Origin of the sequence: Streptomyces sp. WM6386 (assembly GCF_000972385.1) — a bacterium.
Lineage (GTDB): Bacteria > Actinomycetota > Actinomycetes > Streptomycetales > Streptomycetaceae > Streptomyces.
Genome location: NZ_JXTE01000028.1, coordinates 1 through 57671, shown reverse-complemented (window position 1 = coordinate 57671; position 57671 = coordinate 1). Strand labels below are relative to the sequence as shown.

The window sequence follows — 57671 nt, the reverse complement described above, 5'->3', positions numbered from 1 at the left end:
GATGTCGGCGGGGTTGTGCAGTGTGGCGTAGGTGATCGTGGAGCCGTCGATCTCCACTGGTTCCAGGACCGCGCGGGGCGCGATGATGCCGGTGCGGCCCACGTTCCACTCCACTTCGAGCAGCCTGGTGACCTTTTCCACGGCGGGGAGCTTGTAGGCGATCGCCCAGCGCGGGGCGCGTGTTCCGGATCCGGCGTTCTGTTGGTCGATGGCCAGGTCGGCCTTGATGACGACCCCGTCGATCCCGAAGGGCAGCTCCGCACGCAGTGCCGCGATCTCCTGCACCCGAGCCAGGACCTGCTCGACGGTGTCGGCGGTGCTGCCGGGCACGGCCGTCGTCGCGGTGGTGTTCACGCCGAGCCCGCCGGCCTGTTTCATCAGGTCGCTGTGGGCGCTCTCGCCGAGCTGCTCCGCCAGTGCCGGTTGGGTGTCGGGCAGGGGGAGCAGGCCGTAGCCGAAGAAGGTCATCGGCACGGTGTAGGCACGCTCCTTGGCGCGCAGAGTGCCCGCCGCGGCATTGCGCGGATTGGCGAACGGCTGCCCGCCGTGCGCGGTGCGCACCTCGTTGGCGTGCTCGAACTGCGCCGTGGTCATCAGGACCTCACCGCGCACCTCCACGGTGACCGGCTCGGACAGTTCCTCCGGGAGCCCCTCGATGGTGCCGATCGCGTGCGAGACGTCCTCCCCTGCGGTCCCGTCCCCGCGCGTGATCAGCTGTCTCAGACGGCCGTGGATGTAGCGGGCGGCGATCGCCAGCCCGTCGAGCTTCGGCTCGACACTGAAGCAGGTGACGTCGTGGCCGATGCGCCGGGCGAGCGAGGCGGTCCAGGTGGTGAACTCCTCCGGCGAGAACACGTTGTCCAGACTGAGCATCGCGACCGTGTGCGGAACATCCCCCTCCACGGCCCCGCCGGCGACCTTGCCCGTCGGAGAGTCCGGCAGCACCTCGTCGGGATGCTCCGCCTCCCACGCCGCGATACCGCGCACCAGCCGGTCGTAGGCGTCGTCGTCCAGGGGTGAGGTGCCGCCCTCGTAGTAGGCGCCCGCGGCCTTCACCGCATCCTCGACCGCCTGCGCGTAGGCGGTGGCATCCACGATCTGTGCAGCTGGTGTCGTCATGGTCACCATCCTGCCTGCCACCACTGACAACGCCCTCGTGGTCCGTGTCTGGGACGCCCGCAGGCCCTCATCGGGGGCCGCGGTGGGCGCGGCGGAAGTCGCCGGCCGGTGCCGGTGCGGCGGGCGACGACTACGGCCGGGCTGCCGGTGTGCGCCGACAACCGTGAGGGTTTTGACGGTGCACCCCAGGCGCCTTGCGTAGTCCACGGCGCGGCGCGTGTCGGCGTCGAAGCATTCGAGCTCGGCGCGGAAGCGGATGTAGACCTCGCCGCCGACGTGCCGCGATCTTCCGGCGACGGGACATGCCGGATCGATAATCTGTGTCGGCGCCGACTGACCTGCTGCGAAACTTCGCGCCATGACCTCACCCGAGCTGAGCGAGCTGGACTATCTCCGGGAGATCGAGCGCCTCGCCAACCGCGTCAGAGTGGAGGCATCCGACGAAGGATGGCTCTCGTTCCAGGCAGACCCCGAGGAGTCCACACCGCTCCAGCGCAGCGTGAACGCGCTCGCTCGGACACTGCGCAGTTACCACTTCGAGGGCGACGGCTGTGCGGAGGCGGGCCGGCCCCTGGTCCGGCTCGTCGGAGCCTTGGTGCTGAAGCCCGGGGTCATGCCGGCAGGGGTGGAGGAGGGGTACGAGGAGGTATGCGCTCGGATCGGTGTGGAGCCGAGGCCCGAGGGCTGGGCGCTGTGGAACACCTGGAGCGACGGCGGGGAGCTGAAGGTGACCATGGTGGTGTCCGCCGTCGAGACGACGGAGGGACTGCTGGAGAACTGGTCACGGGGAAGGGCCATCGATCCGGTCTCCCCGCTGCCGTCCCAGATCGCCCTCGTCCGCCAAGGCTGGATAGGGCCCACCACGTTCTCGCCTCGGGGCGTGCGCCGGACGGGCCTTGGCGGGCGGCCACTGTCATAACTGACTCGCGCCACGTACGCGAAGCGGCGATCACGGCATGACCTCGTGGCCACTGGCTGCCTTGGCGGACCGTTTGGCTGCCTGCTCGACCACGCTCAACTCCACCAGTATGGCCCCGGCCCTCCCCATACGCCCAGTCCATCGATCCATGTCGCAGGACTCCTCAGCCGCCGCATTCCGTGCCACTGACCCATGTCACACTCGGGTGCCCTGTTCGGAGGGCCTACCTGACTCAGGAGTGCGCATGGCTCCGCGCCTCAAGCAATTCGGCAATGCCCTGATCACCTGCGTAGCCGTGGCGTGGTTGGGCTATCAGGCCCTGTACGGCGACGGAGGGCTGCGTATCTCTTCCATCGCCTTGTTGATCGTGGGTGCGGTGACCGCCGTGGGCGCGATCCTCGACCACGTCCTTCCTCGGCCGAAGCGGCGCCGGTCACTTGAGAAGCGAGACTGATTGCGCGCATGACCGTGCGCGATCGCGGGCGGATCACCTTCATGACCCGACTCTGCGAGGCGTGTTGGAACGTCTTCCCCAACGATCGAACCGTCGACTTGTCCCAAGTGCGGCGCATTCACACGGATATACCCGACCGGCTACGACCGATGGGTGAGCCTCGCCATGGTGGTCCGTGGGGTCGATCCACTGCCCGGTGAACCCGTCGTGCCGGCGCACCGCATGATGTGCGTGCCCGACCGCGACGAGTTCTGGATCCTCCGCGGAGGCGCGAGTCCAGGGCCCGTGCCCCACTCATGCCTGATCGAGCCGCGACCGGCGGGGAGCGTCGCCAAGCAGGCCGTGAACGCGCGTTTCATCGTTCTGCCAGGTCAGTCGGCATCCGCAGACGCGGTGGTGGTGGAAGCGCCCGCGTAGGTGATGTTCGGCCGGGGTGCCGGGGACATGCCGGCTCCGAGGAAGTAGTCGACGTGGTGGGACTGCATGTAGCCCTTGAAGGTCATGGCGTTGCGGTAGGCGGAGTTGTGGGCCGGCGTGTAGAGACGGGTGTTCGTCGGTTGGTTCGTGGTGAAGATGATCAGTTCGTTGTAGGACGCGTTGGTGTAGACGGCCTCCTCGCGCCAGTCGCCGAGGATGTCACCGACGAGGGTGGGGCCGCCCTGAGCTGCCGTGACGGCGCCGTAGTTCCAGGTGCTGACCAGACGGGGGAGGCTGCCGGTCGACGTCGGGCTGAGCGGGTTCCATTTTTCGATCTTGCCGTCGTTGAGGAGCTCCGTGGTGAGGTCGCCGTCCCACCACAGCCCCAGTTGAGGCCACGGCCGTAGTGAGGTGTTCGGTTCGGTGAGCCGGTTGGAGGGTGCGTTGTACAGGCCCGAGAAGGACCAGACCTCCATGCCGGGGAAGCGTGCGTCGACGTCGGCGGCCATGCCGCGCCCGACGTCGGCGGGGCCGCCGTTGTGCTTCCAGATGACGGAGCCGGTCGAGGCGTCGTAGTAGTACTCGAGCAGACCGCTCGGGTTGTCCTGCTGGACGCCGTAGCCCTCGAGGCCCGGGCGGCCGGGGTCCATGTCCGCGATGTGGAAGCGGTCGCCGTGGATGATGCCCTGGGGGCCCATGGAGTAGCGCAGGGAGCCGTCGCCGTTGAGGACGAACCCGATCTCGGCGACCTCGTCGGTGCCGTCGCCGTTGACGTCGATGGCGCGGGTGTTGTGTCCGTCGGGTGCGTTCTGGCTGCCGCGCAGCCACGTCCATTCCTGCCTCAGTGCACTGCCGGTGAATCTCCAGGCGGCCATCATCAGGTTGAACGCGCCGTCGTCGCGGCGGTTCTTCATGTAGGCGACCAGGCTCGGCGTGGTGCCGTTGAGGTACGCCACCCCCAGACGCGCCCCCATCGGGCCGTCGCTCAGGTAAGTGGTGGGTATGGCGGCCCAGTTGCGCAGTGCTCCGGTCCGGCCGTCGAGGACGGCCATGAACTGTCGCGCGTCGTCCGCGTGCGTCCAGGTCGCTCCGTCGCCGAACCTGACACCGTCGGCGATCTTGAGGGCGACCTCCGCTCGGCCGTCGCTGTCGAAGTCGAAGACCGTGACACCGTCCCAGTGACCTACGTCGATCGCGGAGGACCCCGGTTCGATGTTGTCCTGGTTCTGGCTGTTCGGCCCCATGTCGACGTCCCAGAGGAAGTCGCCGGCACTGCTGTACGCCTCGAGCTTCTGGGGCGAGGTCTGCCGGTCCACCACGTAGTCGTACTCGCCGTCGCCGTCGAGGTCGCCGACCCAGACGAACTTCACCGGACCGCCGGAGTGCAGCGGCACGCGGACCACGGGTTCCGTCGCGTGATCGGCCGTCAACGTGAAGGCCCCGCTGGGCGCCTGTTCCTGACCGCCCACGACCGCGGCCACGCGATAGCTGTTGGACCGCGTCAAGTCGGCCGTGGAATCCGTGTAGTTGGTCCCGCCCGTCAGCACGGCGGTGTTGAGTTTGGTGTACGCACCTTCACCGGTGGACCGGTACACGTTGAAGCCGATGCCCTCCGGGTCCAGGCCCAACAGCCTCCAGGAGACCAGGACCTGGCTGGTGCCGGAGCGCACCGCCACGACCCCGCGTCCGAGGTTCTCCATCACGCGCGCGGCCTGGATCGTCACATCGCCGGCCGCGGCCGGGTCGGGCGAGGCGACGCTTCCCGGGGCGGCGGCCAGTGTGGCGCAGACGGCCAGGACCGCTGAGACGGTGACGGGGAGCCGGTGGGCGGCTCGCCACCGATGCGTTAAGTGCACGACGGTCTCCTTGGGTTGCTCTCGGTTGCGTGCGTGGTGTGGTGCAGTCGGATGCGGACCGGGCTCGGCTGCGTTCGTGACCGCCTCGCCGGCGTGACCTTCGCGTCGATCGGTCGCCAATGAGCCGTCCCGAGTTGAAGCGTTTGCACGGTGGCGATGGAAGCATCGTGATGCGTACGCGTCAAGATGAAACGCATGGCTACATCTGTAGAGTTCAGGCCGGTCTTCGTGCCCTGATCGTCTGCGTGGCCCTGAGGTGAAAACGCTTGCACCTCAGCACGGCATACAGGAGGTAGGACCCCGCCCGACGAACCGTGACGCACGTCCTCCAAAGGGAACCGTGATGGCCGAATGCCGTCTGTTCCCGGTGGGTGAACGCCAATACCGTGTGCGACCGTCGCGTACTGGGGGGTCTCGTGAACGGTCTCCGCACAGTCATCGTCTGCCTTGTGATCGCGTGCGCCACGGTCGGGTCACCGGCCGCGGCTGCGCCGCCTGCCGCCGCCGCGAAGCCGAGCTGGTCAGCGCTGCCCGTGCCGGCGGCGGCCCCGCCGGTGACCGTGTCCGATCTCGCCGCCCGCGGGCCGGGCGAGGCGTGGGCGAGCGGATACGAGCACGCCACCGACGGACTGCGGCCGATGTTGTACCGGTGGGACGGCACGGCATGGAACCGGGAGACCAGCTTCCCCGGCGCCGACGAGCTGGGCTGGCTCGGCAAGGTGCAGTTCGTCGGCGAAGAGGTGTGGATCTTCCACAACCGCGCGGGGACAGGGGAGATCCTGCGCCGGTCGTCGACCGGATGGAGCGCCGTTCCGCTGCCGCGGACTCTGTGGACCTACCAGGACTTCACCGCCGTACCGGGCGCAGCGTGGGTGGTCGGTGAAGACGACACCGGGCTGAAGGTGTTGCACTACGACGGCTCCGGCTGGACCACGCAGTCCACCCCGGACGGCGTGCTCTACCTGATGGGCGTCACCGCGCGTACGGCCTCCGATGCGTGGGCCTGGGCGGACACCAACACCGGGACCACCGTCCTGCGTCGGGACGGCACGGTATGGCGGGACGCGAAGGTGCCGCTGCCGCCGAACAGCAACGTGCACACGATCCTGCTCGAACCGTCCGGCCGGGCCACGATCGGCGGCAGCCAGTACACCGACGGCGTGTCCCGCACCTACCTGATGACCTTCAACGGGCAGGCCTGGCGCACCACTTACCCCTCGCTGGGCGACACGCACACCGAGGGCATGACGCGCGGCCCGGACGGCGCCCTGTGGCTGCCGGTGCGCAGCGACCGTGCGTTCCAGTCGAAGTACGCACGGGTGGACGGCCCCCGCACCACCTTCTCCTACGGCCCCGAGCGCACGAACGCGATCGACGTCAAACCGAGTGCACTGACGAGGGCCGGGTCGTCACTGCTGTCGTTCGGAACCGTCGAGATCTACGGCTCGAAACCGAACCTGATGAGCGAGCGGCTGGGAGGCTGACCATGGCACGCAGACTTCTCGTCGCGGCTCTCGTCGTCGCCCTGACCATCATCACCTTCATGACCACGGCCGCGGCGGAAACCCGGTCCTGGCGACACATTCCCGTCCCGGCACAGGTACGCCCACAGGCCGGACTCAACGAGGCCGTGGCGCTCGGGCCGGAGCGGGCCTGGGTGGTCGGTGCCGACGCCGTCGGCCGCGAGGCGCCGGGCTTCCCGCTGGTGCTGCGCTGGGACGGAACCACCTGGCAGCGCCAGAACCTGCCCGGGATCGGCTGGCAGGGAGAATTCCTGTCCGTCGCCGCGTCCTCACCGACCACCCTCTGGGCCGTCGGCCGCGACTCGACGGGCGGCGCGCGACTGCTGCGCTACAACGGCACTGCCTGGCGCGAGAGCCGGCCGCCGAGTGGTGTCCTGCTGACCCGGGTCGTCTCCGGTGGCGGCGAGACCTGGCTGATCGGCTCACGGGACGGCGCCCAGGCACTGCTGCGCTGGGACGGGCGGAGCTGGCGGGACGTACCGGTGCCGCCGGGGGCCGTGTACGGCCTGCACATCCTGGCGGCGGACGACGTCTGGGCCGCGGGCGAGACCAGCTCGGGTGCGGCGGTGTCGCACTGGGACGGGCAGACGTGGCAGCAGACGATCGTGGACGGGTTCCCGCGCTCGGCCGTGGGCAGCGTACTGGCGGTCTCGCCGACGGAGGTGTGGGCAGGTGGCACGGCCGGGTTCGTCGGAGGTCCGGTGGGCCGGCCGATCCCGCCGCTGCTGGTCCGCTTCGACGGACACGAGTGGAGCCACGTGACCGTGCCCACCGACTTCGGCGGCATCACGTCACTCGCGCCCACCACCTCCGGCGAGCTGGGCTGGGTCGCGGTGGCCCGCTCGCAGAAGTGGGGCCCGCCGGGCAGCACTCCACCGTGGGTTCCCGGACCGGACTTCCTCTCCTGGAACGGACAGTCGTTCGCCGAATACAGCGAACCGGCGGTGGCCGGGGAGGGAGACTCCAGAACGCTACGGCTGGCACCGGTGCCGGGCACGTCGACCGTGTGGTCGGTCGGCCGCGCCGACGGCCCCGAGGGCACCTTCGCCCCGCGCATCCTGCGGTTCGACTGAGATGACCGACGGAGTCGTGTCCGAAGGCCGTTGGGGAGGCTGGTAGTACATCGGGTGACGCGGCAGGAACACCGCCCCGGACCGGCCGCTTGGGGGCCGTCGAACGATGTCGGCGGCGCCAACTAAGCTCCCGCCCATGAGTGAGGCAGACGGAGGTCCCGGCAGACGAGTTGTCGACGGGCGCTTCGAGTTGGAGGCCCGCCTCGGCGGTGGCGGGATGGGCATGGTCTGGCGGGCCAGAGACCTGGTCCTGCACAGGCTGGTGGCGATCAAGGAGGTCCGCCCGCCGGACCGCGATCTCGCCGAGTACGACCCAGAGGCCGCACGGATGCTGCGTGAGCGCGTGCTGCGCGAGGCCAGGGCCCTGGCCCGGATCGACCATCCCAACGTCGTCACCATCCACCACATCGTCGACGGCGGCGAGGGCACCTACCCGTGGATCGTGATGGAGCTGGTCGGCGGCGGCTCGCTCGCCGACCGGCTGGCCCAGGGGCCGATGCCCCCGGCCGAGGCGGCGCGGATCGGCCGCGGAGTACTGGCCGCGCTGACCGCAGCGCACGACGCCGGAATCCAGCACCGGGACGTCAAGCCCGCCAATGTTCTGCTACGGCCGGACGGGCGCCCCGTCCTCACCGACTTCGGCATCGCCGCGATCCGCGAGACGACCAGCCTCACCGCCACCGGCTCCATCATCGGCACACCCGACTTCATGGCGCCAGAACGAATCTCGGGCCACGAGGGTGGACCCGCGTCCGACCTGTGGTCCCTGGCGATGATGCTCTACAACGCGGTCGAGGGCCACCACCCGCTGCGCCGGGGCAGCACCCTGGCCACCCTCGCCGCCGTGCTCCACGAGGACGTGCCGCCACCGGTGCGGGCCGGTCTTCTCGGCGACGTCCTGATGAGCGTGCTGGTACGGGACCCGGCAGCGCGGGCGTCCGCCGCTGTCCTGGACCGGAGACTCGCCGTGATCGAGTCGGAGCCGACGACCGGCCCGACGCCCCCGCGAGACGAACCCACCTCCTACCCCCTGGCGGCACCGTCCACGCCCACGGGCCCTTCGTACCCCGGCGCGCCTGCCACTCCCGCCGCCTTCGGACCTCCATCGGCCAACCCGATCCCAGGACCGACAGCACCTCAATCGGTGATCGCTCCTACCCGACCGCCACGCCGACGCGTCCCGGGCCGCCCCTTGCTGCTGAGCCTGTCGGGAACCTCGCTCGTCGGCGCCGTAGCCCTGCTGTGGTGGCTGCTGCCCCTGGACGGCGGCACCGCCGACCTGAACACGGGCGGCCCCTCGACGCCCTCGTCGTCCTCGTCGTCCTCGACACCCACGTCAGTCTCGACGGCCACGTCGGACTCGGCTTCCACCGGATCGGACTCGCAGGAGACCACGACCGGGAGCATGCTCACCCCGGCTAACATCCGCATTGCCATCAAGGCATTGGAGAGGGAGAGCGGCCGGAAGAGGTTCGGTGATTTCTCCGTCTACGACGACTACGTGACAGCCAGGATCATGGTCGACGGCAGCGACTCCGCGTTCGAGACGTACGACTACCGCCCGGGCACGGGTGCGGAGAAGAGCATCATCGACAGCACCCTGCCGAGTGGCGACAAACCCTTCGCCGTCGAGGACTTCAACTGGGACAGGATTCCCGCCCTCTTGGAAGAGGCAGAGAAGAAGCTGAACGTCAAGGACCCCGAGACCCGCTATGTGCTGGTGCGCCAACCCGACGTCTTCAACCCTTCGTTCGGACTGTCCGTCTACCTCTCGGACAAGTACAGCCGTTCCGGCTACCTGGAAACCGACATCAAGGGCAAAGTGACGGACGTGCACCCGGCGGAGGACTGACAGCTTGGTGCGGTCGCCCGTGTCTGCCGGCTGTCGAGTATCCGCTATGCTTGATCTTGAGCTGGTCGCCAGAACTCCTGGTTTCCGGTTGTGCGTTGGTGGTCCAAGGAAAGACGCCCCGCTTCCTGCGGGGAGATGCAGGTGCAAGGCCTGCCCGGCGCTCGACAACAGAGCCCGTCCCGGTACGTCCGGGACGGGCTCTGTGTATTTCCGGCCTTCTGGCTCCCTGGAGCGGCGTCCCGCTTTCCCGTGACACCACACATCTCGTGCGCGCCTGTGGCACTGTGGAGGTGCTGGCCCGTCGCTCTCCCCCGTAGCGGCGGGCCAGACCTCTGTCACGATCATCAGCGGCGCGGTGTCGGTCGGTTGTCGGGGGCTGTTGGTGCGATGTCGGTGGCTTGTCGGTAGGCGTTGGGATCTTTCCGGAGGAGGCCGGCCGGAGACCACCGGGCGGCCCGATCCCAAGGAGCCACCATGCACACACCCGTCACGATCATCGGCGCCGGACTCGGCGGACTCACGCTGGCCCGTGTCCTGCACGTCCACGGCATCCCGGTCTCGGTCTACGAGGCCGAGTCCTCCCCATCGGCGCGTATACAGGGCGGGATGCTCGACATCCACGACTACAACGGGCAGCTCGCCCTGGAGGCGGCCGGCCTGATGGACGAGTTCCGGGCCATCATCCTGGAGGGCCGTCAGGCGATGCGGGTCCTCGACCGGGACGGGACCGTCCTCTTCGAAGAGGGTGACGACGGCACCGGCGGACGCCCCGAGGTGCAGCGCAGCGAACTGCGCCGGATCCTGCTCGACTCACTCCCGGCCGGCACCGTCTGGTGGGGGCACAAGGCCGACGGCACCCGTGCCCTCGGCGACGGCCGCCACGAGGTGTCGTTCGCGGACGGCACCACCGTCGTCACCACTCTGCTGGTCGGCGCGGACGGCGCGTGGTCACGGGTGAGGCCGCTGCTGTCCAGCGCCACTCCCGAGTACGTCGGGACATCGTTCGTCGAGACCTACCTGTTCGACGCCGACACCCGGCACCCCGCCTGCGCGAAAGCGGTCGGCGGCGGTTCGATGATGGCGCCTTCGCCGGGCAAGGAGATCTTCGGCCACCGGGAAAGCGGCGACACCCTGCACACCTATGTGGCGCTGAGCAGGCCGCAGGAGTGGTTCGCCGCCATCGACTTCACCGATGCCGCCGCGGCCGCCGCACGGATCGCCCAGGAGTTCGACGGCTGGGCGCCCGAACTGACCGCACTGATCACCGACGGCGACACCGCTCCGGTCCTGCGCCCCCACTACACCCTGCCCACCGAACACCGGTGGGACCGGGCGCTGGGGGTGACCCTCCTCGGTGACGCCGCCCACCTCGCGGCCCCGAACGGCGAAGGAGCCAACCTGGCCATGCTCGACGGCGCCGAACTCGGCAAGGCCCTCGCCGCGCACCCCGACGACATCGAGGCCGCGCTCACGGCGTACGAACAGGCCATGTTCCCCCGCAGCGCCGAGGTCGCCATGTTCGAAGGTGCCGAGGTCCACAGCATCGACTCCGAGAACAACACGGCCCAGGGCCTGATCGCCGCGTTCACCCAGGGCAAGCAGACCCCGTGAGCCGTCGGCCGATGTTGCCACGGTGACTGCTGGCTGCCCCATTGCTCAAGTGCCGTCTCCGCTGCGTGACTTGCGCCGCTCGGGTTTCTCTCCGGGGCTGCCCGTCAGTCGTTCAGCGGGGTCGGCGTCTTGGCGCAGAGATACGGACGTGCCAGCAGTAGCCCGGTGCTGGTCAGGGCGATGCCGATGTAGACCGGTGCGAGGTGGGTGAAGCTGGTGTAGTGGATCACTGCGTGGACCACGACGGCGGGCAGGAAGCCGGCGGTCGCCGCCGCGGCCAGGGTCCAGAACACCCAGGCCTCACCCCGCCGCCAGCCCCACGCGCTGAGCAGGAGGATCGCCACCGCCGCGGACATCAGGGCGCCGCCGAAACCCGCACGGTCGTGGGCGATGAACGGCACGAGCCGGGGATTGACGGCTTCCAGCTTTTGCGCGCCGGTGCCCAGGAACGTCAGGTCTGTCGGCACGAAGACGCCGGTCAGACCGACCACGGAGATCACGGCTCCGCCGACGAACAGCCCGGCTCCCGTGACGATCAGGAGAAGCTGGCCGGTCAGCGCCCGTCGGCGCTCCTGCTCCGGCCCTTCGGGAGCCAGGCGCCAGCGGGGTGCGTGCGGGGTCCGGCGGACCCCGGCCACGAACATCGGGAACAGGACGAGGGCGGTGGCCGTGTGCAGGGGTTCCACGAAGCCGGTGGCCAGGAAGTAGAACAGGGTGGGGAAGCCGACGGCCCCCGAGAGCAGATACACCTCGCGGGCCCAGGGCCAACCGCGTCTGATTCCGCCCGCGGCGAGGCCGGTGTAGAGGGCGCCGATCGCCACCATCGTGCCGGCCATGGTGATCCGGTCGTGCTGGAGGAAGTGCACGAGGTGGTGGTTGGCGTGGTGCAGGTCGTGCAGCGTCATGCCGAGGTAGTCGTGGTCGTACCAGAGCAGTACCGGCCCGAGGGTGATCGCCGCGGCCCCGAGCCCGGCGCCCGTCATCCCGAGCCCGACGAGCAGCGCCCACCACCAGGCGGGCCAGCGGCGGGGATCGAGGCCGACGTCCCGTAGGCCTGGAGCGGGCACGGTCGGTGTGGCTGCCTCGGTGACCCGGGCGAACCAGCCGGGTCCGGACTCGACGAGCACCCCGGGCCGGGCGAGCACGACCGTGCCCGGCTTCTCGAGCGCGGCGGCCGCGGCGGTGACCGACGGGTCGGACACGCGGACCAGGTGCGGGTCGTCGCCGCTGGTGAACCCGTCGACATGGGGTTTGAGGGCGGCCTCGACCTCGGGGTCGCAGGCGCGGACGACCAGCGGGATCGTGCGGCCGACGGCGGCCTTGCGTACTGTCTCCGCGTCGGCCGCCGAGACGGGCGCCACCTCGACGACACCGGCGCCGAGCGGGGGCATGGCCTGTACCGCTTCGCGGGCGAGCGAGGGCGGGACGGAGATGCCGAGGCGGACCGTCACGGGTACGCCGACGATGTCGCCGGCGAGCTGCTGCGGCGGATGGCGGTGGCCGAACCCGCGGGCGATGAGTCGCGCACCGGCGGGACGGGAGCCGATCCGGGCGAGCAGTCCCAGTGCGGTGCGCTGTGAACGGCGTCGGCCGAGGACTGCGGAGGCCGCCCGGCGCAGCGGGTGATAGGTCCAGTCCGGCATCAGTGGGTCTCGCTCCGTGTCGCGGTCGTCGGGCCATCGGGTGCGGTCCAGCCGAGCACTGGCGTCATGGAACGCAGGGTCGCTCGCGTCGGGGTCAGCCGGGCGGCGGTGTCGCGCAGCAACACCGCCGGCGGCCACGACAGTTGGCCGAGCGCACCGAGCCGGGCGGAGCGGCGGGTGATGGCCTGGGTACGCGGGCGGCGCAGTAGGTCGTACGAGCGGAGCGCGGCGGTGACGTCCGGGGTGCTGTCGAGGCAGTGCGCGAGGGTGACCGCGTCCTCCAGCGCCTGGCAGGCGCCCTGGCCCAGGTTGGGGGTCATCGCATGGGCCGCGTCGCCCAGCAGCGCGATGCGGCCCTGTACGAAGGAGGGCAGGGGCGGCAGGTCGTACAGGTCGTGGCGGAGCACAGCGTCCGCGGGGACGGCGGCCAGCAGGGTGGGGACGGGATCCGGCCAGGATCCGAACCGGCGCAGCAGTTCGTCGTACTCGGAGGAGGCGGAGGCCGCTCCGGCCGGGAGCGACGCGGTCGCGAAGCAGTACATCCGCCCGCCCGGCAGCGCCGTGTAGCCGAACCTCTCCCCGCGGCCCCAGGTCGCCGCGCCCTCGGCGGGCGGCTGGGGGAGGGGCTCGGTGACCATGCGCCAGGCGGTGTAACCGGCGTACCTGGGTCCGGCCGCGTCGGGCCACAGGGCGCGCCGGACCACACTGCGCAGCCCGTCGGCGCCGATGACGAGGTCGGGCCGGGACCGACCCCCGCCGTGATCTACGACCGGGCGGTGGCCGTCGTCGTGGACCGCGGACACCTCGCTGCCCGGCCGCAGGCTGTCGGCGGGCAGCGCCTGGGTGAGCGCCCGCAACAGGTCGGCGCGGTGCAGGACCATCAGGGGGTGGCCGAAGCGGCGTGCCAGTTCCGCGTTGTCCGTACGGGAGAGCCACCGGCCCCGGAGGTCGCGTACGCCACCCGCGGCCTCGACCGCGCCCAGTGCCGAGACGGCGTCGGCCAGGCCGAGCACCTCGAGCGCGCGCAGCGCGTTCGGCCACAGGGAGATGCCGGCGCCGATCTCGGCGAACTCCGGAGCCCGTTCCAGCACCTCGACACGCCAGCCCCGGCGATGCAGGGCGATGGCCGCCGCGAGCCCGCCGATGCCGCCGCCGACGATGGTCGCAGCGCGCTGCGGCATGGTTCCTCGCTCTGTACTTAAGGGGCACTGCCCCCGCTCTGGTGTCCGTCGAACCGGTGCCCGATTGGTATGCGCCGCGACGCAGATCCGGCTGAGCAGCGCCTCATAGCAACATGTCGACAGACGCCTGTCAACGTGCGTCCCGTGCCCTTGATGCGGCGCCGGGAGCTGGCTCATCAACAGTGCCCTGCCCTGGATATTCGAGTGAGCGGACGGACTGGGCTGCGTAGGGTGACGCGCGTGGACCCAGCTGACTTTTACACCGGCATCGTCGCAGAGCTCTACGGACCGCTGAAGTCCTTCTCCCAGGACCCCGAGCCCTATGCGGCCTTCGTTCAGCGAGCCGGCATGCCGGCACTGGAGCTGGGGTGCGGCGACGGTGATCCTCTGCTCGAACTGCGCCGACGCGGTCTGGAAGTCGACGGCGTGGACTCCTCGGCGGACATGCTTGACCGTCTGCGTCGCCGGGCCGACGAGGAAGGCATCCGTGCGACCGTGTTCCACCAGCGGATGGAGGCTTTGCAACTGTCCCGCCGCTACCGGGCGATCTTCCTCGCCGGACCGACCTTCACCCTGCTCCCCGACGACGACGCGGCGCTGGCCGCCCTGCGCGGCATCCGCGCTCACCTGGCGGAGGGTGGCACCGCCCTGGTGCCGCTGTTCACCCCCGCACCGACACCGGCCGAACAGATCGGCCGCGTCCGCACGGCTGCCGCACCCGACGGCGCTGAGCTTCGCGTGTCCGTCGTCGCCGAACAACGCGACGAGACAGCTCGGACACAGACGACGCTTCTGCGCTACGAACGCCACCATCGTTCGGACAGCAGTGTCGTGGAACGCCCGTGGATCTTGCATTGGTACACCGGGGACCAGTTCGAGAAGCTGGCCACGGCGGCCGGCCTGACCGTGACCGCGGTCACCTACCCTGACGGCAAGCCCGCCCCGGCCGGTGACACCGGCCTGCTGCACTTCCGGCTGCAAGCCGGCTGACCAGGCCGTCACCCTGGGGCGCCCTTCGCGCGGTCAGCCGTCAGCGGCGCGTTCTGCGGGGGCCGGGAGGTCCGGCCCACGTCCGTCAGTACCATCACCGTGCGAGTGCGCCACCTGTCCCCCCATGCGCCGACGAACAGCGAGAGCAACAGGATCGGCGCCTGACCCACCGCACGCAGGATGCCCAGCTCGGTCGCACCGGCGTGCAGCGTCAGGACGGCGAAGAGCGGAAGCACCACCAGGCCTGTGTGTTCCCCGAGTTGGGAGGCGGTCTGCCCCACCCAGAGTCTGCGGAAGTCGCTGTCCCGCCACAGACTGGACGGAACGGGTCGACCGGAATCGGACACAGCGGAGGAAGCGGACGGCACGGGGATCCCTCGGGTCGCCGACAACGAGGCCTGCCACCGGGCACCCGACAGGTACACCGACGGTCCAGGCAGGAGAAGGTTCGCTGTGCCGCAACATCAAGGGCAGCACGCGATGACGGGCCGGTGACGGCCTACGACGTCAACGCGCGCTCGGAAGACCGACCATCTCTCAACTCCTCGTGGGCGACTCGCTGCACCCAGACGCTAGCTGTCGCCGGCCCGGCGCGAAAGGCGGTTTCGCCTGCCTCTCGCGCCGGGCCGGCGACGGCCTACTGGACGAGCTCCCAGTCCTGCGAGCCGTCCGTGGCCGCGGTCTGCAAGGTCAGAGGTGCTCCGTCGGAGGCGCCGGTCAGGTACAGGTTCGTGTTCTTGGCCGACTGCAGTTTGTAGAACCCGTCACTGGTCCTGATCAGGTTCCAGCTGCCGGTGGCGCTGTTGTCGACCCATTGGCCGATCCGTTGGCCGGCCGTCGCGTTGCCCGTCCAGATGGCCGCCGCGCGGCCGCCCGACTTGTTGAGCAGGGTCGTGCCGCCGTTCGGTTCGGTCACCACATGCCAGTACTGGGTGTCCGGGTTGGCCGCCGCGCCGGGGTCCTCCAGGACGACGTCGGGAACGTCGCCGTTGCCGAGGTTCGCGTCGTTGCTGTTGTTCCCGGTACCGATCACCTGGTCGGTCTTGCGGTTGACCAACTGGTAGTAGGCGCCGGCTGATTGGCCGAGGTCGACCTCGGCGTAGGCGATCGTCGAGGTGCCCTGGTTGTTGAGGATCGCGATGCGGCCGGTGCCCTCGACGTACTGCAGGTTGCGGCTGTAACCGGCCGGTGAGGTCGTCTGGTACTCCTTCCATGTGCCGTCGCTGCGTCCGCTCTCGTTGACCCAGACGTTGCCGCTCGCGGCCGCGTTGTAGACCAGGCGCCCGCCGGGCAGCCTGATGATCACCGGACTGCCGTTTCTGGCGAGCGGACGGGAGCCGGAGTCGACCGGCAGGGAGGCGACGTCCGTGCCGGTGGCGGAACCGCGGTAGAACTCCAACGGGTTGTCGGCGACCACGTACCTGGTGTTGGCTCCGCCGCCCCAGTACTCGAAGGGGAGCATCCACTTGCCGTCCGTCGTGCGCACGACGTTCGCCATGCCCGGCCGTCCGCCGCCGATCTCCGTCTTGCCGCCTCCCATGTTCTGGGTCAGTCCGGCGACGTCGACAACGGGGGCGCTCCACTGCGCACCACGACCGTCCCAGGTCCTGTGGGCGAGGATCTGGCCCAGGGAGTCCGTGGCCGTGTCGTTGGCGGGGTCCAGTATCGGGACTCCGGTGCTCGCGTTGAAACCGGTGTAGTCGTTCTCGTCGGAGTAGTAGCAGACGAGTTGGCCCTTGTAGACCATCAGGTACGGCTCCCACAGGGGATCCACCTGCTTGTTCGTGTTCGCGGCGGCGATGTTCTGCCCGGTCGCGCCCGCACTGCCGCCCTGCCAGCCGCCGGTCGCGACGATGTTGAGGACCTTCCACGTCGCACCTTCGTCGGTGCTGGAGTACAGGGCTATCGCCAGGTCCCTGCGGTCTCCGTCGTTGGTCGGCGTCCAGTTCGGGTCGGCCGCTTTGTGCTCCTTGTAGTAGTAGTCGTCGCCCGACACGACGCTTGCGAGGAGCAGCGTGCCCTGCTTCAGGTTCCCGACGTCCTGCGGAAGCGTGTAGAGGTACGGGTTCGTCCAATTGCTCGTGTACTTCGCGTACTTGGAGTCGCTGGAGAGGTACGCGGGAGCCTTGACCTCCGACAGCGGCTGCCACGACGTGCCGTGGTCGTCGCTCTTGTACACGGGGAGCGTCTGTCTGTCGGCGCTGCCCGTCGCCGACACGACCGTGGACTTCTCGAACGACGCGACCAGACGCCCGCTCGGCAGCTGCGCCGACTTCGGGTAGACCGCGCAGTTGCCCCGCCCCTTCAGACACGGTTCACTGCCGAGCTGGTAGAGGATCCCGCCCGTCGGGTTGTACGCCTGCGCACTGGAGGCGGGTATCGCCAGCATCGCTGATGCCGCGACGAAGGTTCCCAGCGCTTTTCCTGCTCTTCTTCTGTGCATTGCCCCTCCTCGGGGGATGACCACGGTGGTGCCGGTAAGAGGTCGGATCAGGAGGCGAGTACGCGGACGTCCCAGGCGCCGAGCTCCAGCGCCGTGCCCGCGGGGAGGGAGGCGCCGGTCAGGGCGTCGGAGAGGTCCACCGGGGTCTGGACGCGGGTGGGCTCCCAGCTCCAGTTGTGGACGATGTGGACGCGGCGTCCGTCGGGTGAGGTGCCGGTCGTGGCGGTGACGGATTCCGGGAGGTCCGTCCACGCGTCACGGGGCGCCGGTGTCATCCAGGCGGCCAGCGCCCGGGCGAGGTCGCGGCCGGGGACGGTGCCGACGGTGGTGACGCGGCCCTCACCGTGGCGGCGGGTGGTGACGGCGGGCCAGCGGCCGAAGTGGGGGTGGTCGTACTCGACGAGGACGTCGGCGTCGGTGACGGTCAGGCCTTCCGCCCAGTGGGTCGCCGTCGCGCCCTCGGGCAGGTCCAGCGGACCGCCGGACGCCGAGCGCACGGGGACCTCTCGTACGAGGTTGCTGAACTCGTCGTACTGCACCCCCGCGGCGTCGACCAGCCGTCCGGGCGCCGGCTCGTGTCGGGCCCGCGCCTCGTGGTCGGCGTAGCCGGTGCGCGGGCCGAGGATCAGGTGGCCGCCGGCTTGCGCGTAGGCGGCGAGCCAGTCGAGTGTCGAGTCGGCGGCGATGTACAGCGCCGGGACGACGAGGACGGGGTGGCGCTGGGCGGCTTCCTGCGGCGTCATTCCCTCCCGTTCGCCGCGCGGGTCGTGCAGCTGGCGGGCGTGGACGATACGGACCTGGCGGCCGGCGTCGAAGGCGCCGCGGTAGAAGGGGTCGAAGATGCGGTGGTAGGCGGTCGGGTCGGGCTCGCCGTCCGGCTTGGCCAGCGGCGGGTACTTCTCCATCAGCCACTTGCTCGGCGTCGAGTACACCATCGTGATGTCGGCGTCCGGTTCGAGCCCGGCCACCAACGGGCCCGCGGCATCGAACTCCGCGCCCAGCCGGGCCAGTTCCGTGTAAGTGCGGCCGGGCTGCCCGGTGTGGGGCAGGATGCCGCCCCAGTAGGTCTCCGCGCCGAAGTGCAGCGTGTGCCAGTGCCAGTACTCGATCATCCGGGCCCCGCGCCCGACCAGCGCCCAGGCGGCCTGACGCCACTGGCCGTCATAGGCGGGGCGGTTGTCCCACGGCATGCCGATCGAGCCGGCGTTGGTCTCGGTGACCAGGAAGGGCTCCTGGCGGGAGGAGAACATCCAGTCCGCGGTCTGGTACAACGCCCAGACGCCGGTGGTCTGCCAGCCCTGCTCGAGACCGTCGGGCGTGGGGTCGGGCAGCAGCAGATCGTCCTGCATGCCGTAGTACGCGTTGCCGGTGGCGATGTCGAGCCGGTCCGTCAGCTCGTCGTCCTCCACCCCGGGGCGCTTGTAGGAGATGCAGGTGGTGACGAACTGCTCGGGCCGGGCGTACTCGCGGACGAGGTCGGCCTGCCAGCCGATGAACTCGGTGACCTGCCGGGCCTGGAACTCCCGCCAGGCGACGTCGTACTGCGGCTGGGCGTTGCCGTCCGGGGTCCACAGGTCGGCCCAGGTCGACAGCCGGTGCGACCAATAGACCAGTCCCCACTCACGGTTGAGGGTCTCGACGTCGCCGTACTTGGCGCGCAGGTGGTCGGTGAAGCGCTGGAAGACGCCGTGGTTGTGGAAGAGCTCCAGGCCGGGTTCGTTGTCGACCTGGAAGCCGATGACCGCGGGGTGGTCGACGTACCGGGCGACGATCTTGCGGATGATCCGCTCGGCGTGGAAGCGGAACGCGGGGTGGGTGAAGTCGACTTCCTGGCGGGCACCCCAGCCGATGCGCTCGCCGGTGCGCCGCTCGCCGGTGATCTCGGGGTACTGGCGGGCGAGCCACGGCGGGACGGCGTACGTCGGGGTGCCGAGGACGACGGAGATGCCCCGCTCGTGGGCGCCGTCGAGGACCGGCTGGAGCCAGTCGAGGTCGAACCGTCCGTTTTCCGGTTCCCAGGTCGACCACACCGACTCACCGACCCGGATGACCGTGACATGCGCCTCGGACATCAGGCCCAGGTCGGTCTTGAGACGTTCGTCGGGGCGCTCGTACGGCTGGTACTCGTGGTAGTACGCGGCGCCGAAGAGGACGCGGGCAGGCAGAGCCGCCATGAAGGAAACCTCCGGGGAAGGGGGAGTGGTACGAGGGTCGCGGGCCCTACTGCTTGACGCCGCCGGCGGCCAGGCCGCTCTGCCAGTACCGCTGCAGGAGCAGGAAGGCCACGACGAGGGGCAGGATCGAGATCAGGGAGCCGGTCACGACGAGCGCGAGCATGTCGCTGCTGGAGCCGGCCCCGCCGTTCTGTGCCTGGGCGGCCCAGGAGGACAGGCCGACCGTGATCGGGTACAGATCCGGGTCGTTGAGCATGATCAGCGGCAGGAAGTAGTTGTTCCAGGTCGCCACCAGCGTGAACAGCAGCACCGTCACCAGGCCCGGCGCGAGCAGTCGCAGGGCGATGGTGAAGAAGATCCGTGCTTCCCCGGCGCCGTCGATGCGGGCCGCTTCCAGGATGCTGTCGGGTACGGCGTCCTGGGCGTAGACGCGCATGAGGTAGAGGCCGAACGGGTTGACCAGGGAGGGCAGGATGATCGCCCAGGGGGTGTTGACCAGGCCCGCCTCCGCGAAGAGCAGATAGGTCGGGATCGCCAGGGCGGTGGTCGGGACCATGACGGCGCCGAGGACCAGGTTGAAACCGAACCGGTCGCCGCGGAAACGGAACTTGGCGAAGCCGTACCCGGCCGCGGCCGCGAGCAGGGCGGCACCGACGGAGCTCACCACGGCGTACATCACCGTGTTGAGCAGCCAGTGCACGAAGACCCCGTCGTCCTGGGTGAAGGTCGCCTTGATGTTCGCCGGCAGCTGCGGGGCGTCCGAGAACCACAGGCCGAAGCTGTTGAACAGGTCCTGGGTGCTCTTGGTCGAGGCGATCAGCAGCCAGAACAGGGGGAGGAGGAAGTAGGCCAGGGCGGCCAGCATGGCGATCGTCAGCGGGGTACTACGGCGCCCCGAGGACGGCTTACGCCGGCTGCGGGTCGCGGACCTCCGGCCCTTGGGCGGGGCGCTCGTGGTCCCCGGGGGCAGGGCGGTGGTGGTCGTCACGGGGTCCTCCTGCGGTTCGCGGTGAGCAGGATGGCGTAGGAGGCGATCACGATGACGAGGCCGAGAAGGAAGGACACCGTGGCCGCGTAGTTGACCTGCTGGCCGGTGAAGGCGAGGGAGTAGGCGTAGAGGTTGGCGGTGTAGGAGCTGCTGATGACGTCCGGGGCGACCTTCATCAGCAGGTTCGGTTCGTTGAAGAGCTGGAAGCTGCCGATGACGGAGAACAGCAGGGTGAGCATCAACGCCGGCTTGAGAGCGGGGAGTTTGACGGACCAGGCGATGCGCCAGGCGCCGGCGCCGTCCATGGCGGCCGCTTCGTACAGCTCGGTGGGGATGGTGCGCAGGGCGGCGTACAGGATGATCATGTTGTAGCCGACGAACTCCCAGGTCACGATGTTCGCGAGGCTGCCGAGCATCCAGCCCTCGCTGAGGAACTGCGGCACCGGCAGGTCCAGGTCCCGGCTCAGCTGGGCGAACGGGCCGAAGTCCGGGCCGTACAGATAGCCCCACATGAGCGCGGCGACCACGCTGGGCACCGCGTACGGCACGAAGATGCCCAGCCGGATCACCCGGGCCAGCCGCAGCAGTCCGCTGTCGAGCGCGAGGGCGAACAGCAGGGCGAGCAGCAGCATCACCGGGACCTGGATCACGAAGAACAGCGCGACGCGTCCGACGCCATGGATGAGCTGCGGGTCCTGGACGGCCTTGACGTAGTTGTCCAGCCCGACGAACGCCGTGCCGCCGATGAGGCGTTCCTGGAAGAGGCTGAGGTAGGCGGCGTAGCCGAGCGGGGCGAGGAAGAGCAGGAGGAAGAGCACCATGAACGGTGCGACGAACAGCGGCCCTGCCGTACGGCGCCTGCCCTTGGCGGGGGCGGCGGTGGTGGCAGCCATCTCAGCTCCCCTTGACGGTGAAGCCCTGGCCCTTGGCGTACGTCGTCAGTCGCGACTGCCATGTGCCCAGCGCGCGGACGGTGTCGGTCCTGTCGGCGAGGGACTTGCCGACCGTCTCTGTCCAGTCGGTGGCCGCCTGGTCGAGGAACGGCGGCCACTGGAAGGAGGAGTTGACCGTGGAACTGATGTCGGCGAACAGCTGGTTGACCTTCTGGCCGCCGTAGAACGACGGCGCCTGGCCGACGAACTCGGCGTCCGTGAGCAGGGCCTTGGTCGCCGGGAAGAAGAACTGCTCGGTGGCGAACATACGAGCGCTGGCCGGGTCGGAGTTCAGGAACTTCGCGAACTCGGCTGCCACGATGGGGCTCTTGGTCGAGCGGATGACCGCGGTGGTCGAGCCGCCCCAGTTGCCCGAACTGGGCTTGGCGGAGTCCCACTGCGGCAGCGGGGCCGCCCGCCACTTGCCCGCGGTGGCCTTGGCGGAGCCGGAGAGGAAGACGGGCCCCCAGGCCGCGGTGAGCCAGGTGGCGTACTTGCCCTTGTTGAGAGCCGCGTACCAGGCGTCGGTGAAGTCCGGCTCTACACCGATGACTCCCTCCTTCGCGAGCCCGCCCCAGTACTCGCCGAGCTTGCGGGAGACGGCGTCGTCGACGCTGATGGCGATGTCGCTCTTGCCGGAGGTCACATAGGGCTTGGCGCCCGCCTGCCACTGCAGGCCGTGCCAGGCCGCGGGCTGGTTCGCCGCGAGGTTGGTGAGGTAGACGTCGGGGTCGGCCTTGTGGAGCTGGCGGGCCGCCGCGGCGAACTCGTCCCAGGTCCCCGGGACTTCGATGCCGTGCTGGTCGAAGATGTCCTTGCGGTACAGCATGCCCATCGGGCCGGTGTCCTGGGGGATCGCCCAGATCTCACCCTCGCTGCCGCTGACCTGGCCCCAAGTCCAGTCGACGAACTGGCCCTTGAGGGCGGAGGCACCGTAAGGGCGCAGGTCCAGGAGACTGTTGGTGATCGTGAAGGTCGGGATGGCCTGGTACTCGATCTGCACCATGTCCGGGGCGCCGCTTCCGGCCTTCAGCGCTGTACGCAACTTGGTGTACTGCGGGGTGCCCTGGCCGGCGTTGACGATCTTGACCTTGACGGCCGGGTACTTCTTCTCGAAGAGGGCGACCTCCTTGGCGATGTTCGGGACCCAGGTCCAGAACGTCAGCTCGGTCGGCGTCTTCATCGCCTTGTCGATGTCGGCCTGGCTGACCGGTTTAGCGGCCGCGGAGGAACCGCCGGAGTCACCGCCGCCGCACGCCGTGAGGGCGGCGCCGAGCGACAGGGCGCCCGTCGCGGTGAGGAACAGACGACGGTTCATGGAGGAGGAGCTGGCGAAGGATCCGGATGTGGGCATGGTGAACTCCCGCCGATGGCGAAGGGACAGCACGCCGGGGGAGGGCGTGCGGAATGGGGGTGCTGAGGGCGAATACAGGTGTGGGCGCGACGATCTGGACGTCGAAGCCGACGGGTTCGGGAAGCGCGGTTGCGTGGGCTGCGCCCGTGTACGGCACGCAGGTGTGTGCGGGGAGGGCCGCAGCGCGCTGCGGCCATGCGGCTCGAGAGTCGCTGGGCGGAGGGGGAATGCGCGCGTCGTCCGGGTGGCGGGGTCGTCCGCAGTGGCGGGGACGCGGTCGGGCTGGGCAGGGGCTGAGCTACGGCCGGTACGACCGCCCAGGCCCTGGGCATGCGCCGGGTCCGGGCTCTGGAGCCCGAACTGATCGGTGCCGTTCAGCGGCGGGTGGACGAGCCTTTCTCAGGGAGCGAGTGAGCGGACACCTCTCCAGGGGATCGGGAGGCGCTATGTCGTCGGCGTCCCGGTGGCGTCCGGGGCGGCGGGGGCTGGGTCGAAGCACGCACGATGAGGTCGACCGGCGGATCGCTCGCCGGCAGAGCCTCGGCCTGCGGGTTGTCGATGGCGTGCACGAGTCGCTTGAGCCCCTCCTGCGCCACCGTGTCGAACGGCTGTCGCACCGTGGTCAGTGGAGGAGTCACATAGGCGGCGACCGGGATGTCGTCGAAGCCGACGACGCTGACGTCCTGCGGCACACTCCGGCCGGCTTCCGCCAGAGCCCGGATCAGACCGATCGCCATGTCGTCGTTGGCGGCGAACACCGCCGTCACCTCGGGGTCGGCGGCCAGCTCCCGGCCCGCCGCGTAGCCGGAGGCGGCCGACCAGTCGCCCTCGATGACCGGCGGCTCGTCCCTGCCGTGTGCGGCCAGTGCCGACCGCCATCCCTCGAGACGGTCCTTGGCGGCGTACCACCGCTGGGGGCCGGCGAGGTGGTGGACCGTCGAGTGCCCCAGGTCCAGCAGATGCTCGACGACCGCCCGTGCCATCCGGTCGGCGCCGCGTCCCCCGAACAACACCGTGGAGGCCGCCAAGGGCTGCGGCGCGCCGAGAACCAGAATCGGCACGTCGACGCGGAGGGGTTCGGCTTCGCCGCCACCCGGCTCGTCGATCGGCTCGGAGATGACGATGCCGTCCACGCCCTGGTCGAGGAGCGAGCCGACGGCGCCGGCGAGGCCCGCCGGGTCGCCTTCCATCGTGTTGACCACGCGGAGCGCGTAGCCGGTGTCCCGGACGACCCGCTCCACACCCATGAGCAGTGAGGCGGGACCGTACAGGGCCGTGCCCAGGGTCACCACGCCGATCGAGCGGGTCCGCCCGGAGGCCAGTGCCCGGGCGGCGTTGTTGCGCCGGTAGCCGAGCTGTTCGGCGGCGCCGAGGACGCGTCGGCGTACGTCGGCGGAGACGTACGGCTCGTCGTTGAAGACCCTCGACACCGTTTTCTGCGAGACGCCGGCCACCCGGGCCACGTCCACACTGCGCGGCGCGCCGGGGCTTCCGTCCCGTCCAGTCCCTCGCGTCATGACGTCTCCCGATGGCCGCACGATCGAGCCCGATCCAGCCGGACGCCGTTCGTCTGACTGCGCGGTCATGTCTACGCAGTCATACGGTGGCCGTCAAGAGCTCGGAACGTATCCGTAACGTTCCGCCGGAGCCGGGCCGCCGACAGGATCGGGGCCGGGGCGGCGGACAACCGGCGCCGACGGTGGCGTGGGGCGACCTGTCACCCCCTGGAACGCCGACTTCCGGCATGGCACGGTCTGGTATGAGACGGGGACTCTGACCAGGCCTGATGTCGATGGAAGAGCGTCTTACGCCAACGGGAGCCCTCGCGCCTCGACCTGGTCAGGCCCGCCCGTCACCTGTCGGCGTGCGGGGAGACCGGGGTAGTTCCACGCTGACGCTGATCCCGCCCGCGGAGCGCGGGGTGAGCGTGAGTGTTCCGTCGTGCGCTTGGGTGATGGTGTTGACGATGGCCAGGCCGAGGCCGACGCCTGCGTGATCGGTGTGGATGCGTTCCGTGCCGCGCCGGAACGGTGCGGTGAGCGTGGAGACCACCTGTGGGGTGAGCTTCTCGCCGGTGTTCTCGACCGTGAGCACCACGGTCTCGGTGCGGACGCTGGTGTTCACCGACACGGTGCCCTGTCCCGGCAGGTTGTGGACGATCGCGTTGTGTACGAGGTTCATGCTCAGCTGTAGCAGCAGCGCGTGTGAGCCGTCGGTGGGGGCGATGTCGCCGGAGGTCTCGATGGTGACGCCGAGCTTTTCTGCCAGGGGGAGGAGGGTCTCGGTGGCTTCTTCCGCCAGGAGGGACAGGTCGACGTGTTCTCGGGTGAAGGAGCGCTGGCCGGCGCGGCTGAGCAGGAGCAGCGCCTCGGTGAGGTCGATCGCTCGGGTGTTGACGGCGTGGAGGCGCTCGATGATCTCGCCGGTGTCGCGTGCCGGATCGGTGCGGGCCACGTCGAGAAGCGACTTCGTGATCGCGAGCGGGGTGCGCAACTCGTGAGAGGCGTTGGCTGCGAATCTGCGCTGTTCGGCGACGTGTTCCTCCAGGCGGGCGAGCATGGTGTCGAAGGCGTCGGCGAGCTCGCGGAACTCGTCCTTGCGGCCCGGCAGCAGAACCCGGTGGGAGAGCGATCCGGTCGAGGCCAGGCGGGTTGCTTCGGTGATGCGGGTCAGCGGGGCGAGCATCCGGCCGGCGAGGAGCCACCCTCCCACGAGACCGAACACCAGCAGGAACGCCAGCACCGCGACCGCCCTCGGAGCGAAGATGTGCAGAAGGACGGACCGGATGGGAAAGACACCGCCTGTGGGCCTGTCGTCGGGGTTGTAGAGCATCGCGCGGTCGGGGACGTAACGGAGGAGGAAGACCCACACCGCCGTGAGCAGCAGGGCGCCGGCGACCATGAGGAATCCGGCGTAGCTGAGGGTGAGCTTGAGGCGAACGCTCACACCAGGCGCTCTATCCATGCTCCCGCCCCTCGTGTCCGGCCTCCGGCTGGGCGTCGATGCGATAGCCGACGCCTGGCACGGTGGCGATGATCCAGGGTTCGCCGAGACGCTTGCGCAGTGCCGAGACGGTGATGCGCACGGCGTTGGTGAACGGGTCGGCGTTCTCGTCCCAAGCGCGTTCCAGGAGTTCTTCGGCGCTGACGACACCGCCGTCGGCGGCGACGAGGACTTCGAGCACCGCGAACTGCTTCCTGGTCAGCGCGACATAGCGGCCGTCGCGGTAGACCTCTCGGCGGAACGCGTTGAGCCGCAGCCCCGCGATCTCCTGCACGGGAGGCCTGTTGTGGGCACGTCTGCGGTCCAGCGCTCTGAGCCTGAGCGCGAGTTCCTGGAGTGCGAAGGGCTTGGTGAGGTAGTCGTCGGCGCCGAGTTCGAAGCCGGAGGCCTTGTCGTCGAGTCGGTCGGCCGCGGTGAGCATGAGGATGGGCATGCCGCTGCCGGAGGCGACGATGCGTTTGGCGATCTCGTCACCGGACGGTCCGGGGACGTCACGGTCGAGGACGGCGATGTCGTAGGTGTTGATGCTCAGCAGTTCCAGCGCGGTGTCGCCGTCACCTGCGAGGTCGGCCGCGATCGCTTCCAGACGCAGGCCGTCACGGATGGCCTCAGCCAGATAGGGCTCGTCCTCGACAATCAGCACACGCATGCTCCGAGGCTACGAGTCGGCGCCTATCGTCGGCATATCGAAAACCGCATACGTGCCGACAACACCGTGCTGCCTTGACTGTCGGTATGACGCGAACCCCACCATCAGCACGAACACGGACCCACCGGATGCGATGGTTCCTTGTCGTCGGCCTGTTCGTCGCCTTGGCGGGGCTCACCGCGGCCCTCGGCCACCAGGTGACGAAGTCCTCGTCATCCTCGCCCCCCTTACCCCCCTCGACCGCATCACTCACGAGTCCTCATCGCAGTGAGCACCGTGGTGCGCTCGGCGAGGCCGGCGGTGTCGTCCCCGACGGCGTGACGGTCTTCGACGACGCGATTCCGGCCGTGACCAACCTCGATCCGGATCTGCTCAAGGCTCTCCGCGAGGCTGCGACGGCTGCCGCCGACGACGGCGTGGCGTTCTACGTCAACAGCGGCTGGCGTTCCCCCGAGTACCAGGATCAGCTTCTTCGTGAGGCGGTCTCGGAGTACGGATCCGAAGAGGAAGCCGCCCGATGGGTGGCCACCGCCGCGACATCTCCCCATGTGTCGGGGGACGCGGTCGACATCGGGCGCTCCGATGCGTCGGCGTGGCTGTCCACGCACGGCGCCGAGTACGGGCTGTGCCAGATCTACGAGAACGAACCCTGGCATTACGAACTGCGTACCGAGGCGATCGACCGGGATTGCCCCCGCATGTATGCCGACCCCACCCAGGACCCCAGGATGCAGCAGTGACCAGCAGTGAGCGAGGACAGACGATGGCGCAGGTGGACACCGCGGAGCCCGGACAGGGCGGCTCCGGCAGCCAGGGAGCCGACACCGGTACCCGACCCGCGGGCATCCGCCGGGCCCCCGGCACCGGGACCTGGCGCGCGGCCATCCACCGGGCGATCCGCATCAGCTCCCGGCCGGAGCCGTGGAAGCGCGGCCTGGTGCTCGCGGCGTCGGCGCTGCTGCTGGGCCTCCTCATGCTGCTGCACGCGAAGATCCCGAACCGGACCGGGGGCCTCGGCAGCCTCGGCAGTCTCGTGGAGACCTTCCTGCCGTGGTTCGGCCTGTTCATCCCGGTGCTGCTGGCCGCGGCGCTGTGGCGTCGCTCCGCCTCGGCGATGGTCGCGCTGCTGCTGCCGGTCATGGTCTGGCTGAACCTCTTCGGCGGGCTGCTCGGCGACAAGTCCCACGCGGGCGGTGACCTCACCGTGGCCAGCCATAATGTCGGCGCCGACAACCCCGACCCGGCCGGCACCGCCCGCGACCTGGCCGCCTCCGGCGCGGACGTGCTGGCGCTGGTGGAGCTGACCGCGCAGGACCGGGGCATCTACGAGAAGGGGCTGGCGAAGACGTACCCGTTCCACACGGTCCAGGGCACGGTCGGGCTGTGGAGCAAGCTGCCGTTGTCGGACACCCGGGCGGTCGACACCGAGATGGACGCCGGGCCGCTGGGCGACGCCAAGCCGGACGACGTCAAGATGGCCTACAACCGGGCACTGCGCACCACCGTCGCCACGGACAACGGGCCCCTCGCCGTGTACGTCGCCCACCTGGGGTCCGTACGCGTGACTCCCAGGACAGGCTTCTGGACGGACTCGCGGGACAGAAACGCGCAGGCCCTCGCCAAGGCCGTCGCCGCCGAGCAGAACGAGCGCGTGGTGCTGCTCGGCGACCTGAACGGCACCACGGACGACCGCGCGCTCACCGGCATCACCTCGCAGCTGCGCTCGACACAGGACACGGCCGGGGACGGCTTCGGCTTCACCTGGCCGGCGAAGTTCCCGGTGGCACGCATCGACCAGATCCTGGTCCGCGGCGTGGAGCCGGACAGCTCGTGGGTCCTGCCGGCCACCGGCAGCGACCATCTGCCGGTGGCGGCCGGAATCAGCTGGTGAACGTCGAGACAGCGGTTCGGTCGTTCGACGAGGCGGATTGCCACAGGGCGGTCGAGAGCCATGCCAGGACGATGCCGACGACGATGTGCAGGGCGCTCGTCAGCACGGAATCGGGCAGCGCGATCAGAAACGCGAACAGGGGCAGTGCGACGGCGTACCCCCACGCCGCAACCCTCGGCACCGTGCGGGCACGGATCAGCGCCGCCCCGAACAGCGCGCAGCCCACAGCGAAGACGACCGCTGAACCGAGGAGGGCCGGAACGGTGGGACCCGTCAGTTCCGCTTCGATGACGTCGTCGTCCAGGTAGTAGAGCACCAGGTTCGCGGCGAACGCGGCCCCGCCGAACAGGCCGAGGCCGATGAGGTTCACGAGATAGGCGATTTCTCCGAAACGCCCGGTGACAGGGGTCTGCCACTGGTGGAGCGCGGTGAGGAACGGCAGAGCCAATGCGGGGGAGAGGGCGAGGAGGAGGCTGGTCACGGCGGTTTCGCCGGTGAACGCCTCGACGGCGGCGGGCAGTGCGATGAGCAGGCCGGACAGCACCCCGCACAGGGCGCCGAAGCGGGGGAGCCGGGCGGGGGCGGGCACAGAGTCGAACGCTGAGGACATGATGGCCAACTCCGGTGTGTCGAAGGGCAGGTCAGGCCGAAACCGTAGGAAGTGAGCAGCCGGTCCAGGCAGGTGTCGAGCGGCGACATCCGAAGCTGGAGGTCATCGGCGCCCGCGGTCGTGGGAGTGCCGTTCGGCATGTGCCGTTCGTCCACACTTCGCGGCTCCCGGCCGGAGTTCTCCCGTCGGTGTCGCCTGGCCTGCGCGTCAGGCCTAGCCTGGGCGGTGGCGTCGGGGGTGGGGGTGTGCATGTCGGCGTATGTGCCCGTGCCGTGGGTGTCACCGCTGCTGTACGGCGCGGTCTTCGTCGGCGCCGTCTACTACCTGGCGGCGGATCTGGGCGCCGGCCCCGGGCTGTTGTCCTGGCGCACGGCCGCCTTCGTCGCCGGGCTCGCCGCCCTGTGCGCGCTGGACGTGGCGGGGCGCCGACGGAACCTGCCGCGGGTGCCGCTGCTGCTCGCGCGGTGCGGGCTGACAGGTGCGGTGGTCGCCGCAGATGCCTCGGAACTGTCCCAAGTGCTGTTCGTGCTCCTGCCGTTCACCGCATACTTCGCGTTCGGCCGCACGACGGCGCTCGTACTGGGGGCGCTGTGCCTGGCCGGACTGCTCACCGGCTTTCTGCTGACGGCTCCCGGCTGGTATCGCGACATGGAGTACGTGTCCGACCTGCTGATGGTCGGGGTCGGTCTGGTGCTGGCGATCTCGATGGCCGCCGTCGCCGTAGGCGAGCAACGGGCCCGGCGAGAACTGCAGGAATACGCCGCGCAGGTCGCTGAACTGTCCGCAGCGACCGAACGCAACCGGCTGGCCCGCGACATCCACGACAGCCTCGGCCACCATCTCACCGCGATTTCGGTGCAGTTGGAGATCGCGTCCGAGTTCCGTGTCCTGGACCCGGACGCGGCCGGACGGGCGATGGCGGAGGCCAGACAGTCGGTGAAGCTGGCACTCGGCGATGTCCGGCAGTCGGTGCGCGCGCTGCGCGACGACGCGCGCCCGTCGCTGTCGGCGGCGCTCGCGGGATGGGCGCGTGAGGGCGGTGCGGGTCCGTGCGTCAGCGTGGAGGTGACGGGAGAGGAGGACGGTTACGGCACGGCCGCGCTGACCGCGTTGTACCGGGCCGCACAGGAGGGGCTGACCAACGCGCTGCGCCACGCGCGGGCCTCGCGGGTGTCCGTGGCGGTCCGGCTGGCCGAGGACACCGCACGCCTGGCTGTGACCGATGACGGCTGCGGCTTCACACCGGACCGGGCCACGGCCGGCTTCGGTCTGAGGGGCATGCGCGAACGGGTCCACCTGGTCGCGGGGAGCGTCGACATCGACAGCAGGCCGGGCGAGGGCACACGGCTCACCGTCGTCGTCCCGCGGCGGGAAGGCGAGCGGTGAGCCAGGAGCCGACGGCGGTACGGGTGCTGGTGGCGGACGATCAGCAGCTGATCCGGGACGGCATCGCCGCACTGCTCTCGATCCGGCCGGGCATCACCGTCGTCGGTACGGCGGTCAACGGGCGGGAGGCCGTGGAGAAGGCGGTGGAACTGGGACCCGACGTCGTGCTGATGGACGTACGGATGCCGGAACTGGACGGCGTGGAGGCCGTCGCCGTGCTGCGCGGCCGGGCACCGGAGTGCCGGGTCGTGATGCTGACGACGTTCGACGACGAGGAGTACGTCGTCCAGGCGCTGCGCGCGGGAGCCAGCGGATACCTCCTCAAGGACCTGCCGGCCGAGGAACTCGCGCAGGCGATCCGCTTGGCGCACGCCGGAGTCACCCAACTCGACTCCTCGGTGGCCGCCCGGCTCGCCGCCGCCCTGCCCCATGCCACTCCCGACCCGCCCGTCGCCGCTCCCGCCCTCAGCCCGCGCGAGATCGACATCCTGCGGCTCGTGGCGCGCGGCCGCACCAACCGGGAGATCGCCGCGCAGCTGTACCTCAGCGAAGGCACCGTCAAGAACCACATCTCCCGCATCCTCAGCCGCCTCGCCCTGCGCGACCGCACCCAGGCCGCACTGCGCGCCCGCGACCTCGGCCTGCTGTGAACCCGTGGACGGATGGGCCTGCCGCTACAACGGCCGCACGTAGCCGATCCAGGTGTGCAGGGTGCGGAACCCGCACCGCTCGTACAGGCTCAACGCACCGTGGGCATTGGCACTGTCCACATTCAGACCGGCTCTGCGAAAGCCCTGCTCCTGCCAGGCCCGCAGGCAGGTGGTGAGCAGCGCGGTGGCCACGCCGTTGCCACGCCGGCCCGGTCGGGTGCCGAGCCGGTCGATCCAGCATTCGCGGATGCCGGTCATCGCGGTCTCGGCGTCGTACTCCGATCAGTTCGCCGCGCAACCACACCCCCGCCGAATCGTGGGGCAACTCCAGGCGTGGGTCGCCCAGTTCATCGGCGAGGTCCTCGGCGTCGCAGTACTCGTCGGTGCCGTCGGTCGCCTCCACCGCGGCGAACAACTCGGCCAGGGCCGGAGCGTTCTCCAGCGTGAGTGGCCGGTGGGTCGGCGTCGCATGCATGGGCGCACGACAGGTGTCGCTGAGGCCGAACGCACTTCAGTTTCGGGGCGCGGCAGCCCTGCAACGACGTATTCGGCGGGCCTGGCGTGTGGTGAGTACCGCCCCGTACATGCGCTAGAGTTGATCACGAGCCGGTCGCCGCAACTCTGGTTGCTCGGCAGTGCGTTGGTCGTCCAAGGAAAGATGCCCCGCTTCCTGCGGGGAGATGCAGGTGCAAGGCCTGCCCGGCGCTCGATCTGGGGCCTGTCCGCAAATGCGGACAGGCCCCATACGTTTTTCAGCTTGCCCCGGACAGGGACAGGGCGGCCGTGAGCGCCGGTCAGGCGTTCGTACGGGACAAGTGGGCGGGGAGCTCGGTGAGCTGTTCGATGCGGAGCACCGTCTCGTCTGCCGTCGGCGAGGGTCCACCGGTGACGAAGTCGATGCCGCGGTCCAGCCAGATGCCGGTGAGTCCGGCGAGGGCGGCCGCGTTCACGTCGCTCTCCAGCATGTCGCCCACGTTGACCGCCTGGACGGGGTCCGTACGCATCCACCGGCAGGCGGCGGCGTAGGCGACAGGCTTGGCCGCACCGAGCTCGGCCGGGGTCAGGACGGCTTCGAAATAGTCGAGAAGGCCGAAGCGGGCGAGCTTGGCGCGCTGTTGGCCGGGAGCCCCGTTGGTGAGCACAGCCAGACGCGGTCCTCGGGGGAGCCGTCTGAGGGTGTCCAGGCTTGGCTGGACATCGGGATAGCACCGCCAGGCCTCCTCGAACACGGTGAGGTAGCGCTCGGAGATCCAGGCGTCCAGCAGGTCGGTACGTTCAGGGACCGGCTCGCCGAGCATCGGCAGGAAGGAACGGACCCTGCGCCGGTGGTGCTCGGCGAAGGAGCACTCACCGGCAAGGTATTCCCGCATGTGGCGTGCCTCCAGCGTCCACCACAACATCGCCAGTTCCTCCGGTGGCGCCGTCGCGTTCGGCGCGGTCTGGACGATCTGGCCGATCGTTTCCCAGACCGCGCTTCGATGATCGACCAGGGTGCCGTCCAGATCGAAGAAGATCACATCCACCATGACGTGATCATCTCGTGGGCTTGTCCCTGATGCCAGGGGGGTGCCGCTTCCACGCAGCGTGCCAACTCATCGACATGGCAGGGCTGTTCTCGGCTACGAGGCCCGGATCCCCAGCCCCTCTCCGAAGGCGCGGGCCATGGCAGAATGCCGACATGATTCTGATCAGAAAGGGCAATGCCGCGTAGGCGCCCGAAGGCCGTCCGCGTCGAGCGGTGGCGGCCACCGAAGCACATGCCGGTCGGTCGGATCCCAGGCGTATCGGCCCGAACTCGGGCAGCCGTGCGACGTGTTGAGGCCGAACATCTCTGGCCGGACGCAGTCGCTGACGCTCTCAGTCGGTTCGAGTGGGCCTTCAAACAGCCGGGACGATATCTGACCGGCCCTGCCGAGAGCCCCGGAATCGAGATCGAGGACGGCCGAGACGACCTGGAAGTGGCCCTGCTGTATCTGCCCACAGGAGCCCGAGCAGATCTGGGCCGCCTGGTGGAGCGGATCGACGTGGAGTTCGAACGCCGTACCCTTCCGAACCCCGGTTGGGTGAGCGAATGGACGGCGGGGCGCTGGTGGTGGTGGCGCATTCGGGAACGGTGACCTCGACGCTGCCCCATGGCGAGCATGTCGATCACCCTGCCACTCCATCATCCGGAGAGCGGCCCGCGCAAAGACTTTCGCCCCCACCTTCGGCTGGGCGCTTCAATACAGCGGTAGGTCAGCAGGCACAGCGGCAACAGCACGGTGAAGAACGCCGCTTCGAGCAGAAGACTGTCCTGCCGCCGTCGGCCGATCGTGCCGTCGATCACCGCCAGCAGCACCGGATGCACCAGATAGACCGAGTAGCTGATCGTGCCCAGCCCGGTCAGCAACCGCGGAACGCGACGGCGCCGCAACAACAGTCCGGTGCCGAAGGTGAGCACAGCCATCAGGAAGGCGACGATCCAGCCGCGCCGTACGTGGTCACCGTCGCCGTACCAGAACGCGCTCCCCACGGCACAGACGACCACGGTGACAGCAGCGGCGGCCGCACGGGACCAGGTGCTCTGACCGTTCTCGGCACGGTGGACGGCGGTGCCGAGGAACATCACGGCGAGAATCACCAGGCCCTCCCACTGCGGGACCGTGCCGTTGAACAGGACCAGGACGAGCGCCAGCACCCCGCCCAACACGCCCCCGAACCACCGGAGTACGGGTGGCCCGGCGCTCGCGCAGCTGATCGCGACCGCCATGGTGACCGAGGCGAACGCGATCAGTGGACCGGTTCCGACCAGGCCGGACAGGGCAGAGGCCGGCACCACCACCCCTGCCGTCACGCTGACCGCGGCGCCCGCGGCCAGGACGGTTGCGACCGCCGCGGACCGCTGGTGAAGGCGGACCGTGAAAAGAGCGACGACCAGGAGGTAGAAGGACATCTCGTAGGAGAGCGTCCACAGGACGAGCAGGAGATTGGGTGTCCCCAGTAACTCCGCGAGCATGGTGGCGTGGGCGACGATCACGGTGGCGGCGCTCTGCCGGTCGAAGTCACGGATCTCCGCAATGCCGAGGAGGTTGGCGACGAGGAGCATGGTGACGACAGCCGCCGCCAGCGGGTAAACACGGCAGATCCGTCCGATCCAGAACGTCCGGACGCAGCCCCGGCGTTCCAGCGAAGCGGGGATGACGTAACCGCTCACCAGGAAGAACACCATGATGGCGTAGCGGCTCGTGTTGAACTGCGGCATCAACTCGCGCCGGAAGTCGGCCATGAAGGTGTACGAGGAGTGGTCGAACACGACGACGAGGGCGGCGATGCCACGCAACGCGTCCAGCCAGCCCGATCGCGACGGACCGACTGTTGTGATGGTGGTCAGTAATCGTGCAGTGACGGAGGGTGAAGAAGTCGAGGCGGGGGCGAGGGGTCGGGATTCCATGCGTGGGTGAAGTCCTCTTCGACGAGGCGGGCGTTGGGCACCGAGTCCAGCGGCCGGAGCATTGTTCGGCAGTACCGTTCTGGCGGCCGAACAATGAGGCGGGGCGCGCGGGCTTTCGGGTGTCATCGAGGTGCATGCATCGGCTGCCCCGATGCGGGGGCAGCTGAAGGGGGTGAAGGTGTGGCGGGGCGTCGTGAGGTGCCGTTGGATCCGGCGGCGGGGCCGGTGCAGCGGTTCGCGTTCGAGTTGCGCAAACTGAGGGCGGAGGCGGACGGGATCACCTACCGGTCGCTGGCGCAGCGGGCGGGCTACTCGGTGACCACGCTGTCGCAGGCGGCGGCGGGCGAGCAGTTGCCGACGCTTCCGGTGGCCCTGGCCTATGCGGGGGCGTGCGGCGGCGACCTGGCGGAATGGGAGGCCCGGTGGAAGGAGGCGGTGGCGGAGTCGGCCGGGGACGGCTACGGGGACGAGGACGGATCACTCACGCCGTATCGGGGCCTGACACGGTTCGAGACCGGGGACAGCGGCCTGTTCTTCGGCCGGGACCGGCTCACCGCCGACCTGGTCGATCTGCTGCGCGGCCGACGGTTCGCCGCGGTCTTCGGCCCCTCCGGCAGCGGCAAGTCCTCCCTGCTGCGGGCCGGCCTGATACCCGCTCTCCGGCGCGCTCAGGAGCCGGGCCTGCGCCCGGCCGCGATCCGCATCCTGACACCGGGCGAACACCCCGCCCGCAGCCACGCACCCCTCCTCGTACCCGCTTCAGCCCGCGACGGCAGCGCGGAAGCGGACACGTTCGTGATCGTCGACCAGTTCGAGGAGGTCTTCACCCTCTGCCGCGACGCGGCCGAGCGCGCTCGCTTCATCGACCTGTTACTGACAGCCCGGCGACCGGGCAGCCGCCTGCGGGTGCTGTTGGCGGTGCGTGGCGACTTCTACGGCCGCTGCGCCGAGCACCGCGACCTGGCCGACGCACTGCGCGACGCCAACCTCCTGGCCGGCGCGATGAGCCAGACGGAACTGCGCGACGCCGTCGTCAAGCCGGCCGCGGCCGCCGGGCTGACCGTGGAACGCGCCCTCACCGCACGGCTGGTCAACGAGGTCACCGACGCGCCGGGCGGGTTGCCGCTGCTGTCCCACGCGTTGCTGGAGACCTGGCGCCGCCGCCGCGGCAAGACACTGACCATGGCGGGGTTCGAGGCGGTCGGATGCCTGGACGGCGCGATCGCCAAGACCGCCGAGCAGGTGTACGACCGGTTCACCGACAGCCAGGCGACTGCCGCCCGCCGGGTGTTGCTGCGCCTGGTCACCCCCGGTGACGGCACCCCCGACACCCGCCGTCCCGTCCAGCGCGCGGAACTGCCCGGCACCGACCGAGGCGACACCGCCACGGTCGTGGAGGCACTCGCCGGGGCGCGGCTGCTCACCCTGGACGCCGACACCGTCGAGATGGCCCACGAGGCCCTGATCACGGCCTGGCCCCGGTTGCGCGGGTGGATCGAGGAAGACCGTGAACGCCTGCGTGCGCACCGGAACTTGACCGAAGCGGCCCACGCCTGGAGGGAACTGGGCCGCGAGACGGGCGCTCTGAGCCGGGGAAGCAGGCTCGCCACAGCCCAGGAACACTTCGCCGGCGCATCGCGCGAGGACCTGACCGACGTAGAACACGCCTTCCTCGATGCCAGCCATGACCACGAGCAGAGGGGCCGCCGCCGGTACCGGCTGGTGCTCACCGCGGTCACCGCCGCCCTGTGCCTCGCCCTCGTCGCCGCCGGCCTGGCCGTGGGGCAGTGGCAGAGCGCGGTCACCGCCCAGCACATGGCCCAGTCCCGGCAACTGGCCGCCCAGTCCAGCACGTTGCTGGACTCCGACCCCGACCTCGCCGCACTGCTCGCCGTGCGCGCTTACCGAACCAGCCCGACCCGCGAAGCCACCGCCGCCCTCTACGCCGCCGTGGCGCTCCCGCTGCGCAAGCGCCTGACCGGCGGCACCGAGCCCGTGGACGCCATCGCCCTCAGCCCGGACGGAAAGACCCTCGCCATCTCCAGCAGAGACGGCAAAATGCGGATCTGGAATCTGCCCGCGGGCCGGCTCCGAGACACCTTCACCGCCTTCGACAGCAGCCATGAAGGGAGCCAGGCCGCGGTGTTCAGCCCCGACGGAGGCATCCTGGCCGTCGCTACCTCCGGTGGCACCGGAGCGAGGGTGACCCTGTGGGATCCGGCCGGCGGCAGGAAGATCAGAAACTTCCCCGTGCCCGACGGTTCGGTACGCGGGTTGGCCTTCAGCCCTGACGGTCGTACCGTGGCCGCCTCCTCCCCGAGGGCCGTACGGGTCTGGGACATGGCCACCGGCCGCACACGCCACAGCCTCACCAGCCACCCCGACCCGCAGGCGGTCGGCTTCGGCCCCGGCGGACGCACTGTCGCCGCAGCAAGCCCCAACGAGGGGGTGTGGGTGTGGGACGTGACGACCGGCCGCACCCGAACCTCCCGCGACGGCCAAATCACGGGCAGCGAGGTGGCTTTGAGCCCGGACGGTCAGACGTACGCGCTCGTCCGCACCGACGGTTCGGTGCAACTGCGGGAGACGGCCACCGGCGTCGTCCGGCACACCATCAAGGACGTTCCCATCGGGTCGCACGGGATGGCCTTCGCCCCGGACGGGCGAACCCTCGCCCTCCAAGGTCCAGGAGACACGGTACGACTCTGGGACACCGCCTCCGGTACGGCGCGGACCACCGTGACGGTCGGCCTCCATGGACGGGGAGCCATGAGCGTGGCACTGAGCGCGGACGGCCGCACCCTGTTCACCAGCAGCAACGCGAGCCCCACCATCCGCGTGCACCGCCTGTCCGCTGATCACCCGCGGACCACGCTGCCGGGCCGATCCGGCACGTACGTCACCGACATGCAGTTCAGCCGTGATGGACGCACGGTGACCACGGTCCGCCAACAACCGCTGGGCCGTGGGTCGGTACAGCTCTGGGATGCCAGGACCGGCGAACCCGAAGCCGCCCCGGCACCCGACACCGATCTGGCAGTTCGGGGACAACAACCGCCCGTCACGGGTTCCCGCCCCGTGGCCGTGGGATTCAGCCCGACCGGGCGCGCCCTGGCCGCCTCGGCCGTCAACCGCAGGGTCATCGAGGTCCGGGATGTCGCCACGGGCAGCCTTCGCCAAAGCCGTGCCGTGGGCGCCGTCCTCACGGCGGTCTTCAGTCCCGACGGGACACGGCTCGCCATCGTCGGCGAGAAGGGATCGGTGCGCATCTGGCACCTGTCAACGGGCGAACTGCGCACCGTCCACACCAGCCACGGCCAACCCGTGAGGACGATGGCATTCTCCCCGGACGGTCACACACTCGCCGTCGTGGACATCGAGACCGGCGGCGACCGGATCACGCTGTTCGACGCCGCGACCGGCCGCACACAGCGCACCATCGACCCGGGCCCCCGGAGCCTGCTGATCCTCGCGTTCAGCCCCGACGGCCACACCCTGGCCACCGCGAGCGGCAGCAGCGGACTCGTGAAGACGTGGGACACGCGCACCGGGCGGCTCGAAGACACCTTCAGCGTGAGCACTGAGGTGTCGTCCCTGGCTTTCACCCCCGATGCGCGCACCCTGGCCGCAAGCACCGCAAGAGGAGTCCAGCTGTGGGACCTCGCCACCAGCCAGAGCCGCATCACCCTGCCGGCCCGTTCACCCGGCGCAGTGGCCTTCAGCCCGGACGGAGGGACCCTGGCGATCGGCACGGGCGGCTCCGTCGGGTTGTGGAACGTCGACCTGCCCGACGTGACCCACGCGATCCGCACCATCTGCGAGGCCGTCGACCGCACCCTCACCCCGGTGGAACAGGCCCGCTACCCGGACACACGCTCAACTGAAACCGGCTGCCAGGAGACCGCGCGATAGGACGTCCGGTGCGGCACCGCCCCGTAAGGGGCGCGGGGAACTGAGCGACCAGCCCCTACCGGCCCGCAGGTCCACCACCGCACTTCCGCCAGAGCGCTCAGGCGGCGCGACGCGGCAGATCCGTATTGCGGCCCGCTCGCCCGAAAGCCCGGTGAGGGCGGCTCAGGCCGCCCGTCCCCACCGCACGTGCAGCGCGGCCGGCTTGCGGAAGACCAGGCCGTACGGGGCCGCGGTGTGGTCGGGGTCGAGACGCAGCGCGGGAAGGCGCTGGAGGAGGCGCTGGAGGGCGATACGGGTCTCCAGGCGCGCGAGGTGGGCGGCGAGGCAGTAGTGCGGGCCGTGTGCGAAGGCCAGTTGGAGCCGCGCGTTCTCGCGGCGGACGTCGAACCGGTCGGGGTCGGCAAAGACGGCAGGATCGCGGTTGGCGCCGGTGAGGGAGACGGTGACGAGGTCACCACGGCGGATGGTGGCCGGGCCGAGCACGGTGTCGCGAGTGGCGTAGCGGTCCACGACGGCGGCGCCGGGTTCGAGGCGCAGTGATTCCTCGATCGCGCCGTCCAGCAGACCGGCGTCGGCCCGGACCAGAGCGAGTTGGTCGGGGTGCCGCAGCAGGTGCAGCAGCGCGTTGGTGATCATCGCCTCGGTGGTCTCGATGCCTCCGAACATCAGCACCGCGGCGTTGGATGCCACCTCGGGCACGGTCAGCTGTCCGGCGGCTGCCGCGAGGAGGGAGGACGTGTTGCGGTCGGCGACGGTGGCTTCCACCGCGGAGCGCAGCTGCGCGTACGCCGTGACACCCGCCGCTCCCGCCTCCAGGCCGGCGGTGATGTCCGAGACCGACCGCACGATGGCGTCGTACCAGGCGAGCACCGTGTCCACGGTGGTGCCGGCCAGCCCCAGCGCCTCGGTCACCACCGCGACCGCGAGGGGTCCGGCGAAGGAGCGCCGTATTTCGGCCGCGCCCACCGGCTCCCATGCGCTGATGAGGGTGTCGGTCTCCCGCTCGATGAACGCGGCGAAACCCTCACGTACGGCCCGGGGACGGAAGGGCGCGCTGAAGGGCTCGCGGTGCCGGGCGTGCCGGTCACCGTCGAGGGACAGCATGCTGGGGCCGACCACTTGCGCGGTGGAGAACCGGGGGTCATCGACGGTGAAGGTCTCGGCATCCCGCATCACGCTCAACGCGAGATCACGCCGGGTCACCAGCCAGCCGCCCAACTCGGGCACCCACGACACCGGTTCCCGCGCCCGGAGCAGTGCCAGGCGCGGATGCGGATCCCGGGCGAGCTCGGCCAGCGTGGTCGCGGCGCCGAGCGGGCAGGACTCGACGACGCTCATCGCGCGCTCCGGCCGGGGAGCAGGGAACCGTCCACACGGCTGACGCTAACAAAGCGCTCCCATGGGCGCGGAGGTCGGGGGACTGCGCCGGGGCGCCGGGACCGGCTGGCTGAGCCGGGAACACCCGGCGTGGTGGGCCTGGTCGCAACACGGGGTCCGCCGCCGCGAAATCGAGCGCCGTGTCCGCGATCCCCGCTTCGCCCCTCTCGACACCCTCCGCTTCGGCCACCCCAACGACACGGTGGCCTGGCTGGCATCCCTCTGACCCCGGGAGCCAGGTCGGCGGTGACCGTCACGTACGGCGTGGGGCAGCCGTACGGCCGACCGTCGCCGCAAGCTTCCGCAACCGGCGCCAGTCCAGGCGGGGTTGACGTTGCAACACCCCCGGCCGCTTCCGGGGGACTCGGACGGCGAGTGCGCCGGGCGCGATGCGGCAGTGGACCGGAGAGGGCAGGACGAGGGCCTCGCCGTCGAGACCCACCTGCACCTCCGCGCCGTCAGCTTCTACGACGACCTCGCGGACGGTCAGGACGGTGAGCGCGGCCGGTTCCGGGTCGAGCAGCAGCGCGGCGGCGTCGGCCGCGCTGTCCACTCGTACGCCGAGGACCCCCAGCGCTCCGGTGTCGAGCCGGTCGCGACGGCCGAACCCGAAGGGATCACCGGTCCGGTAAGGGTTGTTGCTCACCAGCACCGCCTGAGGAGAGTCGAGCGTGGTGTCGCCCGCCTTCGCGGTGAGCCGGGCACCTTGCTGACCGGTGAGCAGATCGGGCAGCAGGTCCAGGCTGGTGCCGATCTTGTCGTTCCGGTAGGAGGGGCTCTGCACGATCGCCGCGTACGCCCCGAAGGAGGCGTTGTTGACGAAGGGACGGTCACCGGCGAAGCCGAGGTCGACGCGGAGTTCGACACCGTCGCTGAGCGCGTCGAGACAGGCGCCGGGGTCGTCGCGGTCGAGCCCGAGGTCCAGGGCGAAGTGGTTGCGGGTGCCGGCGCTGATCACGAGAAACGGTATGCCGTACTCGGCGGCGACGGCCGCGACCAGGGCCTGGGTTCCGTCGCCGCCCGCGGCACCGAGCAGATCCGCACCCTCCGCGACGGCGGCCTGGGCCAGCGCCGTGATGTCCTGCTGTTCGTCCGGGTCGAGCAGGACGACCCGTGCGCCGAGCCGCTCGGCCTTCTCCTTGAGCCCGAAGCGGTCCACCTTGCCGCCGCCCGAGCGCGGATTCATGATCAGGAACGGTCTTTGCGGCGGAGGCGTACGGTGCTCCTTGCTCCGCACCCGATGGCTTCCGGTGCCGCGCAACGCATACCGGCCGCTCCACACGGCCACGCCCCACAGCGCCAATGACGCCGGCAGCGCCCAGAAGAGCGTGGCGGCGAACAGGGCGACGACTGAGGCGGGGACGGCCAGGGCCAGCACGCCCGCCGCCCAGCGCAACGGCCCCCGCAGGGTCAGCGTCCACCATGCCGCAGCCGCGGCGACCGCCAGGCCGGCAGCGCCGCACACCAGAAGCAGCACGCCGGCCAGGCCGTCGTAGCCGAGAGGCACCAGGACCGCGAGGGCGGCAGCGGCCAATGCCACCCTCGCCGCCCACCGTTGTCCTCGATAGGCCCGTCTGCTCACGTCCACGGCCAACTGTTCTCTCCGTCCGGGAAACCCGCCTCGACCTCGCACGACCGAACTCTGGCAGATCCCTGACAGAACCGTCGTCCCCCGCGATCCGGCGCACCGCTCGCCGGGGCGTCGCTCGCCGAGAGGGGCGGGGGCGTCAACTTCGTGGCCGGTCACGGCACTTCCGGTCTGTCGAACGGTCCGGGCATGCCGTTGTTCGGTCGGCACAGGTCAGTGTCAAAGACTCGGTCGTGGCGTGCGGACGGCGTGCATACGGTCCGGAGACCGAGGCGGGTCGGGAGCATCGGTCCGCCGCAGTCAACGGCATGCAAGGGGAGGCGTTGTGGCGAGTGTGGAAGTGTCGCTCAAGGAGATGATGGCCGGGGTCGAGGGTTCTCTGGGAGCCGCCGTCGTCGACTACACCAGCGGAATGGCGCTGGGCACACTGGGCGGGGGCAAGGACCTGGACCTGACGGTCGCGGCGGCCGGCAACACGGATGTGATCCGGGCCAAGGTGCGCACGATGGAGCAGTTGGGTCTCAACGGCCGGATCGAGGACATCCTGATCACACTGGACTCCCAGTACCACCTGATCCGCCTGGTCACCGGTCGCACCGGCAACGGATTGTTCCTGTACCTCGTCCTGGACAAGGCCCGCTCGAACCTGGCGATGGCCCGCCACCAGCTCAAGCGGGTGGAGGAGGCGATGGAGATCTAGCGCGGCCGAAGACCCTGGGCCACGTCTGCCCGTCATATGAAGACTTCTTCAAGTCACCACATCAGCATGATTCCAATGTGCGGTCGTGGCGGACCCGGGGCATGAAGGATCGGCATCCGAGGGTGGCATGCGGTGCGGCGGTGTACTCGGATGCCGCCGCACCCCGGCAGCCCCGTCGCCCCCACCCGACCAGGAGCGAGCAGACATGCAGGCCCCCCTCTATCAAGTCAAGGCGGAGTTCTTCCGCATGCTCGGTCACCCCGTACGCATCCGGGTGCTGGAGCTGCTCCAGGACGGCCCGGTGTCCGTTCGGGACCTGCTCGCCGACATCGAGATCGAGCCGTCCAGCCTCTCGCAGCAACTGGCCGTTCTGCGTCGCTCCGGCATCGTCGTGTCCATACGAGAGGGCTCCACCGTCCGCTACGCCCTCGTCGGCGGCGACGTCGCCGAACTCCTGCGCGCCGCCCGCCGTATCCTCACCGAACTCCTCACCGGCCGGAACCAGCTCCTGGCAGAGCTGCGGCAGATCGACACCCCGCCCGAACCGCTGCATCCCACCAGGTGACGGCAACCGGTTCACCTTGCTCTCGGCACACCGGGATGCGATGCGGTCCGCGGCGATCCGGGCGCTAGCTCGTGGGGAGCGGTCGGTCGTAGACGTTGTCCGGCGTCACGATCTCAGTGATCGCCCGGGCGAACAGCGAGGACGGCTCCTGGCCCTCGTACGAGATGTCGGTGTTGAGCATCAACACCAAGGTGGCCTTCTTCGAGGGAAGGTAGACGGTCACGGTCTGGTATCCGGGGATGGAGCCGTTGTGCCCGATCCAGCCGTCGCTGTTGAAGATGCCCAAGCCGTAACTGGTGCCGGGGTGGCCGGTGGGCAGCATCTTGAGCCGCTGCTCCTGGGTCTGCGGCCGCAGCAGTGTGCCCGTGGCGACGATCTTCGCCCAGCGGCGCAGGTCGTGCAGGTCGGAGATCATCGCTCCGGCCGCCCAGGCCCAACTGGGGTTCCAGTCGGTGCTGTCGGTGACCTCACCGGTCAGCGTCTGGTTGGTGTAGCCGCGGGGGTGCGGTCGAGGGAACTCGAAGTCCCGCGGGAACAACGTGTGGGACAGACGGGCGGGACCCAGCACCCGCTTCTCGATGAAGTCGGCGAGGCGGTGCCCGCTCACCTTTTCGACGACGAGGCCGAGCAGGATGAGGTTGGTGTTGGAGTACTCGAACTGCTTGCCGGGCGCGAAGGTGTTCTTGTGCTTGAAGCCGTACGCCAGCAGCTCCCGTGGGGTGAACGAGCGCTTGGGGTTGCTCAGCAGGTCGTGCTGGAAGCCGGCGTCCGCGGTGTAGGGGAAGAGGCCGCTGCGCATCTCGGCGAGTTGACGCAACGTGATCCGGTGGCCCTTGGGTACGCCGTGGATGTATTTGGAGATCGGGTCGTCGAGTCCGACCAGGCCGTCGTCGACGAGCTCGAGCAGCGCGGTGACCGTGAAGGTCTTGGTCTCGCTGCCGATCCGGACGAAGACATCGGAGGTCATCGGCTTGCGGGTGGCGGTGTCGGCGACGCCGGTCGCACGGACGTAGCTGCCCTTGCCCGGCATCCACAGTCCGGCGACCACGCCGGGGACGCCGGTTTGCTGACGGACCTTCTCGATGGCCTTGTCCAGCCGCGAGGCCAGCTTGGGGTCGAGTTCGTGCGCCGGGCAGTCGTCCGGCCGGGATGGGTGGGAGGCGACGGCCTGTGCGGCCGTGGCGGGAGTAGCCGCCATCGGGGCCAGCACGGACGCCACGAGCAGCGCTGCGGCGAAGACACGTCGGGCGGAGGTACGTTTCACGACTCGGTGCCTCTTCCAGGTCTGGGTCGGGGCAGCCACGTCACCATCCGCGCCCTGGGAGCCAGTCCCGCGCGCGGCCGCCCTCCACACAAATCCACCCGTTCGGCGCCGCGCAGGTCGCTGGGACGCACTACAACCTGCGACTCGCCGAAACCGTGCGGGTCGGACTGCGTACGGCCGCGCCGGTTCGCTGCGACGGAGTGTGCTGCCGGCTGATCGAGCGCCGGCAGGGCAGATTTCCGTACACGGAAGCAGATGGGGTGTGGTGTCGCGAAGCGGCCGGGTGCGCCATCGTGTGACGTGCCGGTTGTCCAGTGAGGGGGGGGTGGCGGGTGCGGATCGTCGTGACGGGGGCGTCCGGGTTCCTGGGACGCCTGCTGGTGAGGGAACTCCTGCGAACGCGGTCCTTCGCCGCGGCACCGGTCACCCGGCTGGTGCTGGTCGATCGTGTTGCCTGGCCCGATGGTCCGTCGGCCGTGGACCCGCTCGTGCAGACGGTCGACGCCGACCTGGTCGACCACCTCGGCGAGGTGTTCGCGGAGCCGGTGGACGTGGTGTTCCACCTCGCGGCGGCGGTGTCCGCCGAGTGCGAGGCCGACTTCGACCTCGGGATGCGCGTCAACGTGGACGCCACGCGTGCGCTGCTGCAGGCCGCGCGGGAGCAGTCGGCGAGCGGCGGACCGGTGGCGCGGGTGCTGTTCACCAGCAGCCTCGCCGTCTACGGCCCTCTGCCGGCGGGAGGACTCCCGCCGATGGTCAGCGAGACGACGTTGCCGGCACCGCAATCGAGCTATGGCACGCAGAAGTTGATGTGCGAGCACCTCGTCGCGGACATGACCCGCCGCGGCTTCGTCGACGGGCGTGTGGCCCGGCTGATGACCGTCGCGGTACGGCCGGGCAGGCCGAACGCGGCCGCCTCCGGTTTCGTCTCCGCCATCATCCGCGAGCCGCTTGCCGGACGGCCGACCGTCTGCCCGGTCGCCCCCGAGTTGAAGGTGGCCCTGGCCTCGCCGCGGAGCACGATCGAGGCCGTGCTCCGTATCGCGGAAGCCGAGCGCGGCAGCGGGCCAGGACGAGTGCAGGGGGCGATGCCGGTCAACGTGCCCGCTCTGACCGTCTCGGTGGCCGACATGCTCGCCACCCTGCGGAGAGTGGCGGGCGCCAAGACTGCCGATCTTGTGACCCTCGCACCTGATCCGGCCGTGGAGGCACTCGTCGGCTCCTGGCCCGCGGTCTTCGACAACCGCCGCGCGGCGGACCTGCGCCTGCTGCCCGAAGCGAGCTTCGACACGGTGGTGCGGGAGTACCTCGCCGAACATCCCGGGACGGTAGCGGATCACTTGCAGTGACGACTGATTGCTGCTCCCCCGGGTCGGACAGGCCGGCGCGCGCCGCCGCATCCTCCACGCCCGGACCACAGTGGTCGAGGCGAACCCGCCCGATCGGCATCTCACAGGTCGACGAGCTTCTCGAAGAAGAACTCATGCTTGAGGAAGGACGTTTCGTGCTCCGCCCCCGGATACGGAGGGATGAGCTGGGCGGCCTGGAAGAGCCGCCAGCCGTCCTGCAGGGCGGCGACACCGGTGCGGTACGGGGGTTCGTCGCTGTCACCGGTGGTGGGGGAGGAGGCGCCGGTGCCGTCGTAGCGGGCCCAGCCGACCACGTTCGAGTCGAGGGCGGAGGTGGCCAGGTACAGGACGAGCACCTGCTGGCGCGTGGTGCGTGCGGCGGTCCCGGTCGTCTCGCTGTCGGCGATGGTCATGCCTGGCTCCTCAGGGCGGGCCGGTTGGTGATACGGGTGGCCCAGTGGTCGATGTCGAAGCTCGGGTCGCCGGTCAGGGTGCGCCACAGCCGGATCCGGTTGTGGATCTCCAGTCGGCCGGTGGCCGGCTCGTACCAGGGGAAGGTGCGTCCCAGTTCGGAGGGCACGGCGGGGGAGTCCAGATCCGAGACGTCCCACAACCGGACCTGGGGCAGGGTCGGGTTGAAGCGGATCTTGTACATGTGGCGGACGGTCTCGCTGTCGTTGCGGCGCCCGCCGTGCCAGATGCCGTGGTGCAACAGCATGACGGTGCCGGCCGCGCAGGTCAGCCGGGTCTGGCCGAGCAGGTTCTGGTAGCGGCCGGTGTCGGACTCGTTGGTACGGCGCAGATGGCTGCCCGGTACGACGAGCGTGCCGCCCATGTCCGCGGTGACCTCCTGCGGGTAGTACATGAGCTGCACGTCGAACGCGTCGGGCCGCACATCGATGAGGGCGTCGGCGTGCAGCGGCTGCGCGCTGCCCTCGTGCGGTTCGCGGGTGTGCACGAAGTGATGGTCGACGCTCGGGTCCGCTCCCACCAGACTCTCCAACGCGCCTGCTACAGCGGGGAGTTCGACGAGCCGACGGGCGAAGGAGCCCTCGGGGAACGCCTCCGGCACAGGAGTGCCGTACGGCACGGCGGGCAGCCCGGTGGCGAAGACGCCGAGCGCCTCCTCGTTCATCTCCCGGGGCACGATGCCGTCCAGGCGCAGGAAACCGTGAGCCACGAACCGCGCCACCTCGACGGAGTTCAACAGCTGTCGTGTGGTTGACATACGACGACCGTAAAAGTCATCGCCGCCCCTGTCGTGGGCTCTAATCAGCGAGCACTGGTAATTTTCCACCATGCAGCGACAGGTGGAGCTCGCCCTCGATCAGCCGCCCCACGTGGCGAACGCGGGCGTGGGCGTGCACGGGTCGGCAGGCCCGCACGAGGTCTTCCGGCTGCCCAGGCTGTGGCAGCTCCATCTGTACAGCTACTCCGGCATGCTGTCGTTCGGCGGCGTCTCGCACCCGATCCGGCCTGGCCACGTGAGCCTGGTGCCACCCGACACAGAGGTCCACTTCCACTACGACGCCCCGCGCTGCGAGCATCTCTACGCCCACTTCCGGCTGCCCGGCTCCGGAGAGCGGCGCCGCCTCCCGGCGATGCAGGATGCCGGTGCGGAGGCGGCTGCGCTGAGCGGGCTGCTGAGGCGGACGGTCGCGGCGAGCACGCAGTCCCCGTCGCGCGCCTCCGCGGAGCTGTGGACGGTGCTGTGGCGCACGACCACCCTGAACGGCACCGCAGACAACAGCCCAGGCCCCCGGCATCCCGCCCTACGCGCGGCCATCGCACACATCGAGGAGCACCTGGCCGGCCCCCTGAACATCCCCGCCATCGCCCGCGCCGCAGGCGTCTCCCACACCCACCTCACCCGGCTGTTCCGCGAGGACACCGGGTCCACCGTCGTCGGCTACATCAGACACCGTCGCATGGAACGCGCCCGGCACCTCCTCATCGCCTCGACCCTGGCCATCCCGGCGATCGCGGCCGCGGTCGGCATCTCCGACCTCCAGGCGTTCAACAAGACCTGCCGCAAGGAACTGGGCGCGTCACCGCGGGCGGTGCGGCAGGCGGCGAGTGCGTGAGCGGGGCGGGCCCGAGAGAGCAGGCTTCTCGGCACAGCCTGCGACAGCACGTCACCACCTGCATGACGACGAGGTCAGGCGGGCTGCCACAGCTCGACCCGATTGCCCTCGGGATCGGTGACCCAACCGAATCGACCGACACCCTCCATGTCCTGCGTCTCTTCGGCCACATCGGCTCCCGCGGCGCGCAACTGCGCGAGCATCGCGTCCAGGTCGCGGACCCGGAAGTTGAGCATGGTTCGCTGCGCGCGGGACCCGAAGTACTCGGTCCCGGACTCGAACGTGGCGAACACCGTCACCCCGGCGTCCTGACGCCACATGCCGTTCTCATCGGCGTCCAGGCCCAGGCAATCGCGGTACCACGCACTCAGGGCCGCGGGGTCAGCCGCCCGCATGAAGTAGCCACCGATACCAAGCACACGTTCCATACCGCCATCTTGCCAGGACGGCTCTCGCGAGGACCGGCACCGCCGTGCCGCTAGCGGCGCTGCTTGTACTGCCGCCACTCGCGCCCGCCGTCGTGAGAGATCCACAGTCCTTCGCCCTTGACCAGGCCGTACGTCGCCGTCGTCGAGTCAGCGATGCCGTAGAGCGTCGTGCCGTCGACGGCGAACGACGTGAAGGGTGCCGGTGTCCTCAGCTCGTGGAAGGCACGGTTGGTGCGGTCGTCGGCGAGCCAGTAGCGGCCGCCTTCCTCGCCGACGAGCAGCCGCCCGTCTGTCAGCAGCTCCAGGCCCAGCGACACCGGGCCACCCTTCAGGGTCTTCCAGGGAATGCCACCGTCGCGGACCGTCTGCCAGTGTTCGCCGTCGTCCGTCGTCACCAGCAGGCCGCGTACGTCCTCGCTCTGAGTGAGGGACAGCGCCGCGGTGGCGCCTCCTGCGACGAGGATGCCCCCCGAGTCGGAGTACGGGACGGCCCTGGAGCCAAGGGTGCGACCGTCGCGCTGCCGTACGACACGGTTGGGCTCATCGGTAAGGAACTGTGCCAGGCTCCAGACCGTGCCCCGCTCGTCGACGGCGACGAGGATGGCGTCGTCCGCCACCCCGGCCGGGGGCGCGACCGTGCGTGTGGCCGTTCGGTAGACGAGGGTGGGCTCCGGCTCGGAGAGCAGGATGTCGCCGGGCCGGGTGCGCATCGGTGTGTCGGTGATGACGACCTTGTGCCGCTTGCCGCGTACGTCAAGCAAGTACGCTCCGTCCGCCCCCTCTCCGGAGGGCACTCGCACGAAGCCCCCGGCTACGCCCTTGAACGTGGTCCGCGTGGCCTCCGCATTCCCATGCTCCGCGTGCTCGGCGACCGTACGGCCGTCAGGTCCGACGATGCGCCAGGCGAAGGCGGCCGGCCCCTCGTCGTCCTCGACGTTGCGGAGGTCGTACGACAGGAGCAGCGAACCGTCGTCCGCGCGGACCACGCCGGTGGGCGCGCCGGCCGCCTCGATGACGTCGGAGGGCTGCGGGTGAGGGTCCTCGATGGCGCGCTTGTACCTCGCCTCACGGCCCCCGGAGTCCCCGTCGTCAATGCCGGCCGCACCACAGGCGGCCACCGCGACCGCCGCACTCACCGCGGTTACGAGCCTGAGCGTCCACATCCCACGTCTTTTCAGCCACACCATTGCCGCATCCTGGCACGAGTCGGCGTCAGCGCGACAAAGAATCCAAGCGCACTCACCCCCGCAGGGGCAGCGCTGCGTGACTGGTCGCGCCCTGGCCGGAAACCGCCCTGAGGGCTCGGGCTTATCGGTCTGGACCATTGACCCGGCATGGTCGGGACGCCACCCTGTACTCCGCTGACAGATTCGTGAGTGAACATTGGTCATATCCGTGAACTGACTTGACGAGGTGAACGGTCATGAGCACCACGCGAAGAAGCCTTTTCGGCGCCGCGTTCGGCGGTGCGGCCGCCGCAACGGTCGGTCTGCCCGCCTCCACCGCGCACGCCGCCTCCTGGCAGCTGAAGTGGTCCCCGTCGGCGAGCAGCGACGGACTCGGCGCCTTCGAGACCATCGAGGACGACCGCGCCGACTCGCACACGTCCGCCGCCCCGCACATCTACGCCACCGGCAACAACTGGCGCTTCACCATGCACACCGTCGACCGGGACACCTCCACCGACCGTCAGCGCCACGAGGTCACCGGCCTGCGCAACGGCAGCGGCAGCAACTACCTCAAGTGGACCGAGGGCCAGACCTGGCGGGTCACGTACTCGATGTACATACCGAGTTCCCTGAAGGCGACCACCAGCTTCACCCACATCATGCAGATGAAGCAGCCGGGCACGGGCTCCTCGCCCGTCGTCGTTCAGTCGCTGCGCCGCGTGAACGGCGTTCAGACCATCGAGTTGAAGCAGTTCACCGACGACATCCTCATCGGCCGCACCGAGCTGGAGCCGCTGCACGACAGCTGGATCGACGTCGACTTCCAGATCAAGGTCGGCAACGGCTCGGCGGGTTCCCTGCGCTGGATCCTCAAGAACGGCTCGACCACGGTCATCGACAAGTCCCGCACCGGCATCGACACCTTCCTCGCCGACCGTGTCCGCCCGAAGTGGGGCATCTATCGTTCCCTGGGCGACACGTCAGGCTCCCTCCAGAACTGCTACCTGTTGCTCAGCAACATGCGTGGCTATCAACTCCTCTGACGGGCACGTCGGTTCGCGACGACCCGCTGGCCAGTGACCCGGCGTCGACATGGCCCGCGGAACATGTGAATCGGGTGAACTACCCTGCTCCAGAGCATGGAAGCGGGCTCCCGCTCACCAGCGTGTGGCTGATTCCGTGGACAGGTCCGGCGGGGAAGGGCGGGGCGTGTGGACCAGGGCGAGGACCAGATTCTGGCTGATGCGCTTGCCGCATTGGGCGGTCGCTTGACCGGGTTTGTGGCCAAGTTGATGAGGAAGAACGTTGATGAGATCGACCTCGTCGTCCCGTTGCCGTTCGGCGATGCCGTGGAGCGCGTCGTCGCAGTGCTCGGAGAGGGAGGGCAGCCGGTGGTGCCCATGCGTGTCGGGGACGACAGGGACCAGGAGATGATGCGTGTCGTCGTCGGTGGTGGTCTCGGCGGTCTGAATCCTGTGGTGGTCACTGTCCGGGTGACAAGAGGCACGGAGGACAGCTCCGCGGTGAGGCTTCGCGCGGCTGCCAAAGAGGGCTTGGTCAAGCAGCGAGCGGGAGAGAAGACCGCCGCCCGCCTTGCGGCATTGCTGCCTGGACCTGATGGAGAGTTCGGCACACCCCACCAGAAGTAACTCCCGCTCCTGATCCGCGAGTTCATGGCGCCGCGGTACCACTTTCTGGAGGTTGACTGGCATACGACGGTCCTCGCCCCGGGGTGACGACGCGCACTCTGGCCGTGCGACGGCCGGGGTTGCGCAGGGCGCGGACGCCGGTGCCGCGGAGCCAGAACCCGGCATCGCGTCCCAGGACCGGACCGAGCTCGCCGTCGCGCAGCTCCAGCTGTACCCGTCCGCGGGTGACGACGCCGAACGCGTCGTTCCACTGCGCCGCGACCACCGCGACACGCGCGCCACCGCGCAGCGTGAGCGTCCGCACCGGGACTACTCCGTGCCGTCCGCCGGCAGGAGCTCGGGCAGCCCGAGCCGCGGGAACTGGTCGTCGTGGAACGTGATGATCTCGGTGATCGCCCCGCCGGTGACGCGCAGGACGTCGATCGTCAGCGGCAGGTACGTGCCCTCCCGCTCCTGCCGGAGGTAGAAGGCGACGGCGGGCTGCCGGTTCACGGAGGTGAGGACGGCGCGCAGGCCCTTCATGCCCTCGAAGCCGTTCTCGACCCAGTCGTTCACCACCGCGTCGCGGCCCACATACAGGCCCGGCGTGGGCGGCATCGAGCAGCGGACGTCGTCCCGCAGCAGTGCGGCGAGCGTCGGGATGTCCGTGGCCACGCTGGCGTCGGTGTAGCGGCGCACCAGCTCGCGCGTTGCGGCGTCCTGTTCGCCGCCGGTCCAGTCCTGCCGCTCGGCGGGCAGGTGCTCCCGCATGCCGGCGCGGGCTCGCTGCAGCGCGCTGTTCACGGAGTTGACGGAGTCCCCGAGGATCTCCGCGACGTCCTTCGCGGGCCAGCCGAGCACGTCCCGCAGGATCAGCACGGCCCGCGGGCGCGGGGCGAGGTGCTGGACCGCGACCAGGTACGCCAGTTCGATCGTCTCCCGCGCGACGGCGAGGCCCTCCGGTTCGTCCGTGTCTCCCGCGGGCAGCTCGTCGAGCAGCCGGTCCGGGTAGGGCTGCAGCCACAGCACCTCGCCGCCGGTCGCGGGCTCCGGGCGGCGTTTGGCGAGCAGATCCAGGCAGGCGTTGGTGGCGATCCGGTACAACCAGGCCCGGAACGTCGACCGTCCCTCGAAGGTCTGCCGTCGCCGCCAGGCACGCAGGAACGTCTCCTGCACGGTGTCCTCGGCGTCCTCGAACGAGCCGAGCATCCGGTAGCAGTGCACGTGCAGCTCCCGCCGGTGCCGCTCCGCCAGCCCCGAGAACGCCGGCTCGTCGACCTCGCCCAGCCCGCTCCCGCCCAGCTCCTCCAGCCGCGTGTCCGCACTCATCACGTCATCCTTCCGCCTCGTCGTGTCCCGACGTAGGTGTGACGGGTGTGGGCGCGAAAACTCATCACCAGGCTCGGCCGGCACGGCTGGGCGCTTCTCATCCTTGGTCGATTGCCTGTCCTGCCGGGAGCCTCACCTGATCCGGCTGCCGGCCGTCAGCTTTCGAAGCGCTGCCGGGCGGACTCGATGTGCCGGAAGTAGCGGTAGGTCCACTCGCACATCCCGTCGACCGTCGCCCGCAGTCCGTTGCCCGCTTCGGTGAGGGTGTACTCGACACGGGGCGGGACGGTGGGGTGGACGGTTCGCTCGGCCAGGCCGTTGCGCTCCAGCATGCGCAGGTTCTGGGTGAGCATCTTGTGGCTGATGCCTTCGACCCGGACACGCAGCTCGCTGAAGCGCAGGGTGCCTTCCCCCAGGGCCTCGATGATCAAGAGTGCCCACTTGTTGGCGACGTCGGAGAAGATCTCCCGCGCCAGGGAGTCGGCGTGACGCAGGTTGGCATCGTCCGTCGAGCCGCTGAGCTGCTTGGTCACCATGAGGTTCCCCAGTCACCGAAAAGTGCGTTCTTCCATGTCATCGCTCACTCTCCTACGGTTCCTTAGTAACCACAAGAGACCGCGTGAGGCTGGTCTGACGAACACGGGCTCACGGGGGCCCGGACAAGGAGACGGACAGCATGACCATCACGCTGAAGAATCCCGAGGGCCTGCCGAAGATCGATGTCTACCGGCAGGTGGCGATCGCGTCCGGCTCCAGGCTGGTCTTTGTCGCCGGGCAGGTTTCGTGGGACGCGGAAGGGGTCACGGTCGGCGAGGGTGACCTCTCCGCGCAGGTTGAGCAGTGCTACCTCAACGTCGCCACCGCACTGGGCGAGGCCGGCGGTTCCTTCGACGACGTAGCGAAACTGACCTTCTACGTCGTCGACTGGGCCGCCGACAAGATGCCCCTGCTCCTGGAGGGAATCTCCCGGGCGACCGCGAAGTTGGGACTCACTCCGGTGCCGCCGACCACACTGATCGGCGTTGCGGCCCTGGACGTTCCCGAGCATCTGGTCGAGATCGAAGCCACCGCAGTCCTCGACTGAGCGTGTGTCTCCGGTCCTGCGGGAGGCCACAGTTGTCAGGGGTGCTTTACCGACGGCAGTGTGCAGGCGGTGTCGAGCCCCAGGACGTGATTGAGGCGGCCGAAGGCCAGCCATGAGCCGATGCACATGGTCAGCTCCACGATCTCCGCCTGGCTGTAGTGCGCCTTGATCCGCGCCCAGAAGTCGTCGTCCAGGCCGTGGTGGTCGAGGGCGTAGCGCTCGGCGTACTCGGCGGCGAGCCGGGTCCGTTCGTCAAAGGCGCCCGTGGTGCGCCATTGCGTGACCGCGTCGAGGAAGCCCTCCTCGACCTTCTCCCCGCCGCGTTCGGTGCGCCAGTCCAGGCAGAACAGGCATCCGTTGATCTGGGCGATGCGCAGGCGGGCGGCCTCGAACTCGCGCAGCCCGAGGGTCGTGTTCTCGTAGACGGCCAGGGAGAACGCGCTGGCCGCCGGGCCGATCCCGGGCACCAGGTCGCCCCAGACGTACAGGATGGGGTCGGCGTCCTGGGGGATGTCGATCTGCATGATCACTTCTTTCCCAGTCTGCCCACCGCGGGGCGCAGTGGGACGTCGAGCGCGTCGAAGAGGCCGGGTTCGGCCTCGACGAGCCAGTCGATGGCGTTCACGAGACGGCCGGCCGCCGTCGCATTGCCGCCGGCGGCTCTGTTCTCTCCCTCGTCCGTGGCTTCGACCGTGACCTCGATCCGGGGACGGCCTTCGATGATCACGCGGTGCGCGCCCGCCCCACCGTCGGGTGGCGTCGGCCAGTCCGGGGCACAGGTGGCATGGATGCGGGTGACGTGCTCGATGACAATGCGGGGTTCGCCCGCCATCATGCCCTGCACCTCAAGGCGCACCGCTCCCTGAGTGCCGGCCGAGAACTCGCCCATCGTGTCGGTGACGACGGACGTGTCGAGGGGACGGCGTTCCAAGGTCTCCTCGATGCCGTCCAGTTCGGCACCCAGGGCCCGGGCCATCATGCGCAGCTGTCCGCCCCAGATCATCGTCGGAATGCCCTCGGCGAGCATCAGCGGCTGGTAGTCCAGGGGATGGCCCATACCGATCAGGTCGCGGACGGCTTCCTCCTGGTCGTAGGTCGAGTAGTCGAAGATCTCCTGACAGCGGACGGCATCGATGGCGGACCCCAGCCCGCTCACCAGCAGCGGGAACACGTCGTTGGCCCACCCCGGGTCCACCCCCGACACGAACAGCGAGCCGCCCCCGGCCTCGATGGACTCCAGCAGCACGTCGCGAATCTCGGCAGGCGCGTGCGTGCAGTCGTACATGCCGTACAGGGACGGCGTGACCACCACAGCGCCCGCGCGCAGCGCACGGCTGATGTCCTCGATCGCACCGTCCGGGCGTACGTCACCGGAAGCCGCGTACACGACGGCGCGGGGAGCCTGGGAGAGTGCCGCGGCCACATCGTCCGTTGCCACCACCCCGAGACGCCGGCCGAGTCCACTGAGCTCGCCCGCGTCCTTGCCGACCTTGGCGGGGTCGGACACCAGCACGGCCACCAGGCTGAGCTCCGGATGCGCCGCGACGGCCCGAACGGCGGCGCGTCCGACGTTGCCTGTGCCCCAGACCACCGTGGGAATCATGGGCGGAGGGTAATGACGGACCCCAAAACTTCCCATAGCCGTGCGCGAGGAAAGGGATACGGCGCAGTTGGGCCCGGAAAGATTTCAACTCTCCAAGGCTTGCCGGGACTTGGAACTCATCAGTTAAATCAAGACGTGAACTAAGCGTCGTGACAGTGGCGTCGGTATGCCGCCACGTCCGCTGTCGGCGCGCCCGCATGTCCTTTCCCGACGCACCCGCAGGGACCTCCATGAGACTCAGATCCTTGGGTGTCGCGCTCGCCGCCACGGCAGCGCTGATCACCCTGCCCACCATCCAGCCACCGGTGGCCGCGGCCGCCGACGCCAACCTGTCCCAGGGCAGAACGGCGACGGCGTCCTCCAACGAGAACGCGGGCACCCCCGCGGCCTACGCGGTCGACGGCGACACCGGCACCCGGTGGTCCTCGGCCGCCACCGACGACCAGTGGATCCAAGTCGACCTCGGAACCGGCGCCACGATCAGCCAGGTCGTCGTCGACTGGGAGACGGCCCACGGCAAGGACTACAAGATCCAGTCCTCGTCCGACGGCAGCACCTGGACCGACCTGCACACGGTCACCGGCTCGGACGGCGGCACCGACACGCTCGCCGTCTCCGGCCAGGGTCGGTACGTACGTCTGCAGGGCATCCACCGGGCGACGCAATGGGGCTACTCCGTCTGGGAGTTCCAGGTGTTCGGCACCACCGGGACATCTCAGCCGGGCACCTGCTCGAACGCCGACTCGGCGCAGGGAAAGACCGCTTCGGCGTCCTCGACGGAAAACGCCGGCACCCCCGCGTCCGCCGCGGTCGACGGCAACGACTCCACCCGCTGGTCCAGCCAGGCCTCGGACCCGCAGTGGCTGCGTGTCGACCTGGGCTCGTCCCAGGGCATCTGCAAGATCGACCTGAACTGGGAAGCCGCGTACGGCAAGGACTTCCAGCTCCAGGCCTCCGCCGACGGCCAGAACTGGAACACCCTCAAGAGCGTCACCGGCGCCACCGGCGGCCGCGCCTCCTACGACGTGAGCGGAACAGGCCGTTACGTCCGTGTCCTGGGGACGGCTCGCGGGACGGGCTACGGATACTCGCTGTGGGAAGTCGCCGTCCGTACGACGTCCGGCGGCCCCGCAGGCCCGGTCGAAGGCGGCGGTGACCTCGGCCCGAACGTGATCGTCGTCGACCCCTCCACGCCGAACCTCCAGCAGAAGTTCGACCAGGTCTTCGCCCAGCAGGAGTCCGCCCAGTTCGGCTCCGGGCGCTACCAGTTCCTGCTCAAGCCGGGTACCTACAACGGCATCAACGCCCAACTCGGCTTCTACACCTCCGTCTCCGGCCTCGGAATCAACCCCGACGACACGCAGATCAACGGCGACATCACCGTGGACGCGGGCTGGTTCAACGGCAACGCCACGCAGAACTTCTGGCGTTCGGCGGAGAACCTGGCGATCACACCGTCCAACGGCACCGACCGCTGGGCCGTGGCCCAGGCCGCGCCGTTCCGCCGTATCCACGTCAAGGGCGGCCTCAACCTCGCCCCCAACGGCTACGGATGGGCCTCCGGCGGCTACATCGCCGACTCCAAGATCGACGGTACGGTCGGCCCGTACTCGCAGCAGCAGTGGTACACCCGGGACAGCTCCGTGGGCGGCTGGACCAACGGCGTGTGGAACATGACGTTCACCGGCGTCCAGGGCGCCCCGGCGACCAACTTCGACACCGGGCCGTACACCACGCTGGACACCACCCCGATCTCCCGGGAGAAGCCGTTCCTGTACCTCGACGGCAACGACTACAAGGTCTTCGTCCCCGCCAAGCGCACCAACGCCCGCGGTGTGTCCTGGCCCGCCAACGCCGGGACCTCGCTGCCGCTCAGCCAGTTCTACGTCGTCAAGCCCGGCGCGACGGCCGCCACCATCAACACCGCACTGGCCCAGGGCCTGAACCTGCTCTTCACGCCCGGTGTCTACCACCTCGACCAGACGATCGACGTCACCCGCGCCGACACCGTGGTGCTCGGGCTCGGCCTGGCGACCATCGTGCCCGACGGCGGCATCGACGCCCTGCACGTCGCGGACGTCGACGGCGTGCGGCTGGCCGGCTTCCTCATCGACGCCGGTGCCACCCGCTCCGACACCCTGCTCCGGATCGGCCCCGCCGGAGCGGGCGCGGACCACTCCGCCAACCCGACCACCATGCAGGACGTGTTCATCCGCATCGGCGGCGCCGGCCCCGGCCTGGCGACGGACTCCGTCGTGGTCAACAGCGACGACGTCGTCATCGACCACACCTGGATATGGCGGGCCGATCACGGCGAAGGCGTCGGCTGGGAGACCAACCGGGCCGACTACGGACTGCGCGTCAACGGCGACGACGTCCTGGCAACCGGCCTGTTCGTGGAGCACTTCAACAAGTACGACGTCGTATGGAGCGGTGAGCGTGGGCGCACGATCTTCTTCCAGAACGAGAAGGCGTACGACGCCCCCAACGCCGCCGCCATCACACACGACGGCATGGTCGGCTGGGCGGCCTACAAGGTCGCCGACACGGTGGCCGTGCACGAAGCGTGGGGCCTGGGCAGCTACTGCAACTACACCTCGGATCCCTCGATCGTGCAGCACCACGGCTTCCAGGTCCCGGTGAAGGCGGGCGTCAAGATGCACAACCTGCAGGTGATCTCCCTGGGCGGCAAGGGCCAGTACGCCCATGTCATCAACGACACCGGCGCCCCGACCTCGGGGACGGACACCGTGCCGTCGAAGGTGACCTCGTTCCCGTGATCCACGGGACAGGCGGTGCATCGCACCGCTGAACCCGCTCTCGCAGCGCGTCGTCACCTGCCATCGGGTGGTACGCCCTCGTGGGTGCACCACCCGATGGCGGGGGGCCGTCGGGTTGTGTGATGAACGATACAGACGACCTCCTCTCGTCTCTCGACACACGAGACGGACTAACCCGTTCTAGCTGCATGAGATCCGGCTTCGCGTTGACTCTCCGGGACAGAAGCAGCTGATGGTCGGGCTCCACGCCAGGTGGATCACGGTCGCCGACTGGCTGGTGGACAGGCGGAGTCGGCAGGTTCGGTGTCTTCGACGGCCGTATCGCCCGTACCCTTCGAGGGTCTACGGCGTCACATAGCGGGCGTCAAACATTGGAGGACACACCTCGTGCTCATTGCTCAGCGTCCGTCTCTGACCGAAGAGGTCGTCGACGAGTTCCGTTCCCGGTTCGTGATCGAGCCGCTGGAGCCGGGCTTCGGCTACACCCTCGGCAACTCTCTTCGTCGTACCCTGCTGTCGTCGATCCCCGGCGCTGCTGTCACCAGCATCCGCGTCGATGGCGTTCTGCACGAGTTCACCACCGTGCCGGGCGTCAAGGAGGACGTCACCGACCTGATCCTCAACATCAAGCAGCTGGTCGTCTCCTCGGAGCACGACGAGCCG

Annotated in this window: 50 protein-coding genes and 2 pseudogenes (1 of these 52 running past the window's edge); 23 read left to right on the top strand and 29 right to left on the bottom strand. The window is 69.7% G+C overall.

Annotated features, from left to right (window positions below; genetic code table 11):
- Positions 1–1119 carry the 5' portion of an NAD-dependent DNA ligase LigA gene (ligA, locus tag TN53_RS19015; protein WP_046259762.1) on the bottom strand. The gene continues 969 nt to the left of window position 1, outside the view, so only the first 1119 of its 2088 coding nucleotides appear in the window; the start codon lies at positions 1117–1119; the stop codon falls past the left edge of the window.
- 358 nt (positions 1120–1477) lie between these two features.
- Between ligA and TN53_RS19010 the strand changes: the two genes are divergently transcribed.
- Together TN53_RS19010 and TN53_RS19005 are read left to right on the top strand one after the other, a co-directional pair.
- Entirely contained in the window at positions 1478–2038 is a 561-nt protein-coding gene (locus tag TN53_RS19010; protein ID WP_046259736.1) for a hypothetical protein, read from the top strand.
- Between the two features lie 244 nt (positions 2039–2282).
- Complete coding sequence (locus tag TN53_RS19005) at positions 2283–2492, top strand: hypothetical protein (protein ID WP_046259735.1); 210 nt, start codon at positions 2283–2285, stop codon at positions 2490–2492.
- 371 nt (positions 2493–2863) lie between these two features.
- Here TN53_RS19005 and TN53_RS19000 read toward each other — a convergent pair whose 3' ends face one another.
- The gene (locus TN53_RS19000) at positions 2864–4765 is read right to left on the bottom strand and encodes a hypothetical protein (protein WP_234441636.1); all 1902 of its coding nucleotides are present in this window, start codon (positions 4763–4765) and stop codon (positions 2864–2866) included.
- A gap of 416 nt (positions 4766–5181) precedes the next feature.
- Here TN53_RS19000 and TN53_RS18995 point away from each other — a divergent pair, with 416 nt between their 5' ends.
- The 4 genes from TN53_RS18995 to TN53_RS18980 all read left to right on the top strand — a co-directional run bounded on the left by TN53_RS18995 (position 5182) and on the right by TN53_RS18980 (position 10824).
- Positions 5182–6249 carry a hypothetical protein gene (locus TN53_RS18995; RefSeq protein WP_046259760.1) on the top strand — a complete coding sequence of 356 codons (1068 nt, stop codon included), beginning with the start codon at positions 5182–5184 and terminating at the stop codon, positions 6247–6249.
- A gap of 2 nt (positions 6250–6251) precedes the next feature.
- On the top strand, positions 6252–7361 hold the full coding sequence (locus tag TN53_RS18990) for a hypothetical protein (protein ID WP_046259734.1): 1110 nt from the start codon (positions 6252–6254) through the stop codon (positions 7359–7361).
- Positions 7362–7497: 136 nt separating this feature from the next.
- Positions 7498–9213, top strand: a complete 1716-nt coding sequence (locus TN53_RS18985) for a serine/threonine protein kinase (RefSeq protein ID WP_046259733.1) — start codon at positions 7498–7500, stop codon at positions 9211–9213.
- A gap of 474 nt (positions 9214–9687) precedes the next feature.
- The gene (locus tag TN53_RS18980; RefSeq protein ID WP_046259732.1) at positions 9688–10824 is read left to right on the top strand and encodes an FAD-dependent oxidoreductase; all 1137 of its coding nucleotides are present in this window, start codon (positions 9688–9690) and stop codon (positions 10822–10824) included.
- A gap of 104 nt (positions 10825–10928) precedes the next feature.
- Here TN53_RS18980 and TN53_RS18975 read toward each other — a convergent pair whose 3' ends face one another.
- Positions 10929–12467, bottom strand: a complete 1539-nt coding sequence (locus TN53_RS18975; RefSeq protein WP_046259731.1) for a hypothetical protein — start codon at positions 12465–12467, stop codon at positions 10929–10931.
- A complete protein-coding gene (locus tag TN53_RS18970; protein ID WP_046259730.1) occupies positions 12467–13648 on the bottom strand; it encodes an FAD-dependent monooxygenase in 1182 nt (393 codons plus the stop codon). The genes TN53_RS18975 and TN53_RS18970 overlap by 1 nt, the downstream gene beginning before the upstream one ends.
- Before the next feature lie 240 nt (positions 13649–13888).
- Between TN53_RS18970 and TN53_RS18965 the strand changes: the two genes are divergently transcribed.
- Complete coding sequence (locus tag TN53_RS18965) at positions 13889–14638, top strand: class I SAM-dependent methyltransferase (protein WP_046259729.1); 750 nt, start codon at positions 13889–13891, stop codon at positions 14636–14638.
- 71 nt (positions 14639–14709) lie between these two features.
- Here the strand turns inward: TN53_RS18965 and TN53_RS45210 are convergent.
- From TN53_RS45210 to TN53_RS18920, 9 genes and pseudogenes are all read right to left on the bottom strand, one after another.
- Positions 14710–15006: pseudogene (locus TN53_RS45210) on the bottom strand (MFS transporter); the annotation flags it as partial.
- Positions 15007–15275: 269 nt separating this feature from the next.
- On the bottom strand, positions 15276–17081 hold the full coding sequence (locus tag TN53_RS18955; RefSeq protein ID WP_046259727.1) for an RICIN domain-containing protein: 1806 nt from the start codon (positions 17079–17081) through the stop codon (positions 15276–15278).
- A 47-nt stretch (positions 17082–17128) separates the two neighbouring features.
- The gene (locus TN53_RS18950; RefSeq protein ID WP_046259726.1) at positions 17129–19255 is read right to left on the bottom strand and encodes a beta-galactosidase; all 2127 of its coding nucleotides are present in this window, start codon (positions 19253–19255) and stop codon (positions 17129–17131) included.
- A gap of 46 nt (positions 19256–19301) precedes the next feature.
- Positions 19302–20243, bottom strand: coding sequence for a carbohydrate ABC transporter permease (locus tag TN53_RS18945; RefSeq protein WP_046259725.1), 942 nt, complete (start codon positions 20241–20243; stop codon positions 19302–19304).
- A complete protein-coding gene (locus tag TN53_RS18940) occupies positions 20240–21136 on the bottom strand; it encodes a carbohydrate ABC transporter permease (RefSeq protein WP_046259724.1) in 897 nt (298 codons plus the stop codon). Before TN53_RS18940 ends, TN53_RS18945 begins: the two co-directional genes overlap by 4 nt.
- A 1-nt stretch (position 21137) precedes the next feature.
- Positions 21138–22529: an ABC transporter substrate-binding protein gene (locus TN53_RS18935; RefSeq protein ID WP_046259723.1), complete on the bottom strand. Its 1392-nt coding sequence runs from the start codon at positions 22527–22529 to the stop codon at positions 21138–21140.
- Positions 22530–22903: 374 nt separating this feature from the next.
- Entirely contained in the window at positions 22904–23998 is a 1095-nt protein-coding gene (locus TN53_RS18930) for a LacI family DNA-binding transcriptional regulator (RefSeq protein ID WP_046259722.1), read from the bottom strand.
- 370 nt (positions 23999–24368) lie between these two features.
- Positions 24369–25493 carry a sensor histidine kinase gene (locus TN53_RS18925; protein ID WP_046259721.1) on the bottom strand — a complete coding sequence of 375 codons (1125 nt, stop codon included), beginning with the start codon at positions 25491–25493 and terminating at the stop codon, positions 24369–24371.
- Positions 25486–26181, bottom strand: coding sequence for a response regulator transcription factor (locus tag TN53_RS18920; RefSeq protein ID WP_046259720.1), 696 nt, complete (start codon positions 26179–26181; stop codon positions 25486–25488). Before TN53_RS18920 ends, TN53_RS18925 begins: the two co-directional genes overlap by 8 nt.
- A gap of 128 nt (positions 26182–26309) precedes the next feature.
- Here TN53_RS18920 and TN53_RS18915 point away from each other — a divergent pair, with 128 nt between their 5' ends.
- Positions 26310–26921 carry a M15 family metallopeptidase gene (locus TN53_RS18915; RefSeq protein WP_234441635.1) on the top strand — a complete coding sequence of 204 codons (612 nt, stop codon included), beginning with the start codon at positions 26310–26312 and terminating at the stop codon, positions 26919–26921.
- A 23-nt stretch (positions 26922–26944) separates the two neighbouring features.
- Positions 26945–28072, top strand: coding sequence for an endonuclease/exonuclease/phosphatase family protein (locus tag TN53_RS18910; protein WP_095046582.1), 1128 nt, complete (start codon positions 26945–26947; stop codon positions 28070–28072).
- On the opposite strand, the gene TN53_RS18905 is transcribed toward TN53_RS18910, so the two are convergent.
- Entirely contained in the window at positions 28062–28682 is a 621-nt protein-coding gene (locus tag TN53_RS18905) for a hypothetical protein (RefSeq protein ID WP_046259718.1), read from the bottom strand. The genes TN53_RS18910 and TN53_RS18905 overlap by 11 nt on opposite strands.
- A gap of 249 nt (positions 28683–28931) precedes the next feature.
- On the opposite strand from TN53_RS18905, the gene TN53_RS18900 reads away from it, so the two are divergent.
- Together TN53_RS18900 and TN53_RS18895 are read left to right on the top strand one after the other, a co-directional pair.
- Positions 28932–30068, top strand: coding sequence for a sensor histidine kinase (locus tag TN53_RS18900; protein WP_046259717.1), 1137 nt, complete (start codon positions 28932–28934; stop codon positions 30066–30068).
- Positions 30065–30718, top strand: a complete 654-nt coding sequence (locus tag TN53_RS18895) for a response regulator (protein ID WP_046259716.1) — start codon at positions 30065–30067, stop codon at positions 30716–30718. The genes TN53_RS18900 and TN53_RS18895 overlap by 4 nt, the downstream gene beginning before the upstream one ends.
- 24 nt (positions 30719–30742) lie before the next feature.
- Here TN53_RS18895 and TN53_RS18890 read toward each other — a convergent pair whose 3' ends face one another.
- Together TN53_RS18890 and TN53_RS18885 are read right to left on the bottom strand one after the other, a co-directional pair.
- The gene (locus TN53_RS18890) at positions 30743–30976 is read right to left on the bottom strand and encodes a GNAT family N-acetyltransferase (protein ID WP_046259715.1); all 234 of its coding nucleotides are present in this window, start codon (positions 30974–30976) and stop codon (positions 30743–30745) included.
- A 536-nt stretch (positions 30977–31512) separates the two neighbouring features.
- A complete protein-coding gene (locus TN53_RS18885; protein ID WP_046259714.1) occupies positions 31513–32244 on the bottom strand; it encodes an HAD family hydrolase in 732 nt (243 codons plus the stop codon).
- 279 nt (positions 32245–32523) lie between these two features.
- Here TN53_RS18885 and TN53_RS45205 point away from each other — a divergent pair, with 279 nt between their 5' ends.
- Positions 32524–32835, top strand: a complete 312-nt coding sequence (locus tag TN53_RS45205) for a hypothetical protein (protein WP_095046581.1) — start codon at positions 32524–32526, stop codon at positions 32833–32835.
- A 47-nt stretch (positions 32836–32882) separates the two neighbouring features.
- Here TN53_RS45205 and TN53_RS18880 read toward each other — a convergent pair whose 3' ends face one another.
- Positions 32883–34148, bottom strand: a complete 1266-nt coding sequence (locus TN53_RS18880; RefSeq protein WP_095046580.1) for an acyltransferase family protein — start codon at positions 34146–34148, stop codon at positions 32883–32885.
- Between the two features lie 180 nt (positions 34149–34328).
- On the opposite strand from TN53_RS18880, the gene TN53_RS18875 reads away from it, so the two are divergent.
- Positions 34329–38060, top strand: coding sequence for a helix-turn-helix domain-containing protein (locus TN53_RS18875; RefSeq protein WP_046259712.1), 3732 nt, complete (start codon positions 34329–34331; stop codon positions 38058–38060).
- 162 nt (positions 38061–38222) lie between these two features.
- On the opposite strand, the gene TN53_RS18870 is transcribed toward TN53_RS18875, so the two are convergent.
- Entirely contained in the window at positions 38223–39398 is a 1176-nt protein-coding gene (locus tag TN53_RS18870) for a cytochrome P450 (RefSeq protein ID WP_046259711.1), read from the bottom strand.
- A gap of 61 nt (positions 39399–39459) precedes the next feature.
- Between TN53_RS18870 and TN53_RS18865 the strand changes: the two genes are divergently transcribed.
- The gene (locus TN53_RS18865) at positions 39460–39663 is read left to right on the top strand and encodes a hypothetical protein (RefSeq protein WP_324609617.1); all 204 of its coding nucleotides are present in this window, start codon (positions 39460–39462) and stop codon (positions 39661–39663) included.
- A 27-nt stretch (positions 39664–39690) separates the two neighbouring features.
- On the opposite strand, the gene TN53_RS18860 is transcribed toward TN53_RS18865, so the two are convergent.
- On the bottom strand, positions 39691–41031 hold the full coding sequence (locus TN53_RS18860; protein ID WP_046259710.1) for a diacylglycerol/lipid kinase family protein: 1341 nt from the start codon (positions 41029–41031) through the stop codon (positions 39691–39693).
- A gap of 319 nt (positions 41032–41350) precedes the next feature.
- Here TN53_RS18860 and TN53_RS18855 point away from each other — a divergent pair, with 319 nt between their 5' ends.
- Complete coding sequence (locus TN53_RS18855; RefSeq protein ID WP_046259709.1) at positions 41351–41725, top strand: hypothetical protein; 375 nt, start codon at positions 41351–41353, stop codon at positions 41723–41725.
- A 205-nt stretch (positions 41726–41930) separates the two neighbouring features.
- Positions 41931–42290 (top strand): ArsR/SmtB family transcription factor, encoded by a 360-nt coding sequence (locus TN53_RS18850; protein WP_046259708.1) that lies wholly within the window; start codon positions 41931–41933, stop codon positions 42288–42290.
- 64 nt (positions 42291–42354) lie between these two features.
- Here TN53_RS18850 and TN53_RS18845 read toward each other — a convergent pair whose 3' ends face one another.
- Entirely contained in the window at positions 42355–43554 is a 1200-nt protein-coding gene (locus tag TN53_RS18845) for a serine hydrolase domain-containing protein (protein WP_046259707.1), read from the bottom strand.
- 332 nt (positions 43555–43886) lie between these two features.
- Here TN53_RS18845 and denD point away from each other — a divergent pair, with 332 nt between their 5' ends.
- On the top strand, positions 43887–44903 hold the full coding sequence (gene denD, locus TN53_RS18840) for a D-erythronate dehydrogenase (RefSeq protein ID WP_046259706.1): 1017 nt from the start codon (positions 43887–43889) through the stop codon (positions 44901–44903).
- A 101-nt stretch (positions 44904–45004) separates the two neighbouring features.
- Here denD and TN53_RS18835 read toward each other — a convergent pair whose 3' ends face one another.
- Together TN53_RS18835 and TN53_RS18830 are read right to left on the bottom strand one after the other, a co-directional pair.
- Complete coding sequence (locus TN53_RS18835) at positions 45005–45316, bottom strand: hypothetical protein (protein WP_046259705.1); 312 nt, start codon at positions 45314–45316, stop codon at positions 45005–45007.
- On the bottom strand, positions 45313–46131 hold the full coding sequence (locus tag TN53_RS18830) for a phytanoyl-CoA dioxygenase family protein (RefSeq protein ID WP_199924608.1): 819 nt from the start codon (positions 46129–46131) through the stop codon (positions 45313–45315). The genes TN53_RS18835 and TN53_RS18830 overlap by 4 nt, the downstream gene beginning before the upstream one ends.
- 70 nt (positions 46132–46201) lie before the next feature.
- On the opposite strand from TN53_RS18830, the gene TN53_RS18825 reads away from it, so the two are divergent.
- Complete coding sequence (locus TN53_RS18825; RefSeq protein WP_046259704.1) at positions 46202–46987, top strand: AraC family transcriptional regulator; 786 nt, start codon at positions 46202–46204, stop codon at positions 46985–46987.
- A 74-nt stretch (positions 46988–47061) separates the two neighbouring features.
- On the opposite strand, the gene TN53_RS18820 is transcribed toward TN53_RS18825, so the two are convergent.
- Both TN53_RS18820 and TN53_RS18815 read right to left on the bottom strand, forming a co-directional pair.
- Positions 47062–47415, bottom strand: coding sequence for a VOC family protein (locus TN53_RS18820; protein ID WP_046259703.1), 354 nt, complete (start codon positions 47413–47415; stop codon positions 47062–47064).
- A gap of 50 nt (positions 47416–47465) precedes the next feature.
- Complete coding sequence (locus TN53_RS18815; protein WP_234441633.1) at positions 47466–48551, bottom strand: exo-alpha-sialidase; 1086 nt, start codon at positions 48549–48551, stop codon at positions 47466–47468.
- A 287-nt stretch (positions 48552–48838) separates the two neighbouring features.
- Here TN53_RS18815 and TN53_RS18810 point away from each other — a divergent pair, with 287 nt between their 5' ends.
- The gene (locus tag TN53_RS18810) at positions 48839–49627 is read left to right on the top strand and encodes a heparin lyase I family protein (protein WP_046259701.1); all 789 of its coding nucleotides are present in this window, start codon (positions 48839–48841) and stop codon (positions 49625–49627) included.
- Between the two features lie 168 nt (positions 49628–49795).
- Positions 49796–50233, top strand: coding sequence for a hypothetical protein (locus TN53_RS18805; RefSeq protein WP_046259700.1), 438 nt, complete (start codon positions 49796–49798; stop codon positions 50231–50233).
- Positions 50234–50255: 22 nt separating this feature from the next.
- Here TN53_RS18805 and TN53_RS18800 read toward each other — a convergent pair whose 3' ends face one another.
- From TN53_RS18800 to TN53_RS18790, 3 genes are all read right to left on the bottom strand, one after another.
- Complete coding sequence (locus TN53_RS18800; protein WP_046259699.1) at positions 50256–50537, bottom strand: hypothetical protein; 282 nt, start codon at positions 50535–50537, stop codon at positions 50256–50258.
- A 5-nt stretch (positions 50538–50542) separates the two neighbouring features.
- Positions 50543–51541 (bottom strand): RNA polymerase subunit sigma-70, encoded by a 999-nt coding sequence (locus tag TN53_RS18795; RefSeq protein ID WP_046259698.1) that lies wholly within the window; start codon positions 51539–51541, stop codon positions 50543–50545.
- 155 nt (positions 51542–51696) lie between these two features.
- A complete protein-coding gene (locus tag TN53_RS18790) occupies positions 51697–52077 on the bottom strand; it encodes a winged helix-turn-helix transcriptional regulator (protein WP_046259697.1) in 381 nt (126 codons plus the stop codon).
- Between the two features lie 140 nt (positions 52078–52217).
- Between TN53_RS18790 and TN53_RS18785 the strand changes: the two genes are divergently transcribed.
- Positions 52218–52625, top strand: a complete 408-nt coding sequence (locus tag TN53_RS18785) for a RidA family protein (protein ID WP_046259696.1) — start codon at positions 52218–52220, stop codon at positions 52623–52625.
- Positions 52626–52660: 35 nt separating this feature from the next.
- Here the strand turns inward: TN53_RS18785 and TN53_RS18780 are convergent, their stop codons facing one another.
- Together TN53_RS18780 and TN53_RS18775 are read right to left on the bottom strand one after the other, a co-directional pair.
- On the bottom strand, positions 52661–53149 hold the full coding sequence (locus TN53_RS18780) for a carboxymuconolactone decarboxylase family protein (RefSeq protein ID WP_046259695.1): 489 nt from the start codon (positions 53147–53149) through the stop codon (positions 52661–52663).
- A 2-nt stretch (positions 53150–53151) separates the two neighbouring features.
- Positions 53152–54228, bottom strand: a complete 1077-nt coding sequence (locus TN53_RS18775; protein WP_046259694.1) for a dihydrodipicolinate reductase — start codon at positions 54226–54228, stop codon at positions 53152–53154.
- Positions 54229–54458: 230 nt separating this feature from the next.
- Between TN53_RS18775 and TN53_RS18770 the strand changes: the two genes are divergently transcribed.
- Entirely contained in the window at positions 54459–57008 is a 2550-nt protein-coding gene (locus TN53_RS18770) for a discoidin domain-containing protein (protein ID WP_046259693.1), read from the top strand.
- 387 nt (positions 57009–57395) lie between these two features.
- A pseudogene (locus TN53_RS18765) lies at positions 57396–57671 on the top strand (DNA-directed RNA polymerase subunit alpha); the annotation flags it as partial.

Bases quoted from the DNA above. Each gene is read 5' to 3' on its own strand.
- TN53_RS18780 (WP_046259695.1), bottom strand. From the start codon at position 53,149: ATGCAGATCGACATCCCCCAGGACGCCGACCCCATCCTGTACGTCTGG.
- TN53_RS18920 (WP_046259720.1), bottom strand. From the start codon at position 26,181: ATGCGTGTGCTGATTGTCGAGGACGAGCCCTATCTGGCTGAGGCCATC.
- TN53_RS18910 (WP_095046582.1), top strand. From the start codon at position 26,945: ATGGCGCAGGTGGACACCGCGGAGCCCGGACAGGGCGGCTCCGGCAGC.
- TN53_RS18820 (WP_046259703.1), bottom strand. From the start codon at position 47,415: ATGGAACGTGTGCTTGGTATCGGTGGCTACTTCATGCGGGCGGCTGAC.
- TN53_RS18885 (WP_046259714.1), bottom strand. From the start codon at position 32,244: ATGGTGGATGTGATCTTCTTCGATCTGGACGGCACCCTGGTCGATCAT.
- TN53_RS18915 (WP_234441635.1), top strand. From the start codon at position 26,310: ATGCGATGGTTCCTTGTCGTCGGCCTGTTCGTCGCCTTGGCGGGGCTC.
- TN53_RS18810 (WP_046259701.1), top strand. From the start codon at position 48,839: ATGAGCACCACGCGAAGAAGCCTTTTCGGCGCCGCGTTCGGCGGTGCG.
- TN53_RS18990 (WP_046259734.1), top strand. From the start codon at position 6,252: ATGGCACGCAGACTTCTCGTCGCGGCTCTCGTCGTCGCCCTGACCATC.
- TN53_RS18830 (WP_199924608.1), bottom strand. From the start codon at position 46,131: ATGTCAACCACACGACAGCTGTTGAACTCCGTCGAGGTGGCGCGGTTC.
- TN53_RS18865 (WP_324609617.1), top strand. From the start codon at position 39,460: ATGGGCGCGGAGGTCGGGGGACTGCGCCGGGGCGCCGGGACCGGCTGG.
- TN53_RS18980 (WP_046259732.1), top strand. From the start codon at position 9,688: ATGCACACACCCGTCACGATCATCGGCGCCGGACTCGGCGGACTCACG.
- TN53_RS18890 (WP_046259715.1), bottom strand. From the start codon at position 30,976: ATGACCGGCATCCGCGAATGCTGGATCGACCGGCTCGGCACCCGACCG.
- TN53_RS18985 (WP_046259733.1), top strand. From the start codon at position 7,498: ATGAGTGAGGCAGACGGAGGTCCCGGCAGACGAGTTGTCGACGGGCGC.
- TN53_RS18925 (WP_046259721.1), bottom strand. From the start codon at position 25,493: ATGGATAGAGCGCCTGGTGTGAGCGTTCGCCTCAAGCTCACCCTCAGC.
- TN53_RS18975 (WP_046259731.1), bottom strand. From the start codon at position 12,467: ATGCCGGACTGGACCTATCACCCGCTGCGCCGGGCGGCCTCCGCAGTC.
- TN53_RS18850 (WP_046259708.1), top strand. From the start codon at position 41,931: ATGCAGGCCCCCCTCTATCAAGTCAAGGCGGAGTTCTTCCGCATGCTC.
- TN53_RS18970 (WP_046259730.1), bottom strand. From the start codon at position 13,648: ATGCCGCAGCGCGCTGCGACCATCGTCGGCGGCGGCATCGGCGGGCTC.
- TN53_RS18835 (WP_046259705.1), bottom strand. From the start codon at position 45,316: ATGACCATCGCCGACAGCGAGACGACCGGGACCGCCGCACGCACCACG.
- TN53_RS18880 (WP_095046580.1), bottom strand. From the start codon at position 34,148: ATGGAATCCCGACCCCTCGCCCCCGCCTCGACTTCTTCACCCTCCGTC.
- TN53_RS18770 (WP_046259693.1), top strand. From the start codon at position 54,459: ATGAGACTCAGATCCTTGGGTGTCGCGCTCGCCGCCACGGCAGCGCTG.
- TN53_RS18795 (WP_046259698.1), bottom strand. From the start codon at position 51,541: ATGAGTGCGGACACGCGGCTGGAGGAGCTGGGCGGGAGCGGGCTGGGC.
- TN53_RS18870 (WP_046259711.1), bottom strand. From the start codon at position 39,398: ATGAGCGTCGTCGAGTCCTGCCCGCTCGGCGCCGCGACCACGCTGGCC.
- TN53_RS19005 (WP_046259735.1), top strand. From the start codon at position 2,283: ATGGCTCCGCGCCTCAAGCAATTCGGCAATGCCCTGATCACCTGCGTA.
- TN53_RS18825 (WP_046259704.1), top strand. From the start codon at position 46,202: ATGCAGCGACAGGTGGAGCTCGCCCTCGATCAGCCGCCCCACGTGGCG.
- TN53_RS18775 (WP_046259694.1), bottom strand. From the start codon at position 54,228: ATGATTCCCACGGTGGTCTGGGGCACAGGCAACGTCGGACGCGCCGCC.
- TN53_RS18785 (WP_046259696.1), top strand. From the start codon at position 52,218: ATGACCATCACGCTGAAGAATCCCGAGGGCCTGCCGAAGATCGATGTC.
- TN53_RS19010 (WP_046259736.1), top strand. From the start codon at position 1,478: ATGACCTCACCCGAGCTGAGCGAGCTGGACTATCTCCGGGAGATCGAG.
- TN53_RS18935 (WP_046259723.1), bottom strand. From the start codon at position 22,529: ATGCCCACATCCGGATCCTTCGCCAGCTCCTCCTCCATGAACCGTCGT.
- TN53_RS18950 (WP_046259726.1), bottom strand. From the start codon at position 19,255: ATGGCGGCTCTGCCTGCCCGCGTCCTCTTCGGCGCCGCGTACTACCAC.
- TN53_RS18900 (WP_046259717.1), top strand. From the start codon at position 28,932: ATGTCGGCGTATGTGCCCGTGCCGTGGGTGTCACCGCTGCTGTACGGC.
- TN53_RS18905 (WP_046259718.1), bottom strand. From the start codon at position 28,682: ATGTCCTCAGCGTTCGACTCTGTGCCCGCCCCCGCCCGGCTCCCCCGC.
- TN53_RS18955 (WP_046259727.1), bottom strand. From the start codon at position 17,081: ATGCACAGAAGAAGAGCAGGAAAAGCGCTGGGAACCTTCGTCGCGGCA.
- TN53_RS18790 (WP_046259697.1), bottom strand. From the start codon at position 52,077: ATGGTGACCAAGCAGCTCAGCGGCTCGACGGACGATGCCAACCTGCGT.
- TN53_RS18940 (WP_046259724.1), bottom strand. From the start codon at position 21,136: ATGGCTGCCACCACCGCCGCCCCCGCCAAGGGCAGGCGCCGTACGGCA.